Here is a 57,671-nt window from a genome sequence, read left to right on the forward strand (position 1 = left end):
GCCGCTAGATGGCCCGAACGTGCTTTTCGCGCCATACCGGGCAGCGAAGGTGCGGACCGGAGCCACCCGGCCTCGCTCATGTCCGAGGCGGTGCGAGCCAGCCCAGGTCGGTGAAGAAGTCCAGGTAGGTGTGGACGAGCGCTTCGGTGACGGGCGGGGACGTGGTGCCCAGGGCCTCCTCGGTGGCGGTGGTGTCGATCGCGGGGTAGAAGCCCTCGCTGTCGGCCATCATGAGCTCGAAGGCGTCGAGCAGCGGGAGCATCGCGTTGTCGCGGTCGCCGGTGACGGCGGCGCGCCATTCGTCCGCCGGCAGCTCGCGGAGGTCGTGGCCGTAGCTGCGGACGGCGGCCACCAGGTCGGCGAAGTCCAGGAAACCGGGGCTGTCGATGTGAAACGTGCCTTTCGCGTCCATTGTGGACAAGGCAACGACTGCCGAGGCCGCGTAGTCGACGGGAACCATGTGCAGTGGCGCGGTCAGGCCCCGCGGGTAGGCGCCTGCCTGGATGAGGCCCTTGACCGACATCCACACGAAGTCGCGGGTCTGGCAGGCTCCCGTCGCCGTGTCGCCGGAGACGAGGTCGACGCGGTAGACCGAGACCGGGAGGCCGCGGCCGCGTGCCAGGTCGAGGACTTCCTCGGCCACCCACTTGCTCTGCGTGTAGCCGCTGGGCAGGGCCTCACCGGGGCCGGCAGGATCGGTGACGCGCAACGGAACGCCGCGGGTGACCGGGCCCGCGAAGACGCCGGTCGTCGACACGTGGTGGAACGGCACCGTCCGGTGGCGGGAGGCCAGGCGCAGCAGCTCGACCGTGCCGCCGACGTTCGCGGCCTTGAGCGCGCGGTACGGCTGCAACCAGTTGACCTCCGCCCCCGCGTGGTACACCGCGTCGACCAGGCCCGCGAGCCGGTCGAACTCCTCCGCCGCGAGTCCCAGTCCCGCCGCCGCGAGGTCGCCGACGACCACCTCGACCCTGGCGAGGTCGGCCTTGATCCGGTACCACTCCAGGTTCTCCCGCAGCCGGCGCAGTCCGTCGGCGGGATCGGCCGCGCGCACCACACAGTGCACGCGCGCCTCCGTCGACTCCAGCAGCTCCCGCAACAGGAACGCACCCAGGAAACCGGTGGCGCCGGTCAGCAGCACGTCGTCCAGCTCGGAGACGATCGTGCCTGCCGGGACGACGTCGTCGGGCAGGATGATCTCCGCCGCCCAGTCCACCGCCGCGTCCACGGCGTCCGGCGCAGGCGCCAGCACGCCGTCGAGGTAGGTGGCCAGCGCGTGCGGCGTCGGGTGGTCGAACACCGCGGTCGGCGGCAGCGTCAGGCCGGTCTTCGCGCCGAGGCGGTTGCGCAGCTCGACCGACAACAGCGAGTCGAAACCCAGGTCGGGGAACGACGACGTGACAGGCACGGCCGCAGAGTCGTTGAGCCCCAGCACGTCGGCGGCCGCGGCCAGCACCTCCTTCAGAACCTCGCCGAGCCGTTCCTCCGCACCAACTCCTTCCAGCCGCTCCGCAAGGGATCGAGCGTCACCAGGCCCGCGCGCGGCACGGCGGAGGGGAAGCCTGGCGATCTCGCGCAGCACGACGGGAACCTGGTCCGGCCGCGACCGCAGAGCAACCTCGTCCAGTGGCGCCGCAACGACCACGGGAGCACCGTCCCGCACCGCCGCGTCGAAAACCGCGACGCCGAGCTCCGGTCCGATCGCCGGGTAGCCCGCACGTTCGATGCGCCTGCGGTCGGCGTCGTCGAGGTGCCCGGTGACGCCGCTGGTGACGTCCCACAACCCCCAGGCGATCGAGGTGGCGGGCTTCCCCTCGGCGGCGCGCAGGGCGGCGAGCCCGTCGAGGTAGGCGTTGGCCGCGGCGTAGTTCGCCTGCCCCGCACCGCCGATGGTCGCCGCGAGCGACGAGAACAGCACGAACGCCGTGACGTCACCCGCGAGCTCGTGCAGGTGCCGGGCGCTGTCGGCCTTGGCGGCGAACACCCTCGCCACGCGCTCCGGGGTCAGGTCGGCGACGAGACCGTCGTCCGTCGTGCCCGCGGCGTGCAGGACGCCGTCGACGGGATGTTCGGCGAGCAGACGGGCAACGGCGTCGCGGTCGGAGACGTCGCACGCGGCCACCACGACTCGCGCGCCGAGCCCGGTCAGTTCGGCTTGTACGGCGTCGGCGCCCGGGGCGGAGGTGCCGGCGCGGCTGGTCAGGACGAGGTCGCGCACGCCGTGGGTGACGACGAGGTGGCGGGCCAGGAGGGAGCCGAGGGCTCCGGTGCCGCCGGTGACGAGGACGGTGCCGGTCCAGCGCCCGGACGGCCCGTTGCCAGACGGCGCGCGACGCAAGCGGGGCACGAACACCTCCCCACCGCGCACCACCACCTGCGGCTCCCCCAACGCCACCACAGCTCCGAGCAGCGCGTCGGACGGCCGCTCGTCCGCGTCGACCAGGACGACCCGCCCCGCGTGCTCGGACTGCGCGGACCGCACCAGCCCCCACACCGCCGAAGCCGCCACATCGCGAACCGGCTCACCGGCTACCGAGAAAGCGCCCTTGGTGAGCACGACGAGCGGGTCCGCGGCATTCCCCGCGAGGTGCCGCTGAAGCTCAACCAGCACAGCCGAAACACACTCACCTGGATCGACGCGCGACGGCTCGACCACCCCCGCCCAACCACCAGAAGCGTTCTCTGACAAGGGCAACGCGATCCAGTCCGGACGCAGCAACGCATCCAAGGGGCGCAACCGGGCGACAGCGGTGTCCTGCCCAACCGTGATGCGAACCTCGTCGACCACGGCGACCAGTGCGCCCGAAGGATCGGTGAGCGACAAGGAAACGATGTCCTCGTCACCACCCACCGCGGCCCGCAGCTTCGTCGCACCGTGCGCGAACACCTCAACGCCGCGCCACTCAACCGGGACGGCACCCGGCCGGACCGCCTCCAGCACGTCGTCGAGCAACGCGGGGTGCAGGACGAACCCGCCGGAATCCGCCTCGACCTCGACACCAGAGCCGTCCAGCAAAGGCGGGGCAGAGCTGGAGCGGGTCAGCAGGCCCTCAGCGTGCAGCGTCCACGCCGTGTGCCGCTCGGGTCGCGAGTGGACGGTCACGGGTCGACCGTCTGGTCCGGGTTCGCCGACCCGCACCTGGAGGTGCAGCGCACCGCGAACGGGCAGCACCAGCGGGCTCTGCGTGGTCAGGCCGGCCAGCCGGGGAGTTCCCGTCTCGTCGCCCGCGCGCACCGCGAGTTCGACCAGCGCGGAGGCCGGCACGCGGTCGCCCCACGGGTTGGCCCGGCCGGTGACTCGTCCGGTGAGCACCACCTCGTCGCGCCCGGCCACCGGAACGACCGTGTCGAGCACCGGGTGGTCCGTCGCGTCCAGCCCTTCGGTGGCCACCGACTCGACCACCCAGTACCGCTCCCGCTGGAAGGCGTACGTGGGCAGGTCGACGCGCCGGCCGCCGAGGCCCGCGAAGAACGCCTCCCACGACACCGGCACGCCCCGCGCGTGGACCGCGGCCAGAGCCGTCACCAGGTCGACGACCTCGTCACCGCCGTGCTGCGCCCCCACCGCGCCGTCGTGCACCTCGCGGACCAGCGGGGTCAGCGCTGCGGCAGGGCCCACCTCGACGAACGTCTCGACGCCCGCCGCGACGAGGGTGTCGACGCAGGTGGAGAAGAGCACGGCGGCGCGCACGTGCCGGACCCAGTGGTCCGCATCGAGCTCCCGCACCTCAGAACCATCCACATTGGACACCAATGAGATTTCGGGACGTTGGTGGGTAACGGACTCCGCCACAGCGCGGAACTCGGCCAGCACCGGCTCCACGAGCACGGAGTGGAACGCGTGGCTGACGGTGAGCCGTTTGACGCGCACGCCGCGTGCCTTCAACGTCTCAACGAACGGCAGAAGCGCGTCCTCACGCCCCGACAACACGACCGACGACGGTCCGTTCACCGCAGCCACGTCGACACCGGGTGGCAGATCGTCCACTTCGGACGGAGGGAGCGCGACAGCCACCATGGCGCCACCCGCGGGCAGTGCGCCGAGCAACCGGCCCCTGGCCGCGACCAGCCTGGCGGCGTCGGACAGGGAGAACACCCCGGCGACGTGCGCGGCGGTCAGCTCGCCGAGTGAATGGCCCGCGACGAAGTCCGGTCGCACGCCCCAGGACTCCAGCAGCCGGTGGAGGGCGACCTCGAAGGCGAACAGCGCGGGCTGGGTGAACTCGGTGTCGTGCACCGCGTCCGTGTCCAGGACGTCCCCGAGCGGCCGGCTCAGATGCGGGTCCAGCGCGGCGACGACGTCGTTGTGCGCCTTGGCGAACACGGGGAACCGGGCCGCCAGCTCACGTCCCATGCCCGGCCGCTGGGCGCCCTGGCCGGTGAACAGGAACGCGGTGCGCCCGCCGGCCACGGCCGTTCCGTCGCCGAGAGTGCGCAACCCGTCCAGCAGCGCATCCCGGTCGGCCGCGACCACAGCCGCCCGCCGGTCCAGCGCGGCACGCCCGGTGGCGAGGGTGGTGGCGACGTCGAGGACGGAGAGATCCGGATGAGCCTCCAGGTGCACAACCAGCGCAGCAGCCTGCGCGCGCAACCCAGAACCGTCCTTTCCGGACAGCAGCACCGGCACCGGCAGCTCCGCCCGTTCCACCAACTCGACCGGCTCATCAGGCGGTGCCTGCTCGACGACCAGGTGGGCGTTGGTACCGCTGACACCGAACGCGGACACCGCACCCCGGCGCGGACGTCCGTGATCGGGCCACGGCCGAGCCTCGGTCAGCAACTCCACCGCGCCGGACGACCAGTCCACGACCGGCGTGGGGGCGTCCACGTGCAGGGTCCGGGGCAGCACACCGTGCCGGATCGCCTGCACGAGCTTGATCACGCCGCCCACCCCGGCCGCCGCGACGCTGTGGCCCACGTTCGACTTGAACGAGCCCAGCCACAGCGGCTCGCCGGACGGCCCCCGCTCCTTGCCGTAGGTGGCGAGGAGGGCGTGGGCCTCGATCGGGTCGCCGAGCCGGGTCCCGGTGCCGTGCGCCTCGACGACGTCTACATCGGACGGTCGGAGGCGGGCGTCGGCGAGGGCGTCGCGGATGACCCGTTCCTGGGCGCTTCCGCTGGGCGCGGTGAGGCCGCTGGAGGCGCCGTCGGAGTTGACCGCCGAGCCGCGCAGCACGGCCAGCACGGGGTGACCGTTGCGGCGTGCGTCGGACAGCCGCTCCAGAAGCAGCAATCCCGCGCCCTCCGCCCACGCCGTGCCGTCCGCGGCGGCGGCGAACGACTTGGCGCGACCGTCGGCGGCGAGACCGCGTTGCTGGGAGAACTCGACGAACCCGCTGGGCGAGCCGTACACGGTGGCTCCGCCCGCCAGTGCGAGCGCCGACTCCCCCGACCGCAGCGACCGGAGCGCGAGGTGCAGTGCGACCAGCGACGACGAGCACGCGGTGTCGACGGTGATCGCCGGGCCCTCCAGCCCGTAGGTGTAGGCGATCCGGCCCGACGCGACGCTGGAGAGCTTTCCGGTCATCAGGAAGCCTTCCAGCTCCCGCGGTCCGGCCAGCCCGAGGTAGCTCTGCTCGCCCACTCCGGCGAAGACCGCTGTGCGGGAGCCTCGCAGGGCACCGGGATCGATGCCAGCGCGTTCGAAAACTTCCCACGACAGCTCCAGCAGCAGCCGTTGCTGCGGATCCATCGCCAACGCCTCGCGCGGGGAGATGCCGAAGAACGCCGCGTCGAACGTCGTCGCATCGTTGAGGAATCCCCCTCGATCGGTGTAGGACCTGCCCGGCTGGCCCGGTTCTGGGTCGTAGAGCGCGTCGACGTCCCAGCCGCGGTCGGACGGCCACGGTCCGGTGCCGTCGCGGCCGTCCTCGACCAGCCGCCACAGGTCGTCCGGGGAGGCGATGCCACCGGGATACCGGCAGGCCATCGCGACCACGGCGACGGGTTCCGGTTCGGCCGCCTCGAGCTCCTCGACGCGCTTGCGCGCCTTCTGCAGATCGGCGGTGACCCACTTGAGGTACTCCATGAGCTTCTGCTCGTCTGCCATTGCTCCACTCCGGGTCGCTGCGGATCGGGACTCAGCCACCAGCGCGGCCGAACTCGTTGTCGATGAGGGCGAACAGCTCGTCCGAGGTCACGTCGCCCAGCGGGTCGATCTCCGCGGCCTCGTTCCACCGGGAGAGCAGGCCGCGCAGCCGGGTGGCGACGGCATCGCGGTCGGCAGGCCGGACCTCGGCCAGCACGGCCTCCAGCCGGTCGAGCTCCGCGTGCAGGGGATCGACCGCGTCCTCGGTCATCCGGTCCACCAGTGCTCCGGCCAGCGCGGCCGGGGTCGGGTGGTCGAAGACGACGGTGGCGGGCAGGGTCAGACCGGTGGCCGACGCCAGCCGGTCGCGCAACGCCACGGCGGTCATCGAGTCGAACCCGAGGTCCCCGAAGGCGAGGTCGACGCCGACGGCCGAGGAGTCGCGGTGACCGAGCACGGCCGCGACGTCGGCGCGAACCCGGTCGAGCACGGCCCTGCGCACCTCGGAGTCGGTGAGGCCGGTCAGGTCGAGCGCACCTCGTTGGGACGCAACAGGTGTGGCGCGCGCTGGGACGTACGCGACGCCGTCACGCACCGCGGCGAACGGAGTCCCGTCGGCCAGGACGGCCGCGGGAAGGACCAGGTCGGCACCGGGCGCGTAGTCGACGGCGATCACCGGCCCTCGACGCGGCGCCGAGGCCCACAGCGCGCCCTGCTCCGGATCGGCCGGCTCACCCGCGACGGAGACACCGCCGGTCGTGGCCACGACGATCGGAACACCGGCAACGCGCGGGTCGGCGAGCCAGGCCGCTGCGGCCTCTTCGGAGGCGTCCTGGCCGAGGAGCACGACCGCGTCGACAGGGGTGCTGGGGAAGTCCGCACCGACCACGGCGATCACGGCGTGCGCGTCCGACGGCAGGGCGTCCCAGTCGTGGCCGGCCGGAGCGCGACCCGAGGCGAACGCGGCCACCGGCACGTCGGCCAGCACCACCTCCCCCACGCGCGGCCCGTCCTCCCGCACCCGGACGTCGTGCCAGCGCACCGGAACGCGCCACACCGCGGGCCCCGGCTCCGAGGGGTGAGCAGCGTCCAGGACCAGCGGGTCCACCGCGTGCACAGGTGGAGCACCGGGGTCGGGCACGAGAACCCCTGCGGCGTAACGGATCCACGCGTCGCCCACCGAGCCGTGCACGGTCACCTCGCGAGCCCCGTCCTCGTCGGGCGCACCGACGCGGACCTGCACCCGGACCGGACCGGCGGCCACGAGCGGCGCCTCGATGACCAACGACCTCAGCGCGGCGGTGCCCGCCTCGGCTCCGGCCCGCAGCGCGAGGTCGACCAGCACACCCGCCGGTGCGACCGGTGCGTCGACCACGACGTGCCCGGACAGCCACGGCAACGTCTCCTCGGACACCACACCGGACAGCACGAGTTCGCCGGTGTCGGCCAGTGGCACGAGAGTGCCGAGCACCGGGTGGTCCAGCGAGGTGAGCCCGGTGACGGCGGGGGCGCCGACCGGTGCGGCGTTGATCCACAACCGTTCGCGCTGGAACGCGTAGGGCGGCAGGGCCGTGCGGATTCGCTTGCCCAGCACGGCGTCCCAGTCCACCGTCGCACCCCTCGCGTGCAGGGTGCCGACCGCGGCGGCGAGGGTGTGCTGCTCCGGCTGGTCCTTGCGCAGCGCGGGCACGGCAGGGATCCGGTCGGCGACCAGGGCGGTGAGCACCGCGGCCGGACCGACCTCCAGAACCGAGCCGGCGCCGTGGGCCGCAAGTCCGTCGACGGCGTCGGCGAAGCGCACCGCCTCGCGGACGTGCGCGACCCAGTGCTCCGGATCGGTCACCCCGCGGCTGCCCGCCAGCGCACTGACGACAGGGAGGCGCGGCTCCGCGAACGTGACGCGGCGGGCGACCTCGCGGAACTCCGCCAGCATCGGGTCCATCAACGGCGAGTGGAAGGCGTGGCTGACGGTGAGCCTGCTGGTGCGGCGGCCACGTCCGGCGAGCGCCGCGGCGACGGCCAGGACGGCCTCCTCGGCGCCCGAGACCACGACCGCGGCCGGTCCGTTCACCGCAGCGATCCCCGCGACCTCCCGGTGCGGCGCAAGCAGTTCGGCGACCTCGTCCTCGGAGGCCGCGACGGCCACCATCGCCCCGCCGGGCGGCAACGCCTGCATGAGCGCACCCCGTGCGGCGACCAGGGCTGCGGCGTCGCCGAGCGTCAGCACCCCGGCCACGTGCGCGGCCACGATCTCGCCGATCGAGTGCCCGGCGACCACTTCGGGGACGATCCCCCACGACTCGAGCAGCCGGACCAGCGCGACCTCCACCGCGAACAGCGCCGGTTGCGCGTACCCGGTGCGGTCCAGGTCGGGTCCGCCCTCGAACACGACGTCCCGCAACGGGCGGTCCAGGTGCTCGTCGAACACGGCGCAGATCTCGTCGAACGCCTTGGCGTACCGGGGATGCGCCGCGTACAGCTCCTGCCCCATACCGGCGCGCTGGCTGCCCTGCCCGGTGAAGACGAAGGCCAGTCCACCGCTCGACGGGGCCAGCGGCACCGCGTTCCGCAACGCGGCGGCAGGGTCGTCGTCCGGGCCGACGGCGACCACGGCGGTGTGCTCGAACCGGGCCCTGGACACCAGATCCCGTGCGCAGGCCGCGAGATCGGCACCGTCAACCCGGTCCGCAATGCGATCAAGCTGCGCACGCAACGCCTGCCCAGACCGGGCCGACACCACCAACGGCACCACATCAGGTCGATGAACGGCTCTTTTGTCCACCTGAGGTGAACAAATGAGCCGTTCATCACTTGCGTCTGAAGGTTGCTCGATGATGACGTGCGCGTTGGTACCCGAGATGCCGAACGACGACACACCGGCGCGGCGCGGGCGTTCCGCGACCCAGTCGCGGGCTTCGGTCAGCAGCTCGACCGCCCCGGAAGACCAGTCGATGTGCGGCGAGGGGGTGCGGACGTGCAACGTCTTGGGCAGCACGCCGTGCTTCATGGCCATGATCATCTTGATCACACCGCCGACGCCCGCCGCGGCCTGGGTGTGGCCGATGTTGGACTTGAGCGAGCCCAGCGCCAGCGGCGTGGGACGTTCGCCGCCGTAGACGGCCAGCACCGCACCGGCCTCGATCGGGTCGCCCAGCGTGGTGCCGGTGCCGTGCGCCTCGACAGCATCCACTTCGGACGGTTGCAGGCCGGCGCCGGCGAGGGCGGCACGCAGAACGCGTTGCTGCGACGGACCGTTCGGGGCGGTGAGGCCGTTCGACGCGCCGTCGGAGTTGACCGAGGAGCCGCGCACCACGGCGAGCACGGTGTGCCCCTTGGCCTGAGCGTCGGACAGTCGCTCGACCAGCAGCAGGCCGACGCCTTCCGCCCAGCCGGTGCCGTCGGCGTCGTCGGAGAACGACCTGCACCGGCCGTCGGCCGAAAGTCCGCGCTGCCGGGAGAACTCGACGAACGCCGTCGGGGTCGACATCACCGTGACACCGCCGGCCAGCGCCAGATCGCATTCACCGTTGCGCAACGCCTGCGCCGCCAAGTGCAACGCCACCAAGGAAGAGGAGCACGCGGTGTCCACCGTCAACGCGGGTCCCTCGAAGCCGAACGTGTACGCCAACCGTCCGGACGCGACACTGCCCAGGGTGCCTCCGGCGAGATACCCCTCCAGCTCGGTGGCGGCGGGACCGGACGCGCCACGTCCGTAGTCGTGGTACATCACGCCCGCGAACACGCCGGTCTTGCTGCCGCGCAACGAAACGGGGTCGATCCCCGCGTCCTCCAGCGTCTCCCACGCGGTCTCCAGCAACAACCTCTGCTGCGGATCGGTCGCCGTGGCCTCGCGCGGCGACATGCCGAAGAACGCCGCGTCGAACTTGTCGGCGTCGTGCAGGAACCCGCCGTGCTTCGAGTACGTGGTGCCGGTGTGGTCCGGGTCGGGGTGGTAGAGCGCGTCGACGTCCCAGCCGCGGTTCGTGGGGAACTCCGAGATGGCATCGGCCCCGGAAGCCACGAGCTCCCACAGGTCCTCCGGCGAGCGGACCCCTCCGGGGTACCGGCACGCCATGCCGACGATGACGATCGGGTCGTCGTCGACGCTCACCCGCACCTCGACGGGCGCGGCCGGTGCGGCGGCTGCCATCCGCTCGCCGAGGTGCGCGGCGAGTGCCGCCGGGGTCGGGTGGTCGAAGATCAGGGTCGTGGACAGCGTCAGGCCGGTGGTGGCGCTGAGCCGGTTGCGCAGCTCCACCGAGGTCAGCGAGTCGAACCCGAGCTCGGAGAACACCCGGTCGGCGGCGACACCCGCCGGATCGGCGTGCCCGAGCACCGCCGCTGTCTGGGCGCGGACCAGGTCCAGCAGAGCAGCCGGGTCGAGCGCCGCGGGCTTCGCGGCTGTTCGCCGGGTGCCCACGAGCCCGCGAAGCACCTCGGGCACGGCCGGCCCGCCCGCGCGCAGCACGGCCGTGTCGAGCCCGGTGATCGCGACGACCCCGTCCGCGCCGGCGAACGCGGCCATGGCGGCGTCCTCGTCCATCGGGGTCAGCCCCAGGTCGGCGATGCGGCGCAGGTCGGCATCGGCGAGCCCGTCGGACATCGCGCTGGCGGACGACCACAGCCCCCAGGCGAGCGAGTCGGCGGGCAGCCCGAGCGACCGGCGGTGCGCGGCGAGCGCGTCGAGATAGGCGTTGGCGGCGCTGTAGTTGGCCTGCCCGGCGGTGCCGATGACCCCCGCGATCGAGGAGTACAGGACGAACGCGTCGAGGTCGCCGGCCAGCTCGTGCAGGTTCCACGCCGCGTCGACCTTGGGCCGCAGCACGGCGTCGACCTGGTCGGCGGTGAGCCCGTCGAGCACACCGTCCCGCACGACACCGGCCGCGTGCACGACCGCCGTCACGGGATGCTCGGCGAGCAACGCGGCGAGCGCGTCCCGATCGGCCACGTCGCACGCTGCGACGACGACCTCGGCCCCCGCTTCCCTCAGCTCCGCGAGCAACGCGGGGTCGACCCTGCCGGAACGACCGACCAGGACGAGCTCACGGGCACCGTGCTCGGCAACGAGCCGGCGCGCGAGCACCCCGCCGAGCGCACCACCGGCCCCGGTGACCAGAACTGGGCCCCGGTCGTACCTCTTCGGCGCCGCAGGGGCGACGCGCGCCAGCCGCGGAGTGAGCAGCGCACCTTCCCGCACGGCCAGCCGGGACGCACCCGAGGCGATGGCGGCGGCGATGTCGCCGGGGGTCGCGGGACCGTCGAGGGTCACGATCCGGCCGGGGTTTTCGGCCACCGCACTGCGCAACAGACCCAGGACGGCGGCGGCCGCGAGGTCGGTAGGGGCCTCGGGGCCGTCGGCGCCCCGGGTGAGGGCAACGAGGACTGTTCCGTCGAGGCCAGGTTCGGAAAGGAAGGCTCGGACGGTTGAGAGGGCCGCGTGCACGGCGGCGGTGGTGGCGGCGGCGTCCGTGGCGGCGGGGAGGATCGGGAGGACGACGGCGCGGGGCGACTGCTGGGCGAGCGCCGCCAGGTCCACGACCTCGCCGAGCGCAGCCAGATCCGCGGAGCCAAGCGCCCCCGCGACCCCGCCCAACACCACGACACCGTCGACCGATGCCGCCGGACGCTCCACAACCTCCCACCGCAGAGCCAGAATCGGCGCCGCGGACACCCCATCCGCAACGGGCCGGAGCACCAGCTCCCCCACCTCCGCGACCGGAGCGCCCGAGCCGTCCGCGACCACGAGCGCCACCGAGTCCCGCCCGGTCTTGGTCAACCGAACGCGAGCCGCAGCCCCCGCCTGCCCCGCAACCGTCACCCCGGACCAGCTGAACGGCAAAGACGCGGGACGATCCCCCACCCCACCGGGCAGCAGGACGTGCAGGGCGGCGTCGAGCAGCGCGGGATGCACCGCATAACGAGCAGCGTCGAGCGACTCCGGCAGCTCGACCTCGCAGTAGATGTCCTCACCCACGGTCCAGGCACGCGACAGACCGAGGAACGCCGGCCCGTACTCGAAGCCCGCATCAGCGGCGCGGTCGTGCAGACCGTCGAGATCCACCTCGACCGCCCCGGCCGGAGGCCAGGAACGCAACCCGGCAGGCGCCGGGCCGTCAGGACCGAGCTTCCCGCTCGCGTTGGCGACCCAATCCCCATCAGTTCGCGAATGAACGGTCAGCGGACAAAAGCCGTGAACATCCGGCGCGCCAACGACCAGCTGGACGTCGACCACCCCCGTCGGCGGGATCACGAGCGGGGCGGTCAGCACCAGGTCGGCGACGTGCGGCACGCCCGCGACGGACCCGGCCCTGGCGGCCATCTCCAGCAGCGCGGTGCCGGGGAGCGGCAGCACGCCGTGAACGCGGTGGTCGACGAGCCAGGGATGATCAGCGGTGCTCAACCGTCCGGTGAGGACGGTCGTGGACGAGTCGGCGACCTCGACCGCCGCGCCCAGCAGCGGGTGGTCGACGCCGGCGAGGCCCGCCGCGCCGAGGTCGCCGGCGGAACGCGTCTGGTCGAGCCAGAAGCGCTCGTGCTGGAACGGGTACGTGGGCAGGTCGACGACGACCGGACCGCGGCCGAGCACCGCCACCCAGTCGACGGGAACTCCCCTGGCGTGCAGCTGGCCCAGAGAGTCCACAACGGACATCGCCTCGCGGTCGGCTCGCACAGCGGCGACGGCGGAAGAACCGATCAGACCGGAAAGCACCGGCCGAGGACCGATCTCCAGCACCGTGCGCACCCCTTGCGCGGACTGCAGGGCCGCGCGGAAGCGGACCGGTTCGCGCACCTGCCGCACCCAGTACTCCGGTGTGCCCCACGCGGCATCCACGTCGGCAGTCGGGATCACCGGGATCTGCGGCTCACTGGGAGTCACGCGGGCCAGAACAGCGCGGAAGTCGTTCAGCATCGGCTCCATCAACGGTGAGTGGAACGCGTGGCTGACCGCGAGCCGGGTCGTGCGGCGTCCGGTCAGCGCCGCGCCCACGGCGAGCACCCCGGCCTCGTCCCCGGACACCACGACGGACGCAGGCCCGTTCACCGCGGCGATGCCGACGCCCTCGGTCAGCAGCGGCAGCACCTCCTCCTCGGTGGCCTCGACGGCGAGCATCGCCCCGCCGGGTGGGAGCGCGGCCATCAACCGGGCACGCGCAGCAACGACGGCAGCGGCGTCGGCGAGACTCAGCACACCGGCCACGTGCGCCGCGGCGAGCTCACCGACCGAATGTCCGATGAGGACGTCCGGCCGCACGCCCCACGACTCGAACAGGCGGAACAACGCCACCTCGAACGCGAACAACGCGGGCTGGGCGACACCGGTGTCCGTCAGGTCGCCCTCGGCGATCACCGAGCGCTCCAGTCCGAGCGCGGCGCACGCCTCGTCGAAAGCCGAAGCGAACACCGGGAACGCCTCGGCGAGCTCCAGGCCCATGCCCGCGCGCTGGCTGCCCTGGCCGCTGAACACGAACGCGGTCTTGCCCGCCCGTGCTTCCACCCCGCCCGTGATCCCGCGCAACGCGGCGACCAGCGTGGCCCGGTCCGTTCCCGACACGACTGCCCGGCGCGGCATCGAACCACGCCGTTGGGTGAGCGCGGCGGCGACATCCAAGTCGGTGACCGCGAGCCCATCAGAAGACGCCCAGTCCGCGAGCCTGCGCGCCTGCGAGACCAGAGCGGCGTCCGTGCGCGCCGACAGCACCCACGGGGTCGCCGGCAGCACCGGCCGCGGCTCCTCAGCCGCAACCGGGTCCACTGCCTCGATCACGACGTGCGCGTTGGTCCCGCCAAATCCGAACGACGACACCGCGGCCCGGCGCGGACGGTCCACCTCCGGCCACGGCCTGGCCTCGGCGAGCAGGTCGACCGCGCCGGAGTCCCAGTCCACATGGGACGAAGGGGTGCCGAGGTGCAGGGTTCTGGGCACCACGCCGTGCCGCATGGCCTGCACCATCTTGATCACGCCGCCGACACCGGCCGCCGCCTGGGAGTGGCCGATGTTGGACTTCAGCGAGCCCAGCAGCACCGGCCCGGACGTGCCCCGGTCCTGCCCGTAGGTGGCCAGCACGGCCCGCGCCTCGATCGGGTCGCCCAGCGTCGTGCCGGTGCCGTGCGCCTCGACGACGTCGACGTCGGCCGCGGTCAGCCTGGCCGACGCCAGCGCCTGCCGGATGACCCGTTCCTGCGCGGGGGCGCTCGGTGCCGTCAGGCCGTTGGACGCGCCGTCGGAGTTGACCGCCGAGCCGCGCACCACGGCGAGAACGGTGTGCCCGTTGGCAAGCGCGTCGGACAGCCGCTCCAGCACCAGCACGCCGACGCCTTCGGACCAGCCGGTGCCGTCGGCGTCGTCGGAGAACGACTTGCACCGGCCGTCAGCCGAAAGTCCGCGCAGCCTGGAGAACTCCACGAACGCCGTCGGCGTGGACATGACCGTCACGCCGCCCGCGACCGCCAGGCCGCACTCGCCGCGGCGGAGTGCGCCGGCGGCGAGGTGCAGTGCCACCAACGAAGACGAGCACGCGGTGTCGACGGTGAGGGTCGGCCCCTCGAAGCCGAACGTGTAGGCCAGCCGCCCGGAGGCGATGCTGCCCGCGCTGCCGCTGAACAGATACCCCTCGACGCCTTCCGGCGGCAGGTCGGGACGCGAGCCGTAGTCGTTGTACATCACGCCCATGAACACGCCGGTCCTGCTGCCGCGCAACGAAACGGGGTCGATGCCCGCCCGCTCCACGGCCTCCCAGGTGGTCTCCAGCAACATCCGCTGCTGCGGGTCGACCGCGACCGCCTCCCGCGGGGACAGCCCGAAGAACTCGGCGTCGAACCCGCCGGTGTCCTCCAGGAACCCGCCACCGGTCGCGTAGACCTTGCCGACCGCGTCGGGGTCCGGGTCGTGCAGGTCGTCCGGCCAGCCCCGGTCGGACGGGAACGGCCCGACGGCGTCGACGCCGTCCGCCACCAGGTCCCAGAGCTGCTCGGGCGTGCGGACGCCACCGGGGTACCGGCAGGCCATGCCGACGATCGCGACCGGCTCGTGCTCGCGTTCCTCAGCGTCGCGCAGCTTGCGCTTCGCGTCCCTCGCGTCGGCGATGGCGCGCTTGAGGTAGTCGCGGAGTTGGTCTTCGTCAGCCACGGGTGCTCTCTCCTGTCCAGGCGGGGTGGAAGGGTCAGTCCAGGTCGTCGAGGAGCGCGAACAGCTCCTCGTCGCTGGCGGTGTCGAGGTCGGTGTCGGGAACTTCGGGCTGGAAGCCGGGGACGGCACCCGCCGCGAGGTCGGCGAGCTCGCGCAGACGCTCGGCCGCGGCCGCGGTGTCGCCGCTGGGGACGGCGAGCAGTGCGGCGATGCGGTCCAGCTCCGCCAGCAACGGCGGCGCGGAGGCCGACGCGAGCAGGCCGTCGAGGTGTGCGGCCGCGGCGGCGGGGCTCGGGTGGTCGAACACCACCGTGGTGGGAAGCCGCAGACCGGTGGCCGCGGCCAGCCGGTTGCGCAGCTCCACCGACGTCAGCGAGTCGAAGCCGATCTCGAGGAACGACCGCGCCGGGTCGATCGACGCCGGGTCGTCGTGGCCGAGCACCTCGGCCGCCGTCGCGTTGACCAGTTCTCGCACCGCGGCGGCACGTTCCGCCGGCGGCAGCGCGGCCAGTCGCGATCCCGGATCCGTTGTACCGCCCGCGTTCACGGCACGGGTGCGGCGCGTTCGGTCGCGGACGAGATCGCGCAGCACGGCCGGACGCGGACCCGTCTGGGCGCGCAGGGCGGTGATGTCGAAGCGGGTGAGCGACACGACGGCTTCCGGCCCGGCGACGGCGAGGTCGAACAGCCGCACCGCCTCTTCGGTGGTCAACGGCGGCAGCCCGGCGCGCGCCAGCCTGCGCAGGTCGACGTCGGTGAGCTTCCCGGCCATGCCCGAGCTGTCCGCCCACAGGCCCCACGCCATCGAGGTGGCGGGAAGACCCAGTGCGCGGCGGTGTGCGGCGAGCGCGTCGAGGTAGGCGTTGCCCGCCGCGTAGTTGCCCTGCCCCGACGTGCCGAGCAGGCCGGCGACCGACGAGTACAGGACGAACGCGGACAGGTCGTGGCCGAGGGTCAGCTCGTGCAGGTTGCGGGCGGCGGCGATCTTGGGTGCCAGCACCGCGTCGACCTGCTCCGGCGTCAGTGCGGTGAGCAGCCCGTCGGCCAGTACACCGGCGGTGTGCACCACCGCGCCGACGTTCCTGCCTTCCAACGCCGAGGCGAGCGCGGCGCGGTCGGCGGCGTCGCACGCCAGGACGGTGACCTCGGCACCGAGCGCGGTCAGCTCCGCGACCAGCTCGGCGGCACCGGGCGCGGTGGCACCGCGCCGGGAGAGCAGCAGCAGCTCCCGCACGCCGTGCACGGTCACCAGGTGCCGGGACACGACCGCACCGAGCGCGCCAGTGGCACCGGTGACCAGCACCGGGCCCCTCCCCCAGTCCGGGGTGTCGCCCTCCGCGACGGCGGGCACCAACCGTGGGACGAGGAGGTCGCCGCGCACGGCGGTCTCCGGCTCGCCGGACGCCAGCGCCATCGCGATGCCCGAGTCGTCGGCTCCCGGTTCGAGGTCGACGAGCGCGAACCGGTCGGGGTTCTCGGTCATCGCGGTGCGCACCAGGCCCCACACGGCGGCACCGTCCGGGTCGGAGGACTCGACCTGCGCGCCTCTGGTGACGACGGCCAGCCGGGATCCGGCGAACCGGTCCTCCGTCAGCCAGAACCGCAGGGCGGCAAGCACTTCGTGGACAGAAGCGGCCGCTTCGCCGGACACCTTCAGCGCGACCGAAGCGGGCGATCCCTCCACAGTGGACAGATCGGTGACGATCACGGGAGGCGGTCCGGCAGGCGTGGGCACCGGTCGCCACGTCAGCGCGTGCATGCCCGGCTCGGGGATCCTCGTCGCGGTCCTCGGCCGCAGCAACAGGTCCTCGATCACGGCCACCGGCGCACCGCCGGCGTCGACGAGGGTGACCGAGGCCGACAGCGACCCGTCGCCTCCGCCGCTCGTGACCACGATCGCCTTGGCCGCCGTGGCACCAGGAGCGAACACCGCCACGCCGGAGAACGTGAACGGGAGCACCTCGGCACCCAGGAACAGCACGGGGTGCAGCGCCGCGTCCAGCAGCGCCGGGTGCAGGACGAACCGGCCCGCGTCGGCGTGCAGCGCCTCGGGCAACGCGACCTCCGCGACCAGCTCACCGTCCCGGCGGCGCAACGACCGCAGGCCGCGGAAGCCGGGCCCGTAGTCGTAACCGCGCTCGGCGAGGAGGTCGTAGTCGACCGCGACCTCGTCCCCTGTCACGGCGGGCACCTCGCCCGGTGCGGGGATGTCGGCGGTCAGCGTGCCCTCGGCGTTGAGGACCCAGACGCCTCCGGCGGCACGGGAGTGGACGGTGACCGACCCGTCCTCCGGCGACGCGGCGATCTGCACCTCGACCACGCCCTCCTCCGGCAGCACCAGCGGCGAGGCGAGCGTCAGACCGGCCAGGGCGGGAAGCCCCACCTCCTCACCGGCCCGCAGCACCATCTCCACCAGCGCGGCACCGGGCACCAGGACGGCCCCGCCGACGCGGTGGTCAGCGAGCCACGGGGCGCGGCGCAGCGACAGACCTCCGGTGAGCAGGACGGACCCGCTCGGCAACGCCACGGCCGCACCGAGCAGCGGGTGACCGGCGTCGCCGACCCCGAGCGCGGCGGCCGACGCGGTCCCGCCCGCCTCGGGCAGCCAGTGCCGTTTGGCGCGGAAGGCGTACGACGGCAGGTCGACCACGTCCGCGCCGGGGTAGAACGCGCCCCAGTCCAGCTCGACGCCCCGCGTGTGCAGGGTGGCGAGCGCGGTGAAGGCCGTCGTCGTCTCGGACCGGCCGGCCCGCAGCAGCGGGACCAGCGCCCCCGGCTCCTCCCGCACGCACTGGCGTACGAGTGCGGTCAGCACCGCGTCCGGCCCCAGTTCGACGTACTCGGTGACGCCCTCGGCCTCCAAAGTGCGGACACCGTCTACGAACCGGACGGGCTTGCGCACGTGGCCGACCCAGTAGTCCGGGTCCTGCAACAACCCCGGCTCCGCGACGCGGCCGGTCACGTTGGACACGATCGGGATCGTCTGCTCGTGGAAGACGACGTCCACGATGTCGGCGCGGAACTGGTCGAGGACGCCGTCCATGTGCGACGAGTGGAAGGCGTGGCTGACCCGCAGCCGCGTGGCGCGCAGACCGAGGCCCCGGAAGATCTCCGCGAGGGCCTCCACCGCGGCCTCGTCGCCGGAGATCACCGTGGCGGTGGGCGCGTTGATCCCTGCGATGTCCACACCGGACCGGTCGGTGACGACGTTCAGCACTTCCGCCTCGGACGCCTCCACCGCCACCATCGCGCCGCCGCGCCGGGCGCCCTGCATGGCACGGCCGCGGGCGGCGACGAGTGCGCACGCGTCGGCCAGGGTCAGCACACCGGCCACGTGCGCGGCGGCGACCTCGCCGACGGAGTGGCCGATGAGGAAGTCGGGCCGCAGCCCGTGGTGCTCCGCGAACCGGAACAACGCGACCTCGACGGCGAACACGGCGGCCTGGGTGAACGCGGTCTGGCCGAGCAGCGCGCCGTCGGCCGAGTTCTCGGGAGCGAACATCACCGTCCGCAGTGGACGGTCGAGCAGGTCGTCGAGATGTGTGCCGATCTCGTCGAGCGCGGCGGCGAACACCGGTGACGACGCGTACAGCTCCCGCCCCACGCCCGCCCGTTGCGAACCCTGGCCCGTGAAGAGGAACGCGGTGCGCCCGCGTCCGGCGGTGCCACCCGTGACGACGGACGCCAGGCGCTGCCCGGTGGCCAGCGCGTCGAGCCCCGCCACCAGTTCGGCGCGGTCGGCGCCGACGACGACCGCCCGGTTCTCCAGCGCGGCACGGGTCTTGGTCAGCGACCAGCCGATGTCGACCGAGTCGGCCTCGGGATGAGCGGTGACGAAGTCGCGCAGCCTGGCGGCCTGGTCCGCGAGCCCGGCGGCGTCCCTGGCGGACACGACCCAGGGCACGACGGCAGGTGCCGGGCGCTCGGCGGCGGGCCGCGCGGGCACCGGCGCGGGCGCCTCCAGGATGACGTGGGCGTTGGTGCCGGAGATGCCGAAGGACGACACACCCGCCCGCAACGGCCGGTCGGCCGACCACTGGCGTGCCTCGGTGAGCAGCTCGACCGCGCCCGCGGTCCAGTCCACGTGCGAGGACGGTGCACCGACGTGCAAAGTCTTGGGCAGCAGGCCGTTGCGCATCGCCATGAGCATTTTGATGACCCCGCCGACACCGGCGGCGGCCTGTGCGTGTCCGATGTTCGACTTCAGCGAACCGAGGTAGAGCGGGGTCTCGCGGTCGCGGCCGTAGGTGGCCATGAGCGCCTGCGCCTCGATCGGGTCGCCGAGACGGGTTCCGGTGCCGTGCGCCTCGACCGCGTCGACGTCCTCAATGGACAGACCGGCAGACGCCAGCGCGTCGCGGATGACCCGTTCCTGAGCGGGACCGTTGGGGGCGGTGAGGCCGTTGGACGCACCGTCGGAGTTGACGGCGGTGCCGCGGACGACGCCCAGGACGCGGTGCCCCTTGGCGCGAGCGTCGGACAGGCGCTCGACCAGCAGCAGGCCGACACCCTCCGACCAGCCGGTGCCGTCGGCGTCGTCCGAAAAGGACTTGCAGCGGCCGTCGGCCGAAAGTCCGCGCTGCCGCGAGAACTCGACGAACGTCGACGGGCCTGACATCACCGTGACACCGCCGGCCAGCGCGAGATCGCACTCGCCGTTGCGCAACGCCTGCGCCGCCAGGTGCAAGGCGACCAACGACGACGAGCACGCCGTGTCCACCGTCAGCGCCGGTCCCTCGAAGCCGAACGTGTAGGCGAGTCGTCCGGAGATGACGCTGGACGTGTTGCCCGCCAACAGGAAGCCCTCGAACTCCGACGGCACCGCGGTGAGCCGGGAGGCGTAGTCGTCGTACATGACGCCCGCGAACACGCCCGTGCGGCTGCCGCGCAAGGAGGTGGGGTCGATCCCCGCGTCCTCCAGCGTCTCCCACGCCGTCTCGAGCAACAACCTCTGCTGCGGATCGGTCGCCGTCGCCTCGCGCGGCGACATGCCGAAGAACCCCGCGTCGAACCGGTCGGCGTCGTGCAGGAACCCGCCGTGCCTGGTGTAGGTCGTCCCGGTGTGCTCCGGATCCGGGTGGTACAACGCCTCGACGTCCCAGCCGCGGTTCGACGGGAACTCCGAGATGGCGTCCGTCCCGGAAGCCACCAGGTCCCACAGGTCTTCCGGCGATCGCACCCCGCCGGGGAACCGGCACGCCATGCCCACGATGACGATCGGGTCGTTGTCGGACGTTCGGGGACGCCGGACGACGGTCTTCTCGGTGGTGTCCGCGGCGAGCTGCGAGGCGATGTGCACGGCCAGCGCGTCCGGGGACGGGTGGTCGAACGCCGCCGTGGCGCTCAGCTTGAGCCCCGTGACCGAGACCAGCCGGTTGCGCAGGTCGACGCCCGCCAACGAGTCGAAACCCTGTTCCTTGAACGCTTTTCCGGGATCGACGGCGTGCACGGCGGCGTGGCCGAGAGCGGCGGCGGTCTGTTCGCGGACGAGCGCGCGGACCGCGTCGAGGCGTGCGGCCTCCGGCAGGCCGGCCATGCCCGACGCCCACGCCGATCCGGCCGCCTTGCGCTTCACCTGGCGGACCAGGCCGCGCAGGACCGGCGCCACGTCACCTCCGGCCGATGCCCACTGCATCGGGGCGACGACGGCGGCGTCGACGGCGAGGGCCGCGTCGAACAGCTCCAGGCCCCTGGCGGCGGGCAGCGGGCTGAACCCCGCCCGCGCCCACCGGGCGAGGTCGGCTTCGCCGAGCCCGGCGCCCATGCCCGCCGTGTCGTCCCACAGGCCCCACGCCAGCGACGTCGCGGGCAGTCCCGCGGCACGACGGTGTGCGGCGAGGGCGTCCAGGACGGTGTTGGCCGCGGCGTAGTTGGCCTGCCCCGCCGTGCCGAGGAGGCCGGACACCGAGGAGTACAGGACGAACGCGCTCAGATCGCGGTTCGCGGTGAGCTCGTGCAGCAGCAGTGCGGCGTCGGCCTTGGGAGCCAGCACGGCGGCGACCTGCTCGTCGGTGAGCGAGGTGGCGGTGCCGTCGGCCACGACGCCCGCCGTGTGCACGATCGCGGACAGGTCGGTGATGCCGTCGAGCAACGCGGCCAACGCGGTCCGGTCCGCGACGTCCACGGCCTCGATCCGCACAGTCGCACCGAGAGCAGTGAGCTCGTCGGCCAGTTCGGCGGCGCCGGGCGCGGACGGTCCGCGCCGGCTGGTGAGGACGAGGCTCTTCACGTCGTGCGCGGTGACCAGGTGCCGGGCCAGCAGGGCGCCGAGACCGCCGGTGCCGCCGGTGACGAGGACCGTTCCTCCGTTGAGGCCGGGGCCGGTGCCGGTGGGTTCGGCCTTGGCGAGGCGGGGCGCGCGGAGCACTCCGTCGCGGGCGGCGACCTGCGGCTCCCCGGTGGCCACGACGGCGGCGGGGTCGGCGTCGCCGTCGAGGAGCACCAACCGGTCGGGGTGTTCGTTCTGCAGTGTGCGGACCAGTCCCCACGCGGAGGCGGCGGCCAGGTTCGTGGCGGTGTCGTCGGCGGCGGCGTTCCTGGTGCGCACGACCAGGCGGGTGTCGGCCGGGTGGTCGGCGGCCAGCCAGTCCCTGACCGCGGCGAGAACCGAGGTGGCGGCGGCGAACGGGGTGCCGCCCTCGACGTCGAGCACGTCGACCTGGGTGTCGACCGGTGTGGCAGTGGGGATTTCGGTCCAGGTGAGGGCGAACAGTCCGCCGGTCGCCGGTGCGCCACGGCGAACCGGGTGCAGTGCGAGTTCGACTCCGCCGGCCGGGACGCCCGCGCTGTCGGCGAGGACGATCGTGGCGCTGTCCGCGCCGGTGCGGGTGATCCGCGCCCGGTAGGCGGAGGCGCCCGTCCGCACGACGGAGGCGCCGGTCCAGGAGAAGGGGAGCTTGACCTGGTCGGGGTTGTCGGCCGCGAGGAGCACCAGCGGGTGCAGGACGGCGTCGAGCAGCGCGGGGTGGGCCAGATAACCCTCGCCGCGCAACGGTTCGGGGAGCCGGACCTCGGCGTGGAGGTCGTCGCCGTCCACCCACAACGCGGTCAGACCGCGGAAAGCGGGCCCGTACTCGTAACCGAGGTCCGCGAGCCGGTCGTAGACGTCGTCGAGCGGCATCGGTTCGCCGGGCGGCGGCCACTCGGTCAACGCCTCGGTTCGCCGGGCTTCTTCCGCGAGTGAGCCCGAGGCGTGCCGGGTCCACGTGCCGTCGCCGGTGCGGGAGTGCACAGCCAACCGTCCACTTGAGACTGTGACCTGCACGGTCACCGCCTCGGCGCCCAGCGGCAGCGGCGCTTCCAGGGTCAGCTCGTCGACCCGGTCGAACCCGGCCCGCTGACCGGCGGCCGCAGCCATCTCCAGCAGCGCCGTGCCGGGAACGACGACGGTCCCGCCGATGGCGTGGTCGGCCAGCCACGGGTGATCGGCCAGGGTCAGCGTGGTGGTGAGGACGACGTCGTCGCTCTCGGCCAGGTCCACCGCGGTGGTCAGCAACGGGTGGGCGGCACCGCCCGCGACGGCGCGGGTCGTGGCCAGCCAGAACCGCTCGCGCTGGAACGGGTAGGTCGGCAGGTCGACGGGCGTGGTTGGAGGCAGTGCGAACGGCGCGCCATGAACGTGCGCGGCGGCCAGCCCCAGCAACGCGGTCTCCGGCTCGAACCGACCAGCGCGGGAGGTCGCGAACACCGGCGTCTCCTCCGGCAGCGCGGCGGCGGCGAGCGGGGCGAGCACGGCGTCGGGCCCGACCTCGACGAACACCCGCGCCCCGGCGCCGGCCAGCGCGAGAACGGCGTCGTGGAACCGCACACCCGCACGGATCTGGCGAACCCAGTAGTCCGGAGTGGACAGTTCGGTGTCTGCGAGCGCTCCGGTGACGGTGGAGACGAAGGGAATCGTCAGCTCACCGAACCGCACGCCGGTGACCTCACTGCGGAACTCTGCGAGCACCCCGTCCATGTGCGGGGAGTGGAAGGCGTGGCTGACCGTGAGTGCACGGGTGCGCCGCCCCTTGGCGGCGTAGATGTCGGCCGCGGCGTGAACGGCCTCGGCGTCACCAGCGAGCACGACGGCCCGCGGCCCGTTGACGGCAGCCACGACCACCCGGCCCTCGAAGTCGTCGAGGCCCGGCAGAACCTCCTCTTCACTCGCTTCGACGGCCACCATCGCCCCGCCCTCCGTGGCGGCCTGCATCAGCCGCCCCCTGGCGGCGACCAGCAAGGCGGCGTCCTCGAGCGCGAGCAGCCCAGAGACGTGCGCGGCGGCGATCTCCCCGACCGAGTGCCCGGCGACCAGCTCGGGCAGGAGCCCGTGCGCGGCGAGCAACCGGGCCTGCGCGACCTCGAAGGCGAACAACGCGGGCTGCGTGAACTCCGTCCGTGCCAACAGATCGGACAGCCCCTGGGCGACCACGTCACGCAGGGGCCGCTCCAGGTGGGGGTCGAGCGCGGTGAACGCCTCGTCGTAGGCGGCGGCGAACACGGGGAACGCCGCGGCCAGTTCCTCGCCCATGCCGACGCGCTGCGCCCCCTGCCCGGTGAAGAGGAACGCGGTTTTTGCTTTGCCAGCAGCCGATCCGCGCACGACGGCGGGGTGGTCCTCGCCGCCGGCCAACGCGGCCAGCGCGGCACGGCGATCGGCCGGGGTCGAGGCGATGACGGCGGCGCGGTGCTCGAAGCGTGTGCGGGCGGCCAGCGTGGCGGCCACGGCGCCGGGGTCGGTGTGGGTGTCGGGGTCGGTGTCGAGCAGCGCGCGTGCCATCGCGGACACGGCGGCCGGGGTCTTGCCGCTGAGCACCCACGGCGAGGAGACCGCCGTCGGGCGCGCGGTGTCCACCACCGGTTCGGCGGCACCCGCGATCGGCCCAGGCGTGTCCGCGGCAGCACCCGCGATCGGCCCCGCAGCAGCGACCACCGGCCCACTACTCACCGGTTCCGCCTGCTCCAGCACCAGGTGCGCATTCGTGCCGCTGATCCCGAACGACGACACCGCCGCCCGCCGCGGCCGCTCCACCTCGGGCCAGCCCCGCCGATCCGTGACGAGCTCCAGCACCCCCGCTGACCAATCCACCGCAGAGGTCGGCCGATCGACGTGCAGCGTCGCGGGCACCACACCACGCCGGAGCGCCTCCACCAGCTTGATCACGCCACCCACGCCCGCCGCGGCCTGGGCGTGGCCGATGTTGGACTTCAGCGAACCCAGCAGCAGCGGGGTCGAGCGGCCCGGCCCGTAGGCGGCGGCAAGGGCCTCCGCCTCGACCGGGTCGCCCAGTGCGGTGCCGGTGCCGTGTGCCTCGACGACGTCCACGTCGGACGTCGTCAGGCCGGCGTCGGCCAGCGCGCGGCGGATGACCCGCTGCTGCGCCACACCGCTGGGGGCGGTCAGGCCGTTCGACGCACCGTCGTTGTTGATGGCCGAACCGCGGATCACCGCCAGGACCGGCAGGCCTCGGCGGCGGGCGTCGGACTCGCGGACGAGCACCAGCAGGCCCGCGCCCTCGGCCCACGCCGTGCCGTCGGCGTTGTCGGAGAAGGACTTGCAGCGCGCGTCGGCGGCCAGGCCGTGCTGGCGGGAGAACTCCAGGAACATGCCGGGTGACGCCATCACCGCGACACCGCCCGCCAGCGCCGCGTCGGATTCGCCGGAACGCAGCGACCGGACGGCCAGGTGCAGTGCCACCAGTGAGGACGAGCACGCGGTGTCGATGGTCAACGCCGGACCGGACAGACCCAGCTGGTAGGCGAGGCGGCCCGACAGCACGCTCGGTGCGGTGCCGGTGAGGACGTGTCCCTCGGCGTGCGATGGCGCCTCGTGCATCCGGGGGCCGTAGTCGCTACCGGTGGCGCCCACGAACACACCCGTGCTGGTGCCGCGCAACGCGTCCGGTTCGATCCCGGCCCGTTCGACGGCCTCCCACGCGAGCTCCAGCAGCAACCGCTGCTGCGGGTCCATGGCCAGTGCCTCGCGCGGGGAGATCCCGAAGAACGCCGCGTCGAAGTCAGCCACGCCGTCGAGGAACCCGCCCTCGCGCACCGCGCTCTTGCCCGACGCGTCCGGGTCGGTGGAGTGCAGGTCGGCCGGCCAGTCGCGGTCGACCGGGAACGGGCCGATCGCGTCAACGCCCTGCGCGACCACGCGCCACAGGTCCTGCGGGGAGGCGACACCGCCCGGATAACGGCACGCCATGCCGACGATCGCGATCGGCTCGCCGTCGTCGACGCGGGTGGCCTGCTCGACGACGACATCGGACGCGCCCGCGACGTGGTCGGTGAGCGCCTGGACGGTCGGGTGGTCGAACAGCACGCCGGACGGGAACTCGCGCCCGGTCGCGCCGGCGAGTGCGATCCGCAGCTCCTCCAGCATCAACGAGCTGAAGCCCAGGTCCCGGAACGGCGTGGTCGCCGGCACGGCCGACGGGTCGTCGGCGCCGAGGACCGCGGCCACGTGCGCGCGAACCAACTGCGACACGTCCACGGCGGACGTCGCGGCGACCGGACCGACAGTCCCCGTCGCGCGAATCCAGTAGCGCTCGCGCTGGAACGCGTAGGTCGGCAGCGCCACGGCAACGGCACCGGTTCCGGCGTAGAACGCCGCCCAGTCGACCTCGACGCCGTGGACGTGCAGTCCCGCCAGCGCGGTCGCGGCCGCCACGGACTCCTGCCGGTCGGCCCGCTGCAGCGCGATCGCCCGCACCTGAGTGGACGACGGCAGGCAGCCGGGGAGCATGGCCGTCAGCGCGGCGTCCGGGCCGATCTCGACCAGAGCGGAGACGTCGTCGGTCACCGTCACGACCGCGTCGAGCAGCCGCACGGGCTCGCGGACCTGCTCCACCCAGTACTCGGGCGAGGTCATCTCCGCGATTCGCCCGGTGACGGTGGACACCACCGGCACCGCAGGAGCACGGAACTCCAGCCCCGCGACGACCGCGCGGAAGTCGTCCAGCATCGGGTCCACGAGCGGCGAGTGGAAGGCGTGGCTGACGCTCAGCCGCTTGACCCTGACCCCCAGTGCGCGCATCCGTTCGGCGACGGCCAGGGTCGCGGCCGTCTCACCGGACACGACGACCGACTCACGCCCGTTGACCGCGGCGATGACCACACCGTCGGTCAGCTCGGCCCGCACCGCCTCCTCGGACGCGCCGACCGCGACCATCGCCCCACCGTCCGGCAGCGCGCCCATGAGCTTTCCGCGCGCGGCAACCAAAGCGCACGCGTCGTCCTCCGACAGCACCCCGGCGACGTGAGCCGCGGCGACCTCGCCGATGGAGTGGCCGATGAGCACGTCCGGGCGCACACCCCACGACCCCAGCAGCGCGTGCGCGGCGACCTCGAACGCGAAGAGCGCGGGCTGGGTGAACTCCGTGCGGTCCAACCCCTCGCCGGTGGCGATCGCCTCGGCCAGTCCGTCGAAGCGATCCACGATCCGGGCGAAGACCTCCGCGAAGACGGGGTGGCGGGCACTCAGCTCAGCGCCCATCCCGGCACGCTGGCTGCCCTGCCCGGTGAACAACATCCCGACGCCACCGGACCGCGCGGTGCCGGTGACGACCGCCGGGTGCGGCAACCCGTTCGCCACGGCCGCGAGCGCGGAGTCCACAGTGGACCGATCCGGCGCGACGACGACGGCGCGGTGTGCGAAGTGGGTGCGGGTGACGGCGGCCGAGTATCCGAGGTCGACGAGGGAACCGGGCCGCTCGGCGAGCCGGGAAGCTTGTGCGCGCAGGGCGTCGGGAGTGCGTCCGGAGATCGGGACGGCGATGGTGCCGGCCTCACGCACCGCATCCGGCCTCGCCGCAACCGCAGACGCCCCAACCAGAACGACGTGGCAGTTCGTCCCACCCATCCCGAACGAGCTCACCCCGGCGGCCAGCGGCCCGTCCCACGCCCCGTGCTGAACCTGTACCGCGAGGTTCAACGACGCCAGCGGAATCCGCGGGTTGGCCTCCGAGAAGTGCAGCGACGCCGGCAACTCCCGGTGCCGCAACGCCAGCACCACCTTCAGCAGCCCGGCGATGCCCGCGGCCGCTTCCAGGTGACCGATGTTGGTCTTGACCGACCCGACCGGCAACGGCCGCGACCGCTCCGCACCCAGCGCCGCACCGAGCGCAGCCGCCTCCACCGGGTCTCCCACCGGAGTGCCGGTGCCGTGCAGCTCGACGTATCCGATGTCGTCGGCGTCGAGTCCAGCGCGCCGGTGCGCGGCGCGGACCACGGCCTCCTGCGCTGCCGCGCTCGGCACGGTCAGCCCTTCCGTGGCACCGTCGTTGTTCACCGCACTGCCGGTGAGAACGGCGTAGATCTCGTCACCATCGGCCACAGCCGCCGACAACGGCTTGAGCACGACCACTGCGGCACCTTCGCCGCGCACGAAACCGTTGGCACGCGCGTCGAAGGTGTGGCAGCGCCCGTCCGGTGACAGGCCACCGAACCGGTCGGTCGCGAGAGCGCTCTCGGCCAGGAGGTTGAGCTGCACGCCCGCGGCGATCGCCATCGACGCCTGGCCGGTGCGCACCGCCTCGGCCGCCAGGTGCACCGCCACGAGCGACGAGGACTGGGCGGTGTCGACGACGACGCTCGCGCCGCGCAACCCCAGCACGTAGGAGACCCGGTTGGCGATGACGCCGCGGTGCAGGCCGGTGTTGCTGTGCTGGCCGATCGCGCTGTCGCCGGTGGCGTGCGCGAGTTCCGCGTAGTCGTCCCGCATCGCGCCCACGTAGACCGCGGTCGCACTGTCGCGCAACGAGGAAGGCACGACACGTGCGTCCTCCAGCGCCTCCCACACCAGTTCCAGCACCAGCCGTTGCTGCGGGTCGGTGGCCGCGGCCTCGCGGGGTGACACGCCGAAGAACTCCGCGTCGAACCCGTCCACGGAGTCGAGGAACGCACCGCGCGCCACCGTCCCCTCGGGGTCGGGCAGGCCGGACACGCTGGCCCAGCGGCCTTCCGGAACGTCACCGACGGCGTCGACGCCGTCGCGCAGGAGTTCCCAGAACGCGGCCGGATCGGGTGCTCCCGGCAGCCGGCAGGCGATGCCGATCACCGCGACCGGCTCGGTCGAGGGGGTCGAGAGAGTGGTGGCCTGACTGCTCGTCATGAGGCTCGACTGCCCTTTCTCGTGGTGATCGGGATGTCCGCTTCCCTGCCGCCTTTCCTACCGATCACGCGGTCACTGACCGGTTCTCCCGGTCGCGGACAGTCCACTGACAACTCGATGACCGCGCCGTGGACTCCGAGTGGGAGGGCCGTGGCTACGTTCGCGGTGCAGCGGAGCGGGACGGCCGCCCCGACCGACGAATGGACCCGTGAGATGACGAACCAGGCGATCGCGCCGGTCACCGACCCGTTGACCATGACCGAGACGTACGTCCGCGGCAGCAACGCCGGGGACATCGACGGAGTGCTCAGCCTCTACGCCGACGGCGCGATCTCGGTGTGGGAACCGGGAAACCCCGTCTCCGACGCGCTGCACGACGAGGTGGTGCGCGCCCACCTGGAGCGCAACCCCGACATGAAGGCGACCGTGCGCGAGTCCTACGTCACGGGCGACACGGCACTGCTGGTCGTCGACTGGACGATCGACATCCCCGCGGGCGGCGGACAGCCCGCGGAGAGTCACCAGGGCATCGGCCTCGACGTCCTGCGCAAGGGCGAGGACGGCCGCTGGCGCTACGTGATCGACAACCCCTTCGGCGAGGCCTGAACCACAACGGCGCGAACGGGGCGGGCGTGCGATGGACGCGCCCGCCCCGTTCGCGGTTCCGGATCGAGCAAAGAACCCAGGCGGGAGAACACGGATGGTCACACCCACCACCGCGCCGGAGCTGGCTGAGCCACACCTGCGCGGGCTGCTCGCGAGCATCGGGCTCGACGTCGAGTACGTGCGCGGCAGCGGCGACACGTTGTACTACCGGGACACCGACGGTGCGGAGATCCCGGTGCTGGACCTGGTCGGCGGCTACGGATCGCTGGTCTTCGGCCACAACCACCCGCGGCTGGTCGAACGGGCGCGGGAACTGCTGGAGCAGCAGGTCCCGGTGCACGCCCAGTTCTCGTACCACCCCTACGCCAACGAACTGGCGCACGAGCTGAACACGGTGCTGCGCCGCGAACTCGGCGTCGACGAGCCGTACCACGCGCTGTTCGGCAACAGCGGCGCGGAAGCTGTTGAGATCGCGATGAAGCACGCCGAGCTGGACAGGGTCGTCCGGGTCGGTGCACTGCGCGCCCGTGTCGCCGAGACGTGGGCGGCGGTGCAGGCCTCGGCGCCGGCCGTTCCCGCCGACGTCACCGAACGCCTGGAGCTCCCGGACACCGCGACGCTGGACGACGTCGTCGCCGCGGCCGCGCGGCTGAACGAGGAGTCGTTCACGCGTGCGCCGGTGTTCCTGGCGCTGGAGGGCGGTTTCCACGGCAAGCTCGCAGGCAGCGTCCAGCTGACGCACAACCCCGGCTACCGGATGCCGTTCAGCGCACTGGCCGCACAGGCCCGGTTCGTGCCCGCCGCACCTGGTGCGACCGCAGCGGCCGCCGACGCCGAACGGGCCGAGGTGATCGTGCCCGAGGTCGTGGACGGCGTGCTGCGGCTGACGGTCGAACGAAGCCCTGTCGTCGCCGCGCTGTTCGTCGAACCCGTGCAGGGTGAGGGCGGCATCCGCGTGCTCGACCGGACCGTCGCGGCCGAGATCAGGTCGGTGGCCGACGAAGCCGGGTTCCCGGTCGTGGTCGACGAGGTCCAGAGTGGAATGGGCCGCACCGGCCGGTTCTTCGCCGCCGCGCACTCCGGTCTCGCGGGCGACTACGTGCTGCTGGCCAAGGGAATCGGCGGCGGGGTCGCGAAGTCGTCGGTGACGCTCATCCGCGGTTCCCGCTACCAGGGCGACTTCGAGCTGGTGCACAGCTCCACGTTCGCCAAGGACGCCTTCTCCGTCCACATCGGACTGGAGGTCCTCCGGATGCTGGAGGAGGACGGTGGAGCGGCCTACGCACGTGCCGCCGAACGCGGGGCAGCGCTGCGGGCCGAGCTCGAGGCGGTGCGCGCGGAGTTCCCCGACGTCGTCTCCGACGTGCGCGGGGAGGGCCTGATGCTCGGTGTCGAGTTCGCCGACCTGACCGCGTCACCGGACCCTGTGCTGGCGGAGAACGCGGCCCACGGGCTCATCGGGTACGTGCTCGCGGGCCACCTGCTGCGCCGGCACGCCGTCCGGGTGTTCCCCACCGCCAGCGCCCCGCACACCCTGCGGGCCGAGCCGTCGATCTACCTCACCGACGAGGCGATCACGCAGTTCGGATCGGCGCTGCGGGAGCTGTGCGGGTTGCTGCGCAAGGAAGACGGCGCCGCACTGCTGCCCGTCTGAGCAAGCGCCCCCGCCCCTGTTCCCGTTGGCGGGAAAAGCACGTTCGGGCCGATAGATGGCCCGAACGTGCTTTTCGCGCCAAAGAAGTATGTCCGGTATGACTGAGTTGATACGGGCGCTGACACCAGGAGGAGGGGCTGCCGATGATCGGCAGCCCCTCCTCCGTGTACCCCGGGAACCCGCTCCCAGTCCTCCGACGGACCGGGCCGGGGCGGGACCGCGCACCCGCGTCCCGCCGTCCACCAGGGGTTAATGGACTTCCACGTCCCGGTGGCGACCGCATGAGGGACCACCGACCGGGCCCCGGTGCACCAGTGTGGGAACCGGGCGGTCCGCGTCACGAACCGCCCGTTCCCGTGTCCGGAGAGACCGTCAGGCCGCGACGGCCTTCTTCGGCGCCTTGAACAGCGCGGCCGTCACCACGATGCCGACCACCGTGAGGATGACCATGGACCAGAAACCGCTCTGGTAGCCGGCGTTGAGGTCCTGCTTCGCGTCACCCGTGGTGCCGGAGTACGCGACCGCGACGGCCGTGGCCACCGCGACACCGAGCGCGCCGCCGAGCTGGAAGCCCGCGGTGTTGATGCCCGACGCGATGCCCGAGTTCTCCTCGGGAACACCGGTCAGCGCCGCGATCGACACCGAGACGAAGCCCATGCCGAGACCGAAGCCGAACAGCACCAGCGCCGGGAACAGGTCGACGAAGTAGGTGCCGTCGACCGGTGCGCGCGTCAGCCAGACCACGCCGGCGCCCATGATCACGACCGCGATCAGGGTCATGTTGCGGAAGCCGAGCTTGGCGACGATGCGCGAGCCGATCTGCGAGCCCACGGTGGACATCACGGTGTAGACGACGGTCGCGACGCCGAACGCCAGCGCGGTGTACTGCAGGACCTGCTGGGCGTAGAGCGAGACCAGCAGGACCGCGCCGAACGTCACCATGCCGATGAGCAGCATGACCACGTTGCCGCCCAACAGGTTGCGGTTGCGGAACAGGCTCAGCGGGACCATCGGCGACGCGACGCGCTTCTCGATCACGATGAACACGGCGAAGAGGACGACGCTCGCGGCCAGCAGCAGGAGCGTGCGGGGGCTCGCCCAGCCGACGGTCGGCGTTTCGACCACGGCGTAGATGAACGCGCCAACCGCCAGCGTGATCGTCAGCGCGCCCAGCGGGTCGAAGCCGACCCGCTCCTCGGCCCTGCTCTCCTTGAGCAGCTTCGGACCGATCACCAGCACCAGCACGGCGACCGGGACGTTGATGAAGAACAGCCACTCCCAGCCGATGGTGTCGTTGATCGGGCCGCCGATGAGCAGCGCGGCCATCGCACCGATCGCACCGTTGGCCGCCCAGATCGCGAGCGCCTTCGACAGCTCCTTGGCGTCGGTGAACGTCGTCATGAGCAGTGCCAGCGCGGCGGGGGCGATCAACGCCGCCGACACGCCCTGGCCGACGCGGCCGATGATGAGGATCTCGCTCGACCACGCGAGGCCTGCCAGCAGCGATGCCGCGCCGAACAGGAGCATGCCGAGCATGAACATCTTCCTGCGGCCGGCGACGTCGGCGGTGCGTCCGCCGAGCAGCAGCAAGCCTCCGAACGTGATCAGGTACGAGCTCATCACCCACTGCGCGCCCGCCGGGGTGAAGCCGAGGTCGGCCTCGATCGACGGCAGCGCGAGCAGCACGATCTGCGCGTCCAGCTGCACCATGAAGAACGCGGCGCACAACAGCGCCAACGCCTTCCAGCGCAACGGGTTGAGCGGTGACCGCTCGGTGACGGGGTCGGCGTGCGCCCCTGTCACCGTGCTGGTCTTGGCGGTGTCCCCTGACATTGCAACTTCCTCTCTCGGTGTTTCCTCACCGCCGGAGTCGCCGACCCCGGCGGTCGTGCGCGCTCAGGCCCCTTCGCCGAGCCAGATCCGGCTCTGCAGGTCCGTGCCGCGCACGACCTGGACCCGGTAGGGCTCCATGCGCAGCACGTGGTACTCGGGGTCTTCCGGGCCGCCCTTCCAGTACGTGATCGGGTCGTACCCGACCGGGAAGGGAGATCCCTTGCGGTACAGGGCCCACACGTCCCGCTTGATCTCCGGGTCGTCCACCCAGAGCGACACGGTGTCGACGTGCACGACGTTCTGCCTGGGGCTCCAGTAGGAAAAGGTGGCGTGCGGGTTCCGTGCGAGGTGAGCGACCTTCACGGGCGTCTTGTACGCCGCGAGCCAGCCGACGGGCCGTCCGTCCACGACCTCCCAGATGGGCAGCAGCACCCTGGCCCTCGGCCGGTTGCGCTTGTCCACTGTGATCATCGTGCAGTACTTGATGTCGGCCACGTACTCGAAGAACTTCTCCTCGATGTCGGCGAAGGAGCTGACCGTGAGCATGTCTTTCCCCAGCTGGAGTCGTCCGCGCGGGCGGGGTTCGGGTGCGAAACAGGGCAGAATCGGCCGCCCCTGCGTTGCAGCAGGGTTCTCTAGTTCGCAGGGATTGGTTGTGCTGCCCGGTCGTGACGCGTCACGACCGGGGTGGAAAAGTCATTCCGCGCCGAGAGGAACGAGTCCCTGGGCGATTCCGCCGTCGACGGGGATCTCGATCCCCGTGGTGAAGGTGGCGTCGAAGGCGAGGAACAGGGCGGCCTTCGCGACCTCCTCCACCGTGCCGATCCGGCCCATCGGGGTGAGGGTGGAACCTTCGGCGATGAAGTGGGCCCGGTCCTCGTCGGTCACGGTCGCGACGCCCATGGTGGGTGTGCGGATGAAGCCGGGGCTGACGACGTTGACCCGGATCCCCCTCGGCAGCAGCTCGGCGGCGAGCACCTTGGCGAACGCGCGCACCGCGGCCTTGGCCCCGGAGAACGCGGCCATGCCGGGGGTTCCGGTGCCGTCGGCGACGGCGGTCGTGAAGACGATCGCGCCACCGTCGTTGATGAACGGCAGCAGCTTCTGCACCGTGAAGAACGCGCCCTTGGTGTTGACCGCGAAGGTCTTGTCGTAGACGGCCTCGGTGGCGCTCTCGAACGGCTCGAGCTCCGCGAAGCCCGCGTTGACGTGGAGGTAGTCGACGGTGCCGAGCTTCTCGCCGACCACCTTGGCCAGCGCGTCGACGTCGGCCAGGTCCGTGGTGTCGGAGCGGACGACGTGGGCGTTCTCGCCCAACTGTGCCTGCGCCGCCTTGATGTTCTGCTCGTTGTAGCCGGTGAGCAGGACCTCGGCACCGCCGCCGACCAGGGCCTCGACCACGGCCAGTCCCATGCCGTGGGTCCCGCCGGTGATCACGGCCTTCTTGCCTGAGTAAACGTCCACTTCTCCCCATTTCGCTCCGCTGGCCGGAATTCGCCAGCGCGGCTCCGACCAAATATGACACGGCTTGCAAACACGATCAACTACTGACAAATGTGTCAGCACTTACCAGCAGGAAAGCACTTACCAATCGGTAAGTACCCCGCTCCGGGAATTAGGAGGAACAAATTCCCCTCCACCATTCCCGAAATAGTGCCGCGGCGCGAGCCCTCGCAGACGGTCAGATCGCGAGCGCGGCGTGCACGTGGCGGGCCGCGCGCAGGCCCGACTCGATCGCACCGTCGACGCACCCGCTCCAGCCGTTGGCCGAGTCGCCGTTGGCGAACGAGATCCGCCCGTGCGGCGCCTGGATCTCCCGCATGGTGGTGAGCTGGCCCGGCTGGCGGTAGGCCCAGCCGCCCTCGCTGAACTCGTCACGGCCCCAGTCGTGGAACTTGTACGACAGCACCTCGGCACCGGGCTCCAGGTGGTGCACCGCGGCCTGCACGGCGGCCGGGTCGGTGTGGTCGACGTCCTCCTCGACGATGAACCCGACGACGAGCTGCGAACCGTCACCGAGGACGCGGTGCGGGAACAGGCCGATGATCGGCGCGCCCTCCTCGCCCTGGCTGTAGAACGCGCCCTGGAACTCGCCGCGCAGGTGGATCGCGAGCTTGACGGCGTTCGGCACGCCGATGGTCTCGCGGGACGCGCGCAGGTGCGGTTCGGGCAGGCCGGCGGTGAAGTCGAGCGACTTCCAGGTGTTGACCGGGGTCGCCACGACGACCGAACGCGCGGTGAGCCGCTCGCCGGACCGGGTGGTCACCACGACGTGCTCGCCGCTGTCGTCGATGGTGGCGACCGGGGTGTTCAGGCGCAGCTCCACACCGTCGGCGTCGGCGGCCATGAGCTCGGCGAGGTTCTGCATGCCGTTCACCAGACGCAGGTTGAAGATCGCGTCGAAGCCGATCAGCTCCAGCTGGCCCAGCGCCCACCAGTGGGCGGGCATCGTCAGCGCACCCCTGGCGGCGAGCCCGCCGGACTCCCCCGAAGCCCAGCCCCAGAGCAGGTTCGCGTCCTCTTCGGACAGTTCGAGGTCCTCGATGGCCTGCCGCAACGACTTCTTGTCGACCTCGGCCAGCTTCTCCGCGTGGTACCACGGGTTGTGCGGCCGTTCGTAGTACTCGTCCCAGCCGCTGAACAGCCGGGTCAGCAGGTCGTGCTGGCGCTGCAGGATCTCCGGTCCCGGATAGGTCCGGAACCCGCCGGGAACGGGGAAGGTGGCGGTCACCGGCTTCTCGTCGGCGACGACGTCCAGCCCGAACCTCGTGATCTCCGTCCACACGTGCGGCTGGGACCAGTGCACCCACGCCGCTCCCAGCTCGACCGGGTGGCCCTGCATCCGTTCGGTGTAGGCGCGTCCACCGACGCGGTCCTTGCCCTCCAGCAGGACCACGCGCCTGCCCTTGGCGGCCAGTTCGCGGGCGGCCGAGATTCCGGCGAACCCGGCGCCGATCACCACCACGTCGTGAGCGGTGTCGTTGTTCGACATTGCTTCCTCCCCTGCGAGAAGTCCACGGCGGACTCGAGCCGTGCCGAGGTGAAGCTAACGTCGCGGGACCCACCGGCCGTCCTTCACGGGTAACGGCCCGGTCATCTGGTCAGAACCGTTGCGGTGGAACGAAAAACGGGGTGGGACGCGTGTGCGTCCCACCCCGTTCGCCGGGTGCTGCCCACCGGTCAGGCGCGTTCGATCACGACCACCGGGATCTCCCGGGGCGCGGTCGCCTGGTAGGTGTCGTAGGCGGGCCACAACTCGGTCATCTTGGCCCACAGGCGAGGCTTCTCGTCGGCCGTCGCGGTGCGCGCGACCGCGTCGAACTTGTCCGGCCCGACCTGAACGTGCACCTCGGGGTTCGCGACCAGGTTCTGGTACCAGTCGGGGTGGACCGGCCCACCGCTCATGTGCGAGGCGATGACCACGTAACGGCCGTCGTCCTCGGTGTAGAACATGGCTGTGCGGCGCAGCTTTCCGGTCTTGCGCCCGCGCGTGGTGAGCACGAGGTTGGTCACCCCCGCCTCCAGGTGGCCGTCGCGGCCGTCGCTCGCGATGTAGCGGCGGACGTGCTCGGCGACCCCGGCGTACGGGCTGTCGGTGACCTCTTCAGGACGTGGGGCGGACATGTGGCTCCTCTGCTGCGATTGACTGACGGCTGCGATGCGTCACCGTCCTGATACTCACTGTATCCAGACTCGTCCGTTCACCGCGGTGGTTCCCGCGCCGGAACCTCGTGGAAGGCACCCTGGTAGAACGCGAGGCTCCCGGCGTCTTCGCCGGTCCTCGCGCCGAGCACGGTGCCGACGACGACCGAGTGGTCACCGGCAGGGTGGACGTCGGTCACCGAGCACTCCAGCCAGGCGAGAGCACCACCGAGCAGCGGAACGCCGGTCACGTCGCCTTCCGTCCAGTCGTGGCCGGCGAACTGGGCGAGACCGAGCGGCCGCTTCTTGTCGGCGAAGTGCGTGGCCACCGCGCCCTGGTCGGCCCGCAGCACCGAGACGCCGAACGTGCCGGCGGACAGGAGGGCCTCGTGCATCACCGCGCTGTGCGCGATGCAGCAGAGCACGAGGGGCGGGTCGAGCGACACGGAGCTGAAGGCGTTCGCGGTCATGCCGTGGACGTGGCCGCCCCCGGTGGTGAGCACGACGACACCGGTGGTGAACCTGGACATCGCCGCGCGCAGGGCGGCGGACGTGACAGGACTTGCGACCGGCTGGGCCGGAACGTGCGCGGTCAACACGACCTCCTCGTTGACGTCCGAAGTGGACGGTCGCGGGTGGCTGGTGGCGTCTGCAAGTACCACCAACTGCGAGTTGGTGGTACTTGCAGACGCCACTGTTCAGGCGTTGGTGGGTCAGACGTTCCACACGCCGGTGGCCGCCGCGGCACGCGCGTAGGTCTCGAAGTCCATCGGCTCACGGCCGAGAGCGCGCTGCACGCCGTCGGACAGGTGGGCGTTGCGGCCGTCGCGGATCTGGCCGATGAGGTCGGCGAGCATGCCCGCGTAGTCCTCGGGAAGTCCCTGCGCCACCTGCGCGGCGACGTACTCCTCGGCGGTGACGGGCTCGTAGCGCACCTCGCGGCCGAGCACGCGGGACAGGATCTCGGCGGCGTCGCCGAAGGTGATCGGGGTGGGGCCGGTCATCTCGTAGATCTCGCCGACGTGCTTGTCCTCGACCAGTGCGGCAACGGCCACGGCGGCAACGTCTTCGCAGTCGATGAACGGTTCGAGGCCCTGCCCGGCCGGAATCCGGATGAGGCCCTCGCGCACGCCGTCGAGCAGGATGCCCTCGTCGAAGTTCTGGGTGAACCAGGTCGGGCGCAGGATCGTCCACTCCAGACCGGACTCCTGCACCTCCCCCTCGCTGCCGACGAGGGACTTGCCGCCGGCGTCCTGGTCGGTGCGGGCCTGGAGCAGCACGACGCGGCGGACACCGGCCGCCTGCGCGCGCTTGCAGAAGGTGCGGACGGAGACGGCCGGGTCCCACTCCACGGCCTCGTCCACGAGGTCGACCATGTAGACGGCACGGACGCCGTCGATCGCCGCCTCCCAGGTGCTCTCGTCGTGCCAGTCGAAACGGGTGTCCCCCGAGCGGCTCGCCGCCCGCGCCGTGTGCCCGGCCGCGCGGAGCTGGGACACGACGCGCTTGCCGGTCTTGCCGGTGCCGCCGAGGACGAGGAAGTCGTTCGCAGTCATGGGACCGAGTCAAACAGCGGCGGGGAATGCCGCCGGTAATCCGCGGCAGGCCTCGGTAATCCGCCGGTCACGGACCCGCCTCGGAACGCGGAAACCGCGCGGTGAGTCCGCGTGGGACGGACAGGGGGCGGTGCGTGGTTAGCGTCGTCCACATTCGAGGAGAACCAACGAGGAGGCAAGGTGACCACCACCGACACCGCGCCCGGCGCGGTCCTGGACACGGTGCGCGAGCTCGTGCCGAAGCTGCGGGCCGACGGCCGGGCGGCAGAGGATGCGGGCTGGCTGACCGAGGACACCGTCGACGCCCTCACGGACGCCGGGGTGTTCGCCATGGCCGTCCCGCGCCGGTACGGCGGCCTCGAGCTGTCGCTGGCCGAGCAGAACGCCGTGCTCACCGAGATCGCGCGGGGCTGCGGCTCCGCGGGCTGGGTGTCCATGGTGTGGGTGAGCACCGCCTGGATGGTGTCGCTGTTCCCCGACCTCGCCCAGGAGGAGGTGTTCGCCGGCGGCAAGGTCAAGGTGTCCGGCGGTTTCACCCCCGGCGGCAGGCTCAGGCCGGTCGACGGCGGCTACGCGCTGTCGGGCACGTGGCGGTTCAACACCGGCAGCCGCGGCGCCGACTGGAACATGATGGACGCGCTGGTCGAGGACGAGAGCGGAGAGGTAGTCGGCGAGGCCGTCGCACTGGTGCCGTTGTCGCAGATGACCCTCGGCGACGACTGGGACGTCTCCGCGGCGGGCGGCACCGGCAGCGTGTCCAGCAAGGCGGACAACGTGTTCGTGCCCGCGCACCGCGTGGCCGACGCCGAGTCCGCGGTCATGGGCACGCTGACCGACCGCTCCAACACCGGTGCCACCGGCCGCAACTACGGCCTCTACGCGTTCGTCCAGGCGCAGGCCCTGGCGACCATGATCGGCATGGCGCGCGGCGCGTACGAGCTGTTCGTCTCCCGCCTGCCGGGCCGCGCCATCTCGCACTCGTCCTGGACGTCGCAGGCCGACAACCCGTTGACCCACATCCAGGTCGCGACCGCGGCGAACCAGATCGCGGCGGGCGAGGCACTGCTGGACCGGATGACGACGTTGCTGCAGAAGCACGCCGACGCCGGCGTCGAACCCAGCTGGGAGGAGAAGGCCGACATCCGCGGGCAGGCCGCGTTCGCCATCGACCTGGCCCGCCAGGCCGTCGACACCCTGTACCGCGCCTCCGGAGCGTCGGTGATCGCCAAAAGCATGCCCCTGCAACGGTTCCACCGCGACGTGCAGGGTTTCGCCCAGCACGGCCTGCTCCAGCTCAACACCAGTCTCGAGGTGCAGGGCCGCGTCCTGCTCGGCCTCGACCCGCAGAACCACTTCCTGTGACCGGAGGAATTCCGATGACCGCGCAGATCGACTTCGCCAACCTCGAACTGACCGACGACCCCGAGGTCCAGAACGCGGTGTTCCTCGCCGCGTTCAACTCGGGCGACGGCCACGTCTTCGACAGCCTGTACCTGCCCGACGCCATCTCGAACCTCACCGGCACCCCGAGGACAGGCGCCGACCGCACCAGGGGCATCGTCGAGATGCTCGCCGCCAAGCCGAAGCTGGACTCGGTCGTCAAGTACGCCCACTCCACCGCCGACACCTCGCTGATCGTCGTGGAGTTCAAGCTCCAGCTGACCGACGAGAACGGCAAGACCACGCAGCACAACGGCATCTGCACCGACGTCCTCGTCCGCACCGCGGAGGGCAAGTGGATGATGTCGATCGACCGGCCGGTGGTCCTCGAGTCCATCCCCCTGGACTGACGCACAGGTCAACAGCGGGGCCGGTCGTCCTTCGTGGACGACCGGCCCCGTTCGTCACTGTCCTTTGGGGGAAGACGGAAGAGGCTCGTCGCGGGCGGGGGTTTACCCGCGGCGAGCCCCTTCCGCCAGTTCAGGCCCTGTCCGAAGTGGACGGCCTGTGGCAGGAAATCACGATCCGTCCGAAGTGGACGACTTGCCGCACGAAGGAGCCAGCTCCTTGGTCTCCACCGCCCACTGCGGAGCCGACCGCACCAGCCGGTGAATCGCCAGGCGACGCGCCTCGTCGTCCTGCTCCGGCTCGGCCAGCAGGGTCGTCGCCACGGTGCGCATGGCCCTGGTGAGCGAGCGGTTGCGGGTGGTGGCGGGGACCTGGAGCATGCGCTCGACCCCCGCGTCGGACAGCGGGTCGAGGGTGATGGTCGCGGCGTAGCGCTTGCCGCCGCCCCAGCCGGGACGTTGCCGCAGCAGGCCGGGGTGGGCCGACACGACGACGAGCATCGGGACCGCGCGGGCCGACTCGGCGAGCCCTTCCAGCGCGTCCTGGACGGCGGCGTCGACGACGTGCAGGTCGTCGAAGATCAGCACGACCGGCTCGCGGACGGCCGTGTCGGCCAGGAAGACGCACCAGGCGTGCAGGATCTCGGCCAGGTGCGGGAGGTGGCTGTCGTCGCCGGGCGGGTCGACGAACGGCCGGAGCCAGCGGCCCATCCACTCGCGTTCGTCGTCCCGCGCGACCAGGCTGCCCAGCGCGGCGGTGAGCTTGGCGGTCGCCTCGGCCGGCTCGTCGGAGTCGGTGATGCCGCACAGCCGCGACAGGACGCGGCCGGGCATGGCGAGCGGACCCTCCCCCGGCAGGCCCGTGTCGTGCAGCACGTGCACGGGCTCGTCGGCCAGCGTGCGGGTGAACTCGCGCAGGAGCCGGGTCTTGCCGATGCTCTCGTCGCCCAGCACCGTCACGAGGTGCGGCCGGCACCGGTGGCGCACCAGGTTCAGCATGTCGCCGAGCAGCGCCATCTCCCGCTCGCGGTCGATGAACGGCAGCAGCTCGTCGTCGTCCGCGACCCCGGCGGCGGCCTTGGTCTGCGGGCACAGCTCGATGTGCCCGTCGGGCACGGTGGCCAGCATCCGGTGCGCGCACTCGACGATGCCGCCGGCGACGACCGGTGCCCCGCCGGGACCGGGGTGGTGCACACCCGCCTCGTCGGTGACGACCGCGATGGTGACCCGCAGCGCGGACGACGCGTCGATCGGCGTGTGCAGGGCCGAACGGAGCTCGCCCGCGGCACGCACGGCCCGCTCCGCTCCGGGACGGCCGTCGAACAGGACCGCCGTGGTGGAGCCCAGCGCGGCGACGACGGCCCCGCCGTGGTCACCGGCGATCCGGCGGATCTCGGCGGCGACGGCGTCCAGCCGGGCGTCGACCGGACGCATCAGCGAGTCCTCGTCGACGGCCGGATGCGCGCGGATGAGCAGGACCGAGACGACCCTGCGGTTGTCAAGAGGCACCGACCCGACAGGGAGCTCCCGCTGCCGGGGAACGGAGACGACCTCGACGCGCTCGGGCAGGCTCAGCGCCGGGTCGTGACTGAGGATGGACTGCTGGAGGTTGCGCAGCCGCCACCCCGGCTCGAGACCGAGGTCGACCAGCGCGGTCCTCGCCTTGGCGAACACGGCCAGCGCGTCGGCGTGCCGTCCGCAGCGGTAGAGGGCGAGCATCAGCTGCTCGCACGCACGCTCCCGCAGGGACTCGGTCTCGACCAGGATCTCCAGTTCGCTGAGCACGGCCTGGTGCCGGCCGCACGCGAGCTCGGCCTCGAACAGGTCCTCCAGGGCGTCGAGCCGCGCGTTCTGCAGCGCGGCCAGCTCCGGCCACACGATGCCGGTCTCGACGAGGTCGGCCAGCGCCGGTCCGCGCCACAACGACAGCGCCTCGCGCAGCAGACCGGCGGCCTCCGCCGGAGCGCTGGCCAGCTTCGCCCTGCCCTGCTCGGCGTACTGCGCGAACACGTGCGAGTCGACCTGCTGGGAGTCGACGCACAAGATGTAACCGGGTGCCTGAGTCCTCACGAGCGGTGGGTTCTCACTGCGGAAATGTGCCGCGAACAACGTGCGCAGACTCCACACGGAGTTCTGCAGGATCTTCCTCGCGGAGCTGGGTGCGTCGTCTACCGACCAGAGAGTGCGGAGAAGTTTGCTGGTCGCGACGACCTGGTTCGCCTGTAGGAGCAGAACGCCCAGCGTAGCTCGTTGACGCGTTCCTCCCAAAGGGACTTGGTGATCATCATCAGAAACGGTCAGCGGGCCTAAAAGCTGAAAGCGCATCGTTGCAGTCCCCCGGTTGCCGAATGGATGCCGCTGGGTACGACGAAGGCACTAGAGGCAGCGACATTGGTACCCCAGGCGGATCCCGGCAGGCGTACGTCACGCTTACGTCCCCCCAGTCGGACGAAGCGGTCTGCCGCCGCAGCTCAAGCGGCGGAGCACAAGCTACGCAAACCGGTCACCAATCGATATAGTATCTGTGGCGCAACAGCGGACAAGTACTTACCTTCCAGTAAGCACTCACCGGCAGGTCAGGGGAACAGCAGTGGCGATCAGAACGTACGTGTGCGGTCTCGACGCCGCCGTCAACATTATCGGCGGAAAGTGGAAAGTACTCATCATCTGGGCGATCGGAGACCAGCGCAGAAGGTTTGGAGAATTGCGCCGGCAGGTCCCCGGAATCAGCGAGAAGGTCCTTTTTCAGCACCTGCGTGAAATGGAGGCCAACGATCTCGTCGTCCGCGAGGAGTTCGACGAGGTCCCGGCCAGGGTGGAGTACTCGCTCACCGAGCTCGGCCACTCCCTGAGCGCCGCCCTGCAGCCGCTGAACGACTGGGGCTCGCAGCACATGCAGCGGACGGGTACGGCCGTGGCCTGCAGCTACAGCTGACCCCGCTCGACCCGCCCGCGAACCGGGCGAAAGAGGACATCCGAACGGAGCCGCCACCCGGCGGGGTCCGGCGAACCGCGGAGGCGACCGCGGCGAACTGGCCCCTGCGCGTGGCGGCTTCGTCGTGTCCGCACCCCGCACTCCGTGAGTTCTCGACAACCTTTCACAGCTTGATCGGCATTTGTCGACATTTTCCGCCGACGCGGCCTACCGGTGGCATGATTTCTGCCCGAAAGGTCACCGTCCGCGGACGACCGGCCCCTCTCCGCCTCCGCGCGGCCGATTCCCTGCTTCGCAAGCAGGCCGTGGCCAGCCTGAACGGCACAGCGCCCGTACACCCACTTGGATTAGCCCGTCCGACTGAACTTGGAGCCCGGCTTGTGGCGTCGATCTCACACCACTGCCTGCCGCAGCGCCTCCAGGAACCCGGGCGCGAGCTCCGGCCGGCAGATCAGCAGGTCCTCGATGTAGGGCCTCTCGTTGCCGTAGGTCAACGGCGCCCCGTCGATCCGGGACGCGTGCACCCCGGCCGCCCGAGCAACCGCCACGGGCGCCGCGCTGTCCCACTCCCACTGCCCACCGTCGTGCACATAGGCGTCCGCGAGCCCCATGCACACCATGATGGTCTTGACCCCCGCGGACCCCACCGGCACGAGGTCGACGTCGAGCACCGACGCCAGCGCGTCGACCAGCGGCGGCCGATGGCTGCGGCTCACCACCACGCGCGGACGATCACGCGGTGGGGACGGCGGCAGGGGTGACGGCGAGGCGGTGTCGTGAACGTCCCCTGTGGACAGTGCGACGGCACCGGCGACGAGCTGCCCGCGGTCGGCGAGCGCCACGTGCACGGCCCAGTCGTCGCGCCGGTCGCAGTACTCGCGGGTGCCGTCGAGCGGGTCCACGATCCACAGCCGTCCCGCCCGCGGACTGGTCACGGCCTCGGTGTTCTCCTCGGACAGCACCGCGTCCGCCGGCCGGTGCCGCCGCAACGACTCGATCAGCAGGGAGTGCGCCCGGCAGTCTCCCTCCGCGCCGAGCTCCGGTCCTGACGCACCGGTCCGGCGGAGGTCCACCAGCAGGTCACGCGCCTGAACCGCGAGATGGCGGGCCAGCAGGTGGTCGTTCACGAGCCACGCGCCGCGTCGACGTGGGTCAGGGTGGCGTCGAGGCTCTGACCGCCGATCCACGCCGTCAGCTCCTTCCACAGCACGCCGGTGCCGACGCCGCCCGGCATGCGGTCGGAAGCGTCGAACCGGAACGTCGTGGCGTCGTTCAGGACTCCGGCCACGGCGGCGTCGGCCGGGATCGGGTAGTCGGACGGCGCGACGTCGGTGAACGCGGAGAGCGCGCCGCCCTCGTGCGCGCGGGAGTGCTTGAACCACTCCGCGGAAGTCATGTACTGCAACGCCTTCCGGGCCTCCGGGCGGTCGGACACGAGCGCGACCGAGTCACCACCACCGGACACGGCACCGTTGCCGGGGAACGGGAACACGTCGTAGTCGACGCCGAAACGGGCGTTGTCCGGCAACGAGCCGATCAGGAAGCTGCCGAGCTTGTGCAGCCAGCAGCCCGGCGGCGAGGCGAACATGGCATCGCTCGCCTTCGGGAACGTCGTGGCGAGCGCTCCCTGCCTGCCGCCGGCGGCGTTGCCCTCGGAGAACACCAGGCGGTCGAACTTCTCGAACGCGGTACGCACCTCGGGCGAGGTGAACGGGACCTGCCCGGAGGCCCACGCGTCGTAGAAGGCGGGGCCGTGGTCGCTCAGGACGACGTCCTCGATCCAGTCGGTGGCCACCCAGCCCGTCGCGCCGCCGTCCTGGACGCCCACGCACCACGGGGCGGTCTTCTGCTCGACGCGGATGCGGTCGGTCAGCGCGACCAGCTCGTCCCACGTCCGCGGCACGGTGAGGCCCGCGCGGTCGAACTCCTTCTTGGGGTACCAGACCAGGCTCTTGACGTTGACGCTGAGCGGGAGGCCGTAGCGCGTGCCGTCGACGACGCCGAGGTCGGACAGCCCGGGTTGCAGCCGCCCGACGGCGTCGTCGACCTCCAACGGGCGGAGGTGCCCCTGACGGGCGAACTCGGCGAGCAGACCCGGTTGCGGGAACAGCAGAAGATCGGGCTTGTCGCCGGTGACGCGGGACTTGGCGACGTTCTCGAAGTCGCCGGACGTCTCGTAGTGCACCGAGATCCCGCTGCGCTTCTCCCACTCGTCGAACGCGGCGTTGATGTGGCCGTGCAGGTCGGAGGTCGCGCCGAGAACGGTGATCTGGACCGGGGTGGTGCTCGCCGGAGCACACGCGCCGAGCAGCGCGCCCACGGCCGCGAGTGCCAGCAGCCTTGTCATGCGGTCTGGCTTCACCTCGCGCCACGACCGGGAAACGTCCGGTTGCGGCCAGTGGCACCGACCGGACGCGTCAGAGCCAGCCGCGGCGGACCGCTTGCACACCGGCCTGGAATCGGCTCGTCACACCGAGGTGGGCGAACAGCGCGGACGTCTGCCGCCGCACCGATCTCACGGAGACGCCGAGCTGACGGGCGATCGCCTCGTCCTTGATGCCCAACGCGAGCAGCCGCAACAACAACAGGTCCCGCTCCCCCACTTCGGGCGCGGCGGAGTCAGCCAGTCCCAGTGCCGTCGACCAGTGGTGCTCGAACGCGCACACCAACGCTGCGACGATCCCCGGGTTGCGGACGACGAGCACGGCGTCGTCCGCGGGCACGACCCCGACGGCCCGGTCCACCACCACGGTCCACGACAGCACCTGACCGGTCGCGCGCGCGTCGAGACCGTCGGCGGACAGCTCGTCCAGACGTTCCGCCGCGTCCTCTTTGCCGTACAACACCTTCACCGGGACATCCCGGTCACGCACCACGTGGCACGCGACACCGGCTTCACAGCACGGCGGCGTTCCGTGGTGCACCACCAGGATCTCCCGGCTCGCCGCGCGCAGGAGCTCGTCCAGCCGCAGCGCCGCGGCCGTCGGTGACGGCACCCGCTCCACTTCCAGGGTCGGCGCCTCGACCCGTTCGGCGAGGTGGAACGACAGCAGCGCGGACAGCTCCGACTGGGCCTTCAGCACTCCGGCACGCCGCCGTTCCGCCTGGAGCTGGATCTCGGCGAGCATCCGCTCGGTCACGTCGTCGGGGCCCACCGGCAGCAGGCGCGCCCCGTCCGCGGGATCGACGACCAGGAGTCCTTGTCTCAGCAGGTGATCCCGGCACGCGGACACCACGTCGACGGACGTTCTCATCCGCGCCGCCACCTGCTCGATGCTCCAGCTCGGATGCCGCAGCCACACCTGGTACGCGTCCCAGTCGTTCTCGCTCAACCCCAATGCCGTGAACGACGACACCTGTGCCCCCTTCGTGTCACCAACCTGCCATCCCCCTTCGCGCGGCAGGTCTCGGCCACCCCTGATCGGTTTGCCCGCGAGCGAACCCAGGCAAACCAGACGGTGAACGACTGATGACAGTCGGTGAACACGTCGAGTGCCTGCCAGCGCGTTTGGGGGCCGGGGGACCGTGAAGGAGTCACATGCAGGCGATGGGTGCCGCGGTCGATGTCTCGGACATCGCCGCTGACTTGGGCAGGTTCGAGCGGGTCGCGGTGACCGGTGGTCTCGGTTTCGTCGGCTCGCACGTGGTCGCGACGCTCGCCGCGGCGGGACGTTCCGTCCTGGTGCTGGACATCGCGCCGCCGCCGGACCTGCTGCCGGGCAACGTCACGCACCACCGGGTCGACATCCGCGACGTCCGCGCGATCACGCCGACGTTGCGCGAGGTCGACCTGGTGCTGCACCTGGCGGGCAACCCGAGCGGAACGGTCTCGGTGGACCGGCCCAGGTTCGACTTCGAGACCAACGCGCAGGGCACCTTCAACCTGTGCGAGGCGCTGGCCGGGTCGTCCGTGCGCAAGCTCGTCTACCTGTCGAGCGCCATGGTGTACGGCGTCCCGCGGACGTGCCCGATCACCGAGGACCACCCGGTCGCGCCGTTTCTTCCGTACGGCGCCTCGAAGTTGTCCGGCGAGCACGTGGTCAGCGTGTTCAAGCACGCGCTCGGCCTGCCCGCGACGATCGGACGCGCGTTCACCCTCTACGGACCGGGCGAGGACCCGAAGCGCGCGGGCGGCGAGGTGACGCAGTTCCTGCGCTGGCACCTCAACGGTGAACCGATCCGCGCGACCGGTGACGTCGACGCCAAGACGCGCGACTTCTGCTCCATAGGTGATCTCGTGCGGGCGCTGCTCTTCCTCGCGGCCCGCGGCGACGAGGGCGAGGTCTACAACCTCGGGTCGGGCACCGAGACCTCCCTGCGCGAGCTGGCCGACGTGATCGGCACCGTGACGGGACGGCAGGCCTCGCTGATCAGCGACGAGTCGATCACCGACGACACCTACCGGCTGGTCGCCGACACGACGAAGCTGCGCGGCCTGGGTTTCGCGCCCAGGACTTCACTGGCCGAGGGCGTGCGCGCGCTCGCCGCCGAGCTCGGTGACCACCCTGCTCCTCCCGCCGTGGACACGATCTTCCGCCGGGGACAGCGCGTGGGGGTGGCAGGGCGATGATCGTCTTCGGTTCGAAGGCCGAGACGCTGGCGCAGCTCGCGCCGGTGGTCACGACCGCGTCGGTGCTGCCGATGGTGTACTTCGACGTCGAGTCGTGGTGCGGCGACCCCGGCAAGCTGCTCGACGCCGTGCAGGACGAACCGTGGGGCGACCGGCGGCTGGTCGTGCGCAGCAGCACGCTGCACGAGGACAGGGCCGGGAGCCTCATGCCGGGCAAGTACCTGTCCGTCTGCGGTGTGACCGGACGCGAGGCACTGCGCACCGCGATCGAGGCGGTGATCGACTCCTACCGCGTCGACGGCGAGGAAGGGCTGGCGCGCCAACAGGTTCTGGTGCAGCCCATGGTCTCCGGTGCGACCGTGAGCGGCGTCGTCTTCACCTGCGACCCCAACACCGGCGCCCCGTACCGCGTGGTGAACTACGACGAGACGGGTGACTGCTCCGCCGTGACGAGCGGCAAGGCCGCCGATCTGAGGACGTTCTACCAGTGGCCGGACAGCCCGCCGCCGCGCGACGACCGCATGCGCCGCGTCCTCGCACTCGCCTCCGAGCTCGTCGACCTGTGCGGCACACCGGACCTGGACGTCGAGTTCGCCTTCGACGGCGCGGACCGGTTGCGGCTGCTGCAGGCGCGCCCGCTGTCGGTCACCACGTCGCCGTGCCGCGCGGACCAGGCGGCGGCGCTGGAGGGCATCGCCGCCAAGGTCGTGGCCGCGAGCAAACCGCACCCCTACCTGCTCGGCCCGCGCACGGCGTTCGGGGTCATGCCGGACTGGAACCCGGCCGAGATCATCGGCACCAGACCGCGCCCGCTGTCGCTGTCGTTGTACCGCAGGCTGATCACCGACAAGGAGTGGGCCGAGCAACGGGCCAGGTACGGCTACCGCGACGTGCGCGGTTTCCCTCTGCTCGTGGACTTCTCCGGTCTCCCCTACATCGACGTGCGGGTGAGCGCCAACTCGCTGATCCCCGCGAACCTGGAGGAACCTCTCGCCGAACGCCTCGCGGGCCACTACGTCGACCGGCTCGTCGCGAACCCCGAACTGCACGACAAGTTCGAGTTCGAGGTCACGTTCTCCGCGTACAACTTCACGCTCGCCGACCGGTTGCGCGACCGCGCCGGTCACGAGTTCGACCGCGGCGAACGCGCGCGGATCGAGGACTCGTTGCGGGCGTTGACCAACCGCCTGCTGCGGTCCGACCACCGCGCCCGCCGCGAGGACGAGTGGCACATCGCGTCGCTGCGCGAGCGGCTGCCCGGCATCCGCGACTCGCGCCAGGACCTGGTCGCTCAGGTGTACTGGCTGCTCGAGGACTGCCGGCGGTTCGGCACGCTCGCGTTCGCGGGCTTCGCCCGGCTCGGGTTCGTCGCCGCGGACCTGCTGCGGTCGCTGGTCGAGTGCGGTGTGCTCACCCAGGCCGACGTCTCCGCGCTGATGGCTTCGCTGGACACGGTGACCAACAAGATGCTCCGCGACCGGGCGCGGCTCACCGAGGACGAGTTCCTGTCCCGGTACGGCTTTCTGCGTCCCGGCACGTACGACATCCGCTCACCGCGCTACGACGAGGCGCCCGACCTGTACTTCGACTTCTCCTCGGCACCGGCCAGGGTCGCCCACGAAGAGGACTTCCGGCTGCCTCCGGCCAAGTTGCGCGAGATCGGGGACTTGCTGCGCGCGCACCGGATCGACCAGACACCCGAGGGGCTTCTCGCGTTCATCGGCGACAGCGTGGCACGACGCGAGGAGTCGAAGTTCGAGTTCTCCCGGCATCTCAGCGAGGCGATGTCGCTCATCAAGGACCTCGGTGCGCAGTGCGGTCTCGACGCGAACGACATGTCCTACGTGGACATCGACTGCGTCGACCGGCTGTACAAGGGTTCCGAGGACGTCTCGGACGTGCTGCACCGCGCCGTCGAGGAGGGCAGGCGGCGCTACGAGCTCACCCGCCGGATCGTGCTGCCACCGGTGATCACCTCCCCGGAGGAGGTCACCGCGTTCCACCTGCCGCCGTTCGACCCGAACTACGTGACGCAGGAGGTCGTGACGGCACCGGTGCGCACCGTGCGCTCCGACCCGTCCGAGCTGGCGGGCAAGATCCTGCTGCTGCCCAGCGGTGACCCGGGCTACGACTGGATCTTCGCGGAGGGCATCGCCGGGTTCGTGACGCGGTTCGGCGGGGTCAACTCGCACATGGCCATCCGCGCTCACCAGCTGCGCGTGCCCGCGGTCATCGGGGCGGGCGACGTGCTCTACAACCGGTGCAGGGCAGCGAAGTCGCTGACCATCGACTGCGCCAACCGTCAGGTGCGGGTGCTGCGATGACGACGTGGGTCGGTGTCACCCAACGGGTCGTGGCCGGTGAGGACGTGCTCGACCAGGCCTGGACGCGGTTCCTGCGGCACTGCGGCCTGATGCCGTTGCCATTGCCGAACGACGCGGACACGGCGCAGCGGATCGTCACGGAGCTGCCGGTCGCGGGCGTGCTGCTCACAGGTGGCAACGACCTGGGTGTGTGCGGCGGTGACGCGCCCGAACGGGACGCCACCGAACACGCGCTCGTCGACCTCGCGCTGTGCCGGCACACACCGGTGATCGGGGTGTGCCGCGGCATGCAGGTCCTGCAACACCACTTCGGCGTGCCGTTGCACCGCGTGGAGGGGCACGTCTCCCCCAGCGTCACGCTGACGGTCGACGGGAAACCGCGGCCGGCCAACAGCTTCCACAACTGGGCGGCGACGACGACGGTCGCGCCGCTGCGGACGTGGGTCAGCGGCTCCGGCGACGTCGTGAAGGCGGTGCGGCACGAGACCGCGCCGCTCGTCGGCGTCATGTGGCATCCCGAACGGATGACGCCGTTCGCCGCTGAGGACGAAGAACTCTTCCGTCGCGTCTTTCAGGAGGAATCGTGAAAGGAGTCATCCTCGCCGCCGGTCGCGGCAGCAGACTGGGATCTCTCACCGACCACCGCCCGAAGTGCCTCGTGCCGCTGGCGGGCCAGCCGCTGCTGGCGTGGCAGCGCGACGCGTTGATCGCGGGAGGCGCGGACCAGACAGCGATCGTCGTCGGGTACCAGGCGGATCTGCTGAGGCGCCTGGGGATGCCGACGTTCTACGCGCCGAGGTGGGACCAGACCAACATGGTCGTGTCGCTGTGCGCCGCCGCGCCGTGGTTGCGGACCGAGCCGTGCGTGGTCTCCTACGGCGACATCGTGTTCGAACCGGCTGCGGTCCGCGCGCTCGTCGCGGCCCGCGGCGACCTGGCCATCACCTACGACCCGCGCTGGCACGACCTGTGGTCGCGGAGGTTCGACGACCCGCTCGAAGACGCCGAGACGTTCGTGCTCGCCGACAACGGCTCCGTCGCCCGCATCGGCGGCCGGGCGGCCGACGTCGAGGAGATCGAGGGCCAGTACATGGGTCTGCTGCGGTTCACCCCGGCGAGCTGGGCCGCCGTCGAAACAACGCTGGACAGGCTGTCCGCCCGCCAGCGCGACCGGCTCGACATGACAGGTCTGCTGCAGCTGCTGATCTACGCCGGGCACCGCGTCGAGGCCGTGCCGTACCGGGGCGGCTGGGGTGAGGTCGACCACGAGAGCGACCTCGAGGTGTGCGAGTCGCTTGTCGCGCAACGGTTGCTGCGTCGTCCCGGCAGGAGGGCGTCGTGATCGTCTGGTTGATCGGCATGTCGGGTGCCGGCAAGACCGCGGTGGGCACCCGGCTGTACCGGCAGCTGAAGGAGAGCAGGCCGGAGACGGTGTACCTCGACGGCGACCTGCTGAGGGAGGTGTGGGGCGGCGACCTCGGGCACGACCTGGCGGGACGGGAGGTCAACGCCGGACGGATCAGCAGGTTGTGCGCCATGCTCGACCGGCAGGGCATCACCGTCGTCGCGGCGGTGCTGTCGATCTTCCCGGAGTGGCAGGAGTGGAACCGGAAGACGTTCTCGTCGTACTTCGAGGTGTTCCTGGACGTGCCGATGGACGTGCTGGAACAGCGCGACAGCAAGGGCCTCTACCGCGCCGCGCGGGCCGGTGAGGTGCGGGACGTGGTCGGTGTCGACATCCCGTTCCCCCGTCCCGCGCAACCCGATCTGGTGCTGCGCGGGTGTGGCGCGGACGGCACTCCCGACGTGCTCGCCGGCCGTGTGCTCGACGAGGTGCTCGGAAAGTGATCGGCGCCGTCCTGCTGTCCTGCGCCGCCGTCGAGGCCGGCCTGCACCTGCTCGTCCGGCGGCTGCGGCGGGACTTCCCGTGGCTGATCGTTCCCGCGGACGCCGCACCGGAGATTCCCGAGGCGCTCGCGCGGCGGCACGGCGCGAGGTCGTTCGACGCTGATCTCGGCTGGTGCCGCGTCCCCGGTGAACACGCGATCGAACACACGGCGAACGGTGACACCTCGTTCACCGTCGACCCGCACGGCCGCAGACTCAACCCCGGCTTCGGCGCGAAGCCTGCGGAGGTGGCGGCGTTCGGCGACTCGTTCACGTTCTGCCGTCTGGTCGACGACGACGAGACCTGGCCGCACCACCTGTCGGTCGCGCTCGGCGAGAACGTCGCCAACTACGGCGTCGGGAACTACGGGCTCGACCAGGCGTTGCTGCGGCTGGAGAACGAGATCGACGCGCTGGACGCCCGCGTGGTCGTGATGGGTGTCGTACCGGAGACGATCGCGCGCGTGCAGTCGTACTGGAAGCACTACTTCGAATACGGCAACACGTTGGCGTTCAAGCCCCGGTTCACCTTGGGCACCAACGGGTTGGTGCTCCACCAAAGCGCCGTGCGACGCCCGGAGGACTACGTGTCGTATCGGCGGCGCCTGCCGGAAATCCAGCGGCTGGACGGGTTCTACCGCAGCAAGTTCCTTCGTGACGTGCTCACCTTCCCCTACCTGCCGCGGGTTCTGGCTCGGTGGCGGAGGCACGTGCCGATCATGTGGCATCTGCTCAGGGGGAACCGGAAGAAGGCGTTCCAGGTCGTGCTGCGCGACAACGCGCGGTGGACGGCCCGCCTGTACCGCGATCCTGGCTCGAAAGCGTTGCTGCGCGCCCTGATCGACCGGTTCGCCGAAACGTGTCGATCCCACGGCAAGGAGCCGGTCCTGCTCGTCATGCCGCAGCCGACGGACGAGGACACCGCCTACCGCGAGGTGTTCGCGAGTGCCGCGCTGCCGGTCGTCGACGTGACGGACGTGCTGCGGCGTGACGACGAAAGCCTGTGGGCGGCCGGAAAGCTCGGCCCTCACCCGAGCGGCGAGGGCAACGAGCTCATCGCCCGGGCACTGGCTCCTGTCGTCGAGGAGCTCCTGGACCGGGCAGGATCAGGAACGTCGCGATCGCACCGGCGGCCACCACGACCACACCGATGAACTCCACGCCCGCGTAGCCGAAACCGGCCCCCAGCAACGGCAGGTAGGCGGCGATGGACACGGCACCGCCGACGTGCGTGGTCGACTCGAACAGCGCCGACGCGGTGCCGCGGTCCTCCGGGGCGGCGTCGCCGATGCACTCCCTGGTAAGCCCGACGTAGACGGGGCCCGCGCTCAGCCCCCACGCGATCAGCCACGGCATGATCACGGCGAGCGAGCTGTCGGTGTTGAACGCCACCACCGCGAGCGTGCCCGCGCACAACGCCAGCGACACGGCGACCACCACACGTGAGCCGAACCGCCGCGTCAGCGCGCCGGCGGGCACCGCGCTGATCATCGCGGCGAGCAGGACCGGTGCGAGCACGAGCCCGGCACCCGCCGCCGAAAGCCCGTGGACGTCCTGCAGGTACACGCTGCCGATGACGACGACAGCGGCGTACGCGGCCGAGTGCGCGCCGAACGCGATGCAGCTGCCGACCAACCGGCGTGAGCGCACCACGCGCGGCTTCACGAGCGGGTCCGCGACCCGCCGTTCGACCACGACCAGAACGCCGAGCAGCGCCACGCCGATCGCGACCGGCACCAAGGCACGCGGCGAACTCGTCTCCGCGAACTGGCCGACACCGTAGATCAACGCCACCAGGCCACCGGTCGCGAGCAACGCCCCCGGCAGGTCCAGCCGGGCGGATCCGGAGGCCCGCGGTGGGTCCGGCGGGACCAGCAGGTAGGTGGCCACCAGCGCGACGGCACCCACCGGCACCGGTGCGAGGAACACCCACCGCCAGCCCAGTTCCGCGGTGAGCAGCCCGCCGACCACGGCACCGGCGAGCCCCGCCGAGTTGGCCGACGCGGCGACGATCGAGAAGACCCTGCTGTGCCAGGGTTCTTCGGGAAACAGCGTCGCCGCCGAGGCGAGCGCGGCCGGGATCGCGAACGCCGCGCCGACGCCCTGCAACGTGCGACCGGTCAGCAGCAGGGGCAGGCCCTGCGCCAGGCCGGCGAGAAGGCACGCCGCGGTGGACAGGGCGATGCTCGTGAGGAGCATCCGCCGCCTGCCCCACAGGTCGCAGAGCCGCCCGCCCAGCACCAGCAGACCGCCGATGCTGAGCGAGAACAGGCTCACCACCCACTGCAGCGACCCGGGCCCGAGTCCCAGGCCCTCGCCGATGTGCGGCAGCGCGGTGGCGACGGCGAGGCTGTCGAACAGGACGAGGAACATGGCCGTGGCCAGCACCAGTGCGGTGGGCCACGGCCGCGTCACCCCGGTGGGCGCGGTGGTGCTAGTCAAGGTCGTACCCGAACTTCACCGCCACGGCACGGAGTTCGTCGTCGCGGAAGAACCCGGCGAGCTCCGGCGTCATCCACCGCTGCCAGCCCGCCACCCGGCCGTCGCGGATCATCCGGGGCTCTCCGGTCGCCGAGACAGCGTCCTCGTGCGCCCGCATCTTGTCGAACGAGCTGTTGTCCGCGGCACGCCGCAGCCGGGCTTCGTCGAACCGCACGCCGAGCCGCCGCAACGGTTCCGTGAGCGCCCCTTCCGGATCGCGCTTCAGGTCCTCGAACCGCAGGACCGTGCAGTCGGGCGTGCGGCGCAACCAGGCCTGGTGGAACGCCGTCCAGTCGTCCACCGGGCTCGCGGTGAAGTCACCGCGGCCGCTGAGCCAGCCCTCGAACGTGGGTGGCACGCGATCCCACTCCGCCTCCGCGAAGTTGTGCCGCCACTGGTAGAGCGAGTACAGCGCGTCCCTCGGGTCGCGCACCAGCAGCCACACCGCGCCGAACGAGCCGTCCGGGAACATCTCCGGCGGGTGGTGGGTCTTGACGAGCCTCGGCCACGGCTCGACCGGCGGTGCCGTGTTGTCCTTGTCGTGCAAGGACGCCAGGTGCTTGCGGTACCCGCCGTGCTCGGTCCTCGCCACGGCGGTGCCGTCCTCGCGCAGCTCCTCGGTGTACGCGTCCACGTAGTTCACCGACAGCTCGTGCAGGATGTTGCCCACGTAGGACTGTCCGGCACCACCACAGCTCGCGACCAGCACGTCCCGCATCCCCATGCGGCCGATGTTGCGCTGGTAGTCCTCGCTCATCCGCTGCCCGGCGAGCACCGGGTCAGGCATCACTGTCATTCGCTTCTCCCCTCGTGACCATCGCCGGGCTTCACCACCGGGGCGCGTACTCCGGGTCGCTGAGCCGCACGGCACGCTTCCGCGCGACCCTGTGCAGCTCCTGCTTCTCCTCCTCCGCCAGGGAGAAGTCGAAGATTCGCAGGTTCGCCTCGATGTGCTTCGGCCTGTGCGACCGCGGGATCGCCGCGACGCCCGGTTGTTCGACCAGCCACCGCAACGCGATCTGGGCGGGTGTTCTGCCGTGCCGTTCGGCGATGCGCCGCACGACGGGCTCCCGCGCCACCTCGCCCTGCGCGATCGGTGAGTACGCGGTCAGCAGATGTCCCAGCCTCCTCGCCTGGCCGAGCAGTTCGTCCTGCGCGAGCAGCGGGTGGTACTCGACCTGGTTGCAGAAGACCTCGGCGTGCCGCGCGGCTTCCCGCACCTGCGACGGCGTGAAGTTGCTCAGCCCGACGTGCCGCGTCCTGCCCTCGTCGCGCAGCTCGCGCAACGCCGTCATCGTCTCCACCAGCGGAACGTCGTCGGACGGCCAGTGCACGAGCACGAGATCGACGCGGTCCACGCCGAGGTCGCCGAGGCTCGCGGCGACCGACGCGCGCACCCGGTCGCGGGTGAGGTCGTCCCGCCACACCTTGGTGGTCAGGAAGATCTCGTCGCGGTCGATCCCGCTGTCCCGCAACGCTTTGCCGACGGCGTGCTCGTTGCCGTACGCCCGCGCCGTGTCGACGTGCCGGTACCCGAGGTCCAGCGCGTGCCGCACGGCGCGGTAGCAGACGTCGTCCGCGAGCTGACCGGTGCCGAGCCCCAGGGCCGGCACCCGTTCACCCCGCACCGTCACATGTCGCACCGGCGCCTCGCCGCCCACGCCCTGGTCAGGTAGGTGATCTCCAGCTCGTCGACCCCGGAGAGCCGTTCCTCGGTGCGCCGCAGGAACTCCGCGAACTTCTCCTCTCCCAGCGACGCGCGCACGTCGTTCACCGCACGCCAGGCGCCCATGTACCGCTCGACCGACTGCGTCTCGACGTGCCGGCCCTCCAGCGTCACCAGATCGTCGAAACCCTCGTGCTCCCACAGCCTTTCGGTCAGCGTCTCGGTGAAGCTCGACTTGCCGAACGCCGCCTTCTTGAGATCCGGCTGGAGCCGCTTCAGCTCGGCCTCCGTCTCGGCCACCAACGGGTTCGCCTCGATCAGCCTGGTGTTCCACAGCGCCACGAACCACCCGCCGGGCCGCAGGATCCGGCAGAACTCCGCGGTCCCCTGGTCGAAGTCGACCCAGTGGAACGACGACGCCATCGTGGCCAGATCCGCCGATGCGTCACCGACCGGAATGTTCTCCCCGCTGCCGGCCAACCAGTTCACGTCGTACCCGGCCGAGTCGCGAATGCCGGTGGTGCGCATGTCCTCGTTGGGTTCGACGGCCGTGTACGACCGGAATCCCAGCTGCGCGAGCATCCTCGTCCAGATGCCGGTGCCCGCCCCGACCTCGACGACGTCGAGTTCGGCAGGTGGCGCCGCCAGCAGCCCCATGACGGCCGCGCGCACGCCGGGCGCATAACCCGTGCGGTACTTGGAGTAGTTCTCGGCGATCCCGGTGTACTCACCGTGTTTGAGTTGCGCAGTCACGACTGTTCTGTCTCCCCACCCCGTCCGTCGGGCGACCCCAGATCACGCGCCCGCCCCCTGGCGCCCGCTCACAGGGGGACGTCACCAACGGTTACCCGTGGTGCTCGCACGGAAACGCTGCGCATCGGCGCCGGGCAGCAGCGGCCAGAACTCGGCCGGCTCCCGGGCCGGCGTCCAGGTCACGCCGTGGCGGCTGCTCGCCGTCGCGATCACCCTCCGGCGGCGGGGATAAGATGCCCGCCTTGCGCACGCGCGGCGAAGGGCTGGCATGGCACTGACCGACGAGGCGATCACGAAGATCCGGGCCATGATCCGGTCCGGCGAGTTGCCTCCCGGTGCGCGCCTGCCACCCGAACCCCAGCTGGCCGCCCAGATCGGGTTGTCCCGCAGCGGCGTGCGCGAAGCGGTCAAGGTCCTGGAGGCGGCACGCGTGCTCGACGTGCGCCGCGGTGACGGCACGTACGTCACCAGCCTCGGGCCGGGCCTGCTGCTCGAAGGGGTCGGCCTCGCGGTGGAACTGCTGCGCGACGACACCCTGCTGGAGGTCATGGAGGTTCGCCGCCTGCTGGAACCGATGGCGACCGGCCTGGCGGCGATCCGCATGTCGGCGGAGGACCTCGGCGCCCTGGGCAAGATCCTCGAGGACATGCGGGCCGCCCAGGACGACGCCGAGCTGCTGATCCGGTACGACACGGCGTTCCACCGGACCGTCGTCACCGCGACCGGCAACGAGACGCTCGCCTCCCTGCTGGAAGGGCTCTCCACCCGGACCGTCCGCGCGCGGGTGTGGCGCGGTCTCATCGAGGCCAACGCCTCCCACATCACGCTCGCCGAGCACGAGGCGATCTACCGGGCCCTGCTCGCACGCGACCAACTGCTCGCGCAGTCCACCGCCATGGTGCACGTCAACACCTCGGAAGCCTGGCTGCGCGCGATCCTCTCGAACTCCTGAGCACCGATACATCGGACCACTTGCCCTCACCGACAACCTTGTCGTCAGACGCAACCGATCACCGAACGACCAGCGCCACCGTGCCGACACGCGGGCACCACCAGCGAAAACCATTGGAGTGAAAGGGGTTTACCGGGTCGATCACCGCTCAGGGCCCTGCCATCCGATCAATGCGGGCTGCGGAGCCTGTAGAGACGCTGTTGTTGACGGTTCATGTTTCCTCCGCTTAACGTCAGATGTCTCGCGGGTTGCGGCTACCGCCAAATCGGGAGGAACCGTCGTGTCACCAGCTCCTCACAACCGTCGAAAGTTCCTCACCGCATTAGGAGCCGCCGGAGCGGCAACAGCCCTGTCCGGCACGTTCGACGTGCTGCGTTCCACCCCGGCCGGCGCCGCGATTCCCGGGCCGACGAGCTACTCGCCGACCTGGGAGTCGGTCGACCAGCACCCGCCGGCACCGGAGTGGTTCCAGGACGCCAAGTTCGGCATCTACTTCCACTGGGGCGTCTTCAGCGTCCCGGCGTACGACAACGAGTGGTACCCGCGCAACATGCACATCGACGGGCAGTCGGCGAACACCCACCACAAGAGCGTGTTCGGCGACCCGGCCGCCTGGCCGTACCACAACTTCATCGACGGAGCGCGGGACAAGAACGGCAACTTCCACCAGTTCGCGCCGAAGCTCAAGTCCGCCGGCGGCAACTTCGACCCCGTCGAGTGGGCGCAGCTGTTCGCCGACGCCGGTGCGAAGTTCGCGGGGCCGGTCGCCGAGCACCACGA

The 57,671-nt window shown here is 71.5% G+C and carries 29 protein-coding genes and 2 pseudogenes (1 of these 31 only partly in view); 13 read left to right on the forward strand and 18 right to left on the reverse strand.

The features are described from left to right. Positions 1 to 76: 76 nt before the first annotated feature. The 3 genes and pseudogenes from ACFOWZ_RS04310 to ACFOWZ_RS04320 form a co-directional block, all read right to left on the reverse strand. Positions 77 to 6,049: pseudogene (locus ACFOWZ_RS04310) on the reverse strand (thioester reductase domain-containing protein); the annotation flags it as partial. A gap of 247 nt (positions 6,050 to 6,296) precedes the next feature. Beyond that, a pseudogene (locus ACFOWZ_RS04315) lies at positions 6,297 to 15,140 on the reverse strand (SDR family NAD(P)-dependent oxidoreductase); the annotation flags it as partial. Between the two features lie 49 nt (positions 15,141 to 15,189). Further along, positions 15,190 to 28,245: an SDR family NAD(P)-dependent oxidoreductase gene (locus ACFOWZ_RS04320; protein WP_382368982.1), complete on the reverse strand. Its 13,056-nt coding sequence runs from the start codon at positions 28,243 to 28,245 to the stop codon at positions 15,190 to 15,192. A gap of 150 nt (positions 28,246 to 28,395) precedes the next feature. On the opposite strand from ACFOWZ_RS04320, the gene ACFOWZ_RS04325 reads away from it, so the two are divergent. Both ACFOWZ_RS04325 and ACFOWZ_RS04330 read left to right on the forward strand, forming a co-directional pair. Further along, positions 28,396 to 28,851, forward strand: a complete 456-nt coding sequence (locus tag ACFOWZ_RS04325) for a YybH family protein (RefSeq protein WP_382368985.1) — start codon at positions 28,396 to 28,398, stop codon at positions 28,849 to 28,851. A 94-nt stretch (positions 28,852 to 28,945) separates the two neighbouring features. Further along, entirely contained in the window at positions 28,946 to 30,505 is a 1,560-nt protein-coding gene (locus ACFOWZ_RS04330; RefSeq protein WP_382368988.1) for an aspartate aminotransferase family protein, read from the forward strand. Between the two features lie 372 nt (positions 30,506 to 30,877). Here ACFOWZ_RS04330 and ACFOWZ_RS04335 read toward each other — a convergent pair whose 3' ends face one another. The 7 genes from ACFOWZ_RS04335 to ACFOWZ_RS04365 form a co-directional block, all read right to left on the reverse strand. Next, on the reverse strand, positions 30,878 to 32,338 hold the full coding sequence (locus tag ACFOWZ_RS04335; RefSeq protein ID WP_382368991.1) for an MFS transporter: 1,461 nt from the start codon (positions 32,336 to 32,338) through the stop codon (positions 30,878 to 30,880). A 63-nt stretch (positions 32,339 to 32,401) separates the two neighbouring features. Next, positions 32,402 to 32,884, reverse strand: a complete 483-nt coding sequence (locus ACFOWZ_RS04340) for a pyridoxamine 5'-phosphate oxidase family protein (protein ID WP_382368994.1) — start codon at positions 32,882 to 32,884, stop codon at positions 32,402 to 32,404. A 150-nt stretch (positions 32,885 to 33,034) separates the two neighbouring features. Beyond that, positions 33,035 to 33,802, reverse strand: a complete 768-nt coding sequence (locus tag ACFOWZ_RS04345; RefSeq protein ID WP_382368997.1) for an SDR family oxidoreductase — start codon at positions 33,800 to 33,802, stop codon at positions 33,035 to 33,037. Positions 33,803 to 34,019: 217 nt separating this feature from the next. Further along, complete coding sequence (locus tag ACFOWZ_RS04350; protein ID WP_382369000.1) at positions 34,020 to 35,330, reverse strand: flavin monoamine oxidase family protein; 1,311 nt, start codon at positions 35,328 to 35,330, stop codon at positions 34,020 to 34,022. A gap of 188 nt (positions 35,331 to 35,518) precedes the next feature. Then, a complete protein-coding gene (locus tag ACFOWZ_RS04355) occupies positions 35,519 to 35,962 on the reverse strand; it encodes a nitroreductase family deazaflavin-dependent oxidoreductase (RefSeq protein WP_382369003.1) in 444 nt (147 codons plus the stop codon). A 77-nt stretch (positions 35,963 to 36,039) separates the two neighbouring features. Further along, positions 36,040 to 36,642 carry a flavin reductase family protein gene (locus ACFOWZ_RS04360; RefSeq protein ID WP_382369116.1) on the reverse strand — a complete coding sequence of 201 codons (603 nt, stop codon included), beginning with the start codon at positions 36,640 to 36,642 and terminating at the stop codon, positions 36,040 to 36,042. Between the two features lie 51 nt (positions 36,643 to 36,693). Further along, a complete protein-coding gene (locus ACFOWZ_RS04365; RefSeq protein ID WP_382369006.1) occupies positions 36,694 to 37,536 on the reverse strand; it encodes an NAD(P)H-binding protein in 843 nt (280 codons plus the stop codon). A gap of 180 nt (positions 37,537 to 37,716) precedes the next feature. On the opposite strand from ACFOWZ_RS04365, the gene ACFOWZ_RS04370 reads away from it, so the two are divergent. Beyond that, on the forward strand, positions 37,717 to 38,898 hold the full coding sequence (locus ACFOWZ_RS04370; protein WP_382369009.1) for an acyl-CoA dehydrogenase family protein: 1,182 nt from the start codon (positions 37,717 to 37,719) through the stop codon (positions 38,896 to 38,898). 14 nt (positions 38,899 to 38,912) lie between these two features. Further along, positions 38,913 to 39,326: a YybH family protein gene (locus ACFOWZ_RS04375; RefSeq protein WP_382369012.1), complete on the forward strand. Its 414-nt coding sequence runs from the start codon at positions 38,913 to 38,915 to the stop codon at positions 39,324 to 39,326. Between the two features lie 168 nt (positions 39,327 to 39,494). On the opposite strand, the gene ACFOWZ_RS04380 is transcribed toward ACFOWZ_RS04375, so the two are convergent. After that, complete coding sequence (locus ACFOWZ_RS04380; RefSeq protein WP_382369015.1) at positions 39,495 to 41,393, reverse strand: BTAD domain-containing putative transcriptional regulator; 1,899 nt, start codon at positions 41,391 to 41,393, stop codon at positions 39,495 to 39,497. 520 nt (positions 41,394 to 41,913) lie between these two features. On the opposite strand from ACFOWZ_RS04380, the gene ACFOWZ_RS04385 reads away from it, so the two are divergent. Further along, the gene (locus ACFOWZ_RS04385; RefSeq protein ID WP_382369018.1) at positions 41,914 to 42,258 is read left to right on the forward strand and encodes a winged helix-turn-helix transcriptional regulator; all 345 of its coding nucleotides are present in this window, start codon (positions 41,914 to 41,916) and stop codon (positions 42,256 to 42,258) included. A gap of 392 nt (positions 42,259 to 42,650) precedes the next feature. Here ACFOWZ_RS04385 and ACFOWZ_RS04390 read toward each other — a convergent pair whose 3' ends face one another. The 3 genes from ACFOWZ_RS04390 to ACFOWZ_RS04400 all read right to left on the reverse strand — a co-directional run bounded on the left by ACFOWZ_RS04390 (position 42,651) and on the right by ACFOWZ_RS04400 (position 45,614). After that, positions 42,651 to 43,385 (reverse strand): inositol monophosphatase family protein, encoded by a 735-nt coding sequence (locus ACFOWZ_RS04390; protein WP_382369021.1) that lies wholly within the window; start codon positions 43,383 to 43,385, stop codon positions 42,651 to 42,653. Continuing rightward, the gene (locus tag ACFOWZ_RS04395; protein ID WP_382369024.1) at positions 43,382 to 44,605 is read right to left on the reverse strand and encodes an ABC transporter substrate-binding protein; all 1,224 of its coding nucleotides are present in this window, start codon (positions 44,603 to 44,605) and stop codon (positions 43,382 to 43,384) included. The genes ACFOWZ_RS04390 and ACFOWZ_RS04395 overlap by 4 nt, the downstream gene beginning before the upstream one ends. A 70-nt stretch (positions 44,606 to 44,675) precedes the next feature. Next, entirely contained in the window at positions 44,676 to 45,614 is a 939-nt protein-coding gene (locus ACFOWZ_RS04400) for a hypothetical protein (protein WP_382369027.1), read from the reverse strand. 182 nt (positions 45,615 to 45,796) lie between these two features. Between ACFOWZ_RS04400 and ACFOWZ_RS04405 the strand changes: the two genes are divergently transcribed. From ACFOWZ_RS04405 to ACFOWZ_RS04430, 6 genes are read left to right on the forward strand one after another with little or no spacing between them, the layout of a single operon-like run. Beyond that, positions 45,797 to 46,828, forward strand: coding sequence for an NAD-dependent epimerase/dehydratase family protein (locus ACFOWZ_RS04405; RefSeq protein WP_382369030.1), 1,032 nt, complete (start codon positions 45,797 to 45,799; stop codon positions 46,826 to 46,828). Then, positions 46,825 to 49,152 (forward strand): PEP/pyruvate-binding domain-containing protein, encoded by a 2,328-nt coding sequence (locus ACFOWZ_RS04410; RefSeq protein ID WP_382369033.1) that lies wholly within the window; start codon positions 46,825 to 46,827, stop codon positions 49,150 to 49,152. Before ACFOWZ_RS04405 ends, ACFOWZ_RS04410 begins: the two co-directional genes overlap by 4 nt. Further along, positions 49,149 to 49,739: a gamma-glutamyl-gamma-aminobutyrate hydrolase family protein gene (locus ACFOWZ_RS04415; protein WP_382369036.1), complete on the forward strand. Its 591-nt coding sequence runs from the start codon at positions 49,149 to 49,151 to the stop codon at positions 49,737 to 49,739. Before ACFOWZ_RS04410 ends, ACFOWZ_RS04415 begins: the two co-directional genes overlap by 4 nt. Continuing rightward, on the forward strand, positions 49,736 to 50,494 hold the full coding sequence (locus ACFOWZ_RS04420; protein ID WP_382369039.1) for a phosphocholine cytidylyltransferase family protein: 759 nt from the start codon (positions 49,736 to 49,738) through the stop codon (positions 50,492 to 50,494). The genes ACFOWZ_RS04415 and ACFOWZ_RS04420 overlap by 4 nt, the downstream gene beginning before the upstream one ends. Next, positions 50,491 to 51,000, forward strand: a complete 510-nt coding sequence (locus tag ACFOWZ_RS04425; protein ID WP_382369042.1) for an adenylyl-sulfate kinase — start codon at positions 50,491 to 50,493, stop codon at positions 50,998 to 51,000. The genes ACFOWZ_RS04420 and ACFOWZ_RS04425 overlap by 4 nt, the downstream gene beginning before the upstream one ends. Then, a complete protein-coding gene (locus tag ACFOWZ_RS04430) occupies positions 50,997 to 52,193 on the forward strand; it encodes a hypothetical protein (RefSeq protein WP_382369045.1) in 1,197 nt (398 codons plus the stop codon). Before ACFOWZ_RS04425 ends, ACFOWZ_RS04430 begins: the two co-directional genes overlap by 4 nt. Here the strand turns inward: ACFOWZ_RS04430 and ACFOWZ_RS04435 are convergent. Genes ACFOWZ_RS04435 through ACFOWZ_RS04450 form a run of 4 tightly spaced genes read right to left on the reverse strand, consistent with a single transcriptional unit; the run spans position 52,093 to position 55,939 of the window. Then, a complete protein-coding gene (locus ACFOWZ_RS04435; RefSeq protein ID WP_382369048.1) occupies positions 52,093 to 53,481 on the reverse strand; it encodes an MFS transporter in 1,389 nt (462 codons plus the stop codon). The two genes, ACFOWZ_RS04430 and ACFOWZ_RS04435, sit on opposite strands and share 101 nt — an antisense overlap. Then, positions 53,474 to 54,316: a sulfotransferase domain-containing protein gene (locus tag ACFOWZ_RS04440; RefSeq protein ID WP_382369051.1), complete on the reverse strand. Its 843-nt coding sequence runs from the start codon at positions 54,314 to 54,316 to the stop codon at positions 53,474 to 53,476. The genes ACFOWZ_RS04435 and ACFOWZ_RS04440 overlap by 8 nt, the downstream gene beginning before the upstream one ends. Positions 54,317 to 54,347: 31 nt before the next feature. Continuing rightward, on the reverse strand, positions 54,348 to 55,163 hold the full coding sequence (locus tag ACFOWZ_RS04445) for an aldo/keto reductase (protein ID WP_382369054.1): 816 nt from the start codon (positions 55,161 to 55,163) through the stop codon (positions 54,348 to 54,350). After that, the gene (locus tag ACFOWZ_RS04450) at positions 55,151 to 55,939 is read right to left on the reverse strand and encodes a class I SAM-dependent methyltransferase (protein WP_382369057.1); all 789 of its coding nucleotides are present in this window, start codon (positions 55,937 to 55,939) and stop codon (positions 55,151 to 55,153) included. Before ACFOWZ_RS04450 ends, ACFOWZ_RS04445 begins: the two co-directional genes overlap by 13 nt. A gap of 268 nt (positions 55,940 to 56,207) precedes the next feature. On the opposite strand from ACFOWZ_RS04450, the gene ACFOWZ_RS04455 reads away from it, so the two are divergent. Next, positions 56,208 to 56,891 carry a FadR/GntR family transcriptional regulator gene (locus ACFOWZ_RS04455; RefSeq protein WP_382369060.1) on the forward strand — a complete coding sequence of 228 codons (684 nt, stop codon included), beginning with the start codon at positions 56,208 to 56,210 and terminating at the stop codon, positions 56,889 to 56,891. A 367-nt stretch (positions 56,892 to 57,258) separates the two neighbouring features. Continuing rightward, a protein-coding gene (locus tag ACFOWZ_RS04460; RefSeq protein ID WP_382369063.1) for an alpha-L-fucosidase crosses the window boundary here: on the forward strand, positions 57,259 to 57,671 show its 5' end (the start). It continues 1,498 nt past the right edge of the window; the window shows 413 of its 1,911 coding nt (coding positions 1–413); the start codon lies at positions 57,259 to 57,261; its stop codon lies off the right edge, out of view.

It is taken from the genome of Lentzea rhizosphaerae (genome assembly GCF_042649515.1).
Lineage (GTDB): Bacteria > Actinomycetota > Actinomycetes > Mycobacteriales > Pseudonocardiaceae > Lentzea > Lentzea aerocolonigenes.

What these genes read in the sequence shown, in the direction of transcription:
- ACFOWZ_RS04340 (WP_382368994.1), bottom strand. Translation starts at nt 32,884, where the DNA reads ATGCTCACGGTCAGCTCCTTCGCCGACATCGAGGAGAAGTTCTTCGAG.
- ACFOWZ_RS04355 (WP_382369003.1), bottom strand. Translation starts at nt 35,962, where the DNA reads ATGTCCGCCCCACGTCCTGAAGAGGTCACCGACAGCCCGTACGCCGGG.
- ACFOWZ_RS04415 (WP_382369036.1), top strand. Translation starts at nt 49,149, where the DNA reads ATGACGACGTGGGTCGGTGTCACCCAACGGGTCGTGGCCGGTGAGGAC.
- ACFOWZ_RS04330 (WP_382368988.1), top strand. Translation starts at nt 28,946, where the DNA reads ATGGTCACACCCACCACCGCGCCGGAGCTGGCTGAGCCACACCTGCGC.
- ACFOWZ_RS04350 (WP_382369000.1), bottom strand. Translation starts at nt 35,330, where the DNA reads ATGTCGAACAACGACACCGCTCACGACGTGGTGGTGATCGGCGCCGGG.
- ACFOWZ_RS04375 (WP_382369012.1), top strand. Translation starts at nt 38,913, where the DNA reads ATGACCGCGCAGATCGACTTCGCCAACCTCGAACTGACCGACGACCCC.
- ACFOWZ_RS04455 (WP_382369060.1), top strand. Translation starts at nt 56,208, where the DNA reads ATGGCACTGACCGACGAGGCGATCACGAAGATCCGGGCCATGATCCGG.
- ACFOWZ_RS04335 (WP_382368991.1), bottom strand. Translation starts at nt 32,338, where the DNA reads ATGTCAGGGGACACCGCCAAGACCAGCACGGTGACAGGGGCGCACGCC.
- ACFOWZ_RS04395 (WP_382369024.1), bottom strand. Translation starts at nt 44,605, where the DNA reads ATGACAAGGCTGCTGGCACTCGCGGCCGTGGGCGCGCTGCTCGGCGCG.
- ACFOWZ_RS04440 (WP_382369051.1), bottom strand. Translation starts at nt 54,316, where the DNA reads ATGACAGTGATGCCTGACCCGGTGCTCGCCGGGCAGCGGATGAGCGAG.
- ACFOWZ_RS04405 (WP_382369030.1), top strand. Translation starts at nt 45,797, where the DNA reads ATGCAGGCGATGGGTGCCGCGGTCGATGTCTCGGACATCGCCGCTGAC.
- ACFOWZ_RS04365 (WP_382369006.1), bottom strand. Translation starts at nt 37,536, where the DNA reads ATGACTGCGAACGACTTCCTCGTCCTCGGCGGCACCGGCAAGACCGGC.
- ACFOWZ_RS04320 (WP_382368982.1), bottom strand. Translation starts at nt 28,245, where the DNA reads ATGACGAGCAGTCAGGCCACCACTCTCTCGACCCCCTCGACCGAGCCG.
- ACFOWZ_RS04410 (WP_382369033.1), top strand. Translation starts at nt 46,825, where the DNA reads ATGATCGTCTTCGGTTCGAAGGCCGAGACGCTGGCGCAGCTCGCGCCG.